At 35.4% G+C, this 54,829-nt stretch carries 55 protein-coding genes and 1 pseudogene (2 of these 56 only partly in view); 6 read left to right on the top strand and 50 right to left on the bottom strand.

What is annotated here, in order from left to right; translation table 11 throughout:
- Positions 1-122: the 3' portion of a restriction endonuclease gene (locus tag K412_RS0116280; RefSeq protein WP_024834079.1), read on the top strand. It extends 367 nt beyond the left edge of the window; only the last 122 of its 489 coding nucleotides appear in the window; the start codon falls outside the window, past its left edge; it ends in the stop codon at positions 120-122.
- A 21-nt stretch (positions 123-143) separates the two neighbouring features.
- Here the strand turns inward: K412_RS0116280 and K412_RS0116275 are convergent, their stop codons facing one another.
- From K412_RS0116275 to K412_RS0116250, 7 genes and pseudogenes are all read right to left on the bottom strand, one after another.
- Complete coding sequence (locus tag K412_RS0116275; RefSeq protein ID WP_242835653.1) at positions 144-785, bottom strand: transglutaminase domain-containing protein; 642 nt, start codon at positions 783-785, stop codon at positions 144-146.
- Between the two features lie 39 nt (positions 786-824).
- Positions 825-1,085: pseudogene (locus K412_RS23080) on the bottom strand (leucine-rich repeat protein); the annotation flags it as partial.
- A 246-nt stretch (positions 1,086-1,331) separates the two neighbouring features.
- Positions 1,332-2,558, bottom strand: a complete 1,227-nt coding sequence (locus K412_RS0116270; protein ID WP_024832113.1) for an IS256 family transposase — start codon at positions 2,556-2,558, stop codon at positions 1,332-1,334.
- Between the two features lie 13 nt (positions 2,559-2,571).
- Positions 2,572-3,225, bottom strand: coding sequence for a leucine-rich repeat protein (locus K412_RS0116265; RefSeq protein ID WP_024834077.1), 654 nt, complete (start codon positions 3,223-3,225; stop codon positions 2,572-2,574).
- Between the two features lie 208 nt (positions 3,226-3,433).
- A complete protein-coding gene (locus tag K412_RS0116260) occupies positions 3,434-4,219 on the bottom strand; it encodes a polysaccharide deacetylase family protein (protein WP_479691919.1) in 786 nt (261 codons plus the stop codon).
- 137 nt (positions 4,220-4,356) lie between these two features.
- Positions 4,357-5,550 carry a M24 family metallopeptidase gene (locus K412_RS0116255; protein ID WP_024834075.1) on the bottom strand — a complete coding sequence of 398 codons (1,194 nt, stop codon included), beginning with the start codon at positions 5,548-5,550 and terminating at the stop codon, positions 4,357-4,359.
- Positions 5,551-5,589: 39 nt separating this feature from the next.
- Entirely contained in the window at positions 5,590-5,856 is a 267-nt protein-coding gene (locus K412_RS0116250; RefSeq protein ID WP_242835652.1) for a hypothetical protein, read from the bottom strand.
- A 158-nt stretch (positions 5,857-6,014) separates the two neighbouring features.
- Between K412_RS0116250 and K412_RS0116245 the strand changes: the two genes are divergently transcribed.
- The gene (locus K412_RS0116245; protein WP_024834073.1) at positions 6,015-6,335 is read left to right on the top strand and encodes a YmaF family protein; all 321 of its coding nucleotides are present in this window, start codon (positions 6,015-6,017) and stop codon (positions 6,333-6,335) included.
- Between the two features lie 4 nt (positions 6,336-6,339).
- On the opposite strand, the gene K412_RS0116240 is transcribed toward K412_RS0116245, so the two are convergent.
- The gene (locus K412_RS0116240) at positions 6,340-7,545 is read right to left on the bottom strand and encodes a transglutaminase-like domain-containing protein (RefSeq protein ID WP_024834072.1); all 1,206 of its coding nucleotides are present in this window, start codon (positions 7,543-7,545) and stop codon (positions 6,340-6,342) included.
- A 357-nt stretch (positions 7,546-7,902) separates the two neighbouring features.
- Here K412_RS0116240 and K412_RS0116230 point away from each other — a divergent pair, with 357 nt between their 5' ends.
- Entirely contained in the window at positions 7,903-9,996 is a 2,094-nt protein-coding gene (locus K412_RS0116230) for a glutamine synthetase III family protein (protein ID WP_024834071.1), read from the top strand.
- 67 nt (positions 9,997-10,063) lie between these two features.
- Here the strand turns inward: K412_RS0116230 and K412_RS0116225 are convergent, their stop codons facing one another.
- The 14 genes from K412_RS0116225 to K412_RS0116160 form a co-directional block, all read right to left on the bottom strand.
- Entirely contained in the window at positions 10,064-11,092 is a 1,029-nt protein-coding gene (locus K412_RS0116225) for a sensor histidine kinase (protein WP_024834070.1), read from the bottom strand.
- Complete coding sequence (locus tag K412_RS0116220) at positions 11,092-11,778, bottom strand: response regulator transcription factor (protein ID WP_024834069.1); 687 nt, start codon at positions 11,776-11,778, stop codon at positions 11,092-11,094. The genes K412_RS0116225 and K412_RS0116220 overlap by 1 nt, the downstream gene beginning before the upstream one ends.
- A 46-nt stretch (positions 11,779-11,824) precedes the next feature.
- A complete protein-coding gene (locus tag K412_RS0116215; RefSeq protein WP_024834068.1) occupies positions 11,825-14,320 on the bottom strand; it encodes an ABC transporter permease in 2,496 nt (831 codons plus the stop codon).
- A complete protein-coding gene (locus tag K412_RS0116210; RefSeq protein ID WP_024834067.1) occupies positions 14,317-14,994 on the bottom strand; it encodes an ABC transporter ATP-binding protein in 678 nt (225 codons plus the stop codon). Before K412_RS0116210 ends, K412_RS0116215 begins: the two co-directional genes overlap by 4 nt.
- A gap of 128 nt (positions 14,995-15,122) precedes the next feature.
- Complete coding sequence (locus K412_RS0116205; protein ID WP_024834066.1) at positions 15,123-15,656, bottom strand: 2-oxoacid:acceptor oxidoreductase family protein; 534 nt, start codon at positions 15,654-15,656, stop codon at positions 15,123-15,125.
- A gap of 2 nt (positions 15,657-15,658) precedes the next feature.
- Positions 15,659-16,405: a thiamine pyrophosphate-dependent enzyme gene (locus K412_RS0116200; RefSeq protein ID WP_024834065.1), complete on the bottom strand. Its 747-nt coding sequence runs from the start codon at positions 16,403-16,405 to the stop codon at positions 15,659-15,661.
- 21 nt (positions 16,406-16,426) lie between these two features.
- Complete coding sequence (locus K412_RS0116195) at positions 16,427-17,485, bottom strand: 3-methyl-2-oxobutanoate dehydrogenase subunit VorB (RefSeq protein ID WP_024834064.1); 1,059 nt, start codon at positions 17,483-17,485, stop codon at positions 16,427-16,429.
- Between the two features lie 198 nt (positions 17,486-17,683).
- The gene (locus K412_RS0116190) at positions 17,684-17,890 is read right to left on the bottom strand and encodes a 4Fe-4S dicluster domain-containing protein (protein WP_004621910.1); all 207 of its coding nucleotides are present in this window, start codon (positions 17,888-17,890) and stop codon (positions 17,684-17,686) included.
- A 132-nt stretch (positions 17,891-18,022) separates the two neighbouring features.
- On the bottom strand, positions 18,023-19,690 hold the full coding sequence (locus K412_RS0116185) for a MutS-related protein (RefSeq protein ID WP_024834063.1): 1,668 nt from the start codon (positions 19,688-19,690) through the stop codon (positions 18,023-18,025).
- A 6-nt stretch (positions 19,691-19,696) separates the two neighbouring features.
- A complete protein-coding gene (locus tag K412_RS0116180) occupies positions 19,697-20,377 on the bottom strand; it encodes an ATP synthase (RefSeq protein WP_024834062.1) in 681 nt (226 codons plus the stop codon).
- Between the two features lie 19 nt (positions 20,378-20,396).
- On the bottom strand, positions 20,397-21,173 hold the full coding sequence (locus tag K412_RS0116175; protein WP_024834061.1) for a tRNA threonylcarbamoyladenosine dehydratase: 777 nt from the start codon (positions 21,171-21,173) through the stop codon (positions 20,397-20,399).
- Positions 21,174-21,225: 52 nt separating this feature from the next.
- Positions 21,226-21,825 (bottom strand): flavodoxin family protein, encoded by a 600-nt coding sequence (locus tag K412_RS0116170; protein WP_024834060.1) that lies wholly within the window; start codon positions 21,823-21,825, stop codon positions 21,226-21,228.
- Between the two features lie 135 nt (positions 21,826-21,960).
- Positions 21,961-22,818, bottom strand: coding sequence for a hypothetical protein (locus tag K412_RS0116165; RefSeq protein ID WP_024834059.1), 858 nt, complete (start codon positions 22,816-22,818; stop codon positions 21,961-21,963).
- A 140-nt stretch (positions 22,819-22,958) separates the two neighbouring features.
- Positions 22,959-23,816 carry an amidohydrolase family protein gene (locus tag K412_RS0116160; protein WP_024834058.1) on the bottom strand — a complete coding sequence of 286 codons (858 nt, stop codon included), beginning with the start codon at positions 23,814-23,816 and terminating at the stop codon, positions 22,959-22,961.
- 167 nt (positions 23,817-23,983) lie between these two features.
- Between K412_RS0116160 and K412_RS0116155 the strand changes: the two genes are divergently transcribed.
- Positions 23,984-24,172 (top strand): ferredoxin, encoded by a 189-nt coding sequence (locus tag K412_RS0116155; protein WP_024834057.1) that lies wholly within the window; start codon positions 23,984-23,986, stop codon positions 24,170-24,172.
- Between the two features lie 34 nt (positions 24,173-24,206).
- Here the strand turns inward: K412_RS0116155 and K412_RS0116150 are convergent, their stop codons facing one another.
- Complete coding sequence (locus K412_RS0116150) at positions 24,207-24,716, bottom strand: cell division protein ZapA (protein WP_024834056.1); 510 nt, start codon at positions 24,714-24,716, stop codon at positions 24,207-24,209.
- Positions 24,717-24,822: 106 nt separating this feature from the next.
- Positions 24,823-25,083 (bottom strand): hypothetical protein, encoded by a 261-nt coding sequence (locus tag K412_RS0116145; RefSeq protein ID WP_024834055.1) that lies wholly within the window; start codon positions 25,081-25,083, stop codon positions 24,823-24,825.
- An 844-nt stretch (positions 25,084-25,927) separates the two neighbouring features.
- Between K412_RS0116145 and K412_RS22365 the strand changes: the two genes are divergently transcribed.
- Entirely contained in the window at positions 25,928-26,071 is a 144-nt protein-coding gene (locus tag K412_RS22365) for a hypothetical protein (protein WP_157833839.1), read from the top strand.
- A gap of 236 nt (positions 26,072-26,307) precedes the next feature.
- Here K412_RS22365 and K412_RS0116135 read toward each other — a convergent pair whose 3' ends face one another.
- From K412_RS0116135 to K412_RS0116005, 26 genes are all read right to left on the bottom strand, one after another.
- Positions 26,308-26,496 carry a hypothetical protein gene (locus tag K412_RS0116135; protein ID WP_024834054.1) on the bottom strand — a complete coding sequence of 63 codons (189 nt, stop codon included), beginning with the start codon at positions 26,494-26,496 and terminating at the stop codon, positions 26,308-26,310.
- 240 nt (positions 26,497-26,736) lie between these two features.
- The gene (locus tag K412_RS22360) at positions 26,737-26,901 is read right to left on the bottom strand and encodes a hypothetical protein (RefSeq protein WP_157833838.1); all 165 of its coding nucleotides are present in this window, start codon (positions 26,899-26,901) and stop codon (positions 26,737-26,739) included.
- 145 nt (positions 26,902-27,046) lie between these two features.
- Complete coding sequence (locus tag K412_RS0116125; protein ID WP_024834053.1) at positions 27,047-28,321, bottom strand: tyrosine-type recombinase/integrase; 1,275 nt, start codon at positions 28,319-28,321, stop codon at positions 27,047-27,049.
- Between the two features lie 70 nt (positions 28,322-28,391).
- A complete protein-coding gene (locus K412_RS0116120) occupies positions 28,392-28,610 on the bottom strand; it encodes a helix-turn-helix domain-containing protein (RefSeq protein WP_024834052.1) in 219 nt (72 codons plus the stop codon).
- Between the two features lie 219 nt (positions 28,611-28,829).
- On the bottom strand, positions 28,830-29,009 hold the full coding sequence (locus K412_RS0116115; protein ID WP_024834051.1) for a SymE family type I addiction module toxin: 180 nt from the start codon (positions 29,007-29,009) through the stop codon (positions 28,830-28,832).
- A 1,162-nt stretch (positions 29,010-30,171) separates the two neighbouring features.
- Positions 30,172-30,903 (bottom strand): IS21-like element helper ATPase IstB, encoded by a 732-nt coding sequence (gene istB, locus K412_RS0116105; RefSeq protein ID WP_024833243.1) that lies wholly within the window; start codon positions 30,901-30,903, stop codon positions 30,172-30,174.
- Positions 30,900-32,402 (bottom strand): IS21 family transposase, encoded by a 1,503-nt coding sequence (gene istA / locus K412_RS0116100; protein ID WP_157833822.1) that lies wholly within the window; start codon positions 32,400-32,402, stop codon positions 30,900-30,902. Before istA ends, istB begins: the two co-directional genes overlap by 4 nt.
- Before the next feature lie 329 nt (positions 32,403-32,731).
- On the bottom strand, positions 32,732-33,013 hold the full coding sequence (locus tag K412_RS0116095) for a hypothetical protein (protein ID WP_024834050.1): 282 nt from the start codon (positions 33,011-33,013) through the stop codon (positions 32,732-32,734).
- 351 nt (positions 33,014-33,364) lie between these two features.
- Positions 33,365-36,025 (bottom strand): hypothetical protein, encoded by a 2,661-nt coding sequence (locus K412_RS0116090; protein ID WP_024834049.1) that lies wholly within the window; start codon positions 36,023-36,025, stop codon positions 33,365-33,367.
- Positions 36,026-36,038: 13 nt separating this feature from the next.
- Positions 36,039-37,280, bottom strand: coding sequence for an S-layer homology domain-containing protein (locus K412_RS0116085; protein ID WP_024834048.1), 1,242 nt, complete (start codon positions 37,278-37,280; stop codon positions 36,039-36,041).
- A gap of 71 nt (positions 37,281-37,351) precedes the next feature.
- The gene (locus K412_RS0116080) at positions 37,352-37,852 is read right to left on the bottom strand and encodes an HNH endonuclease family protein (protein WP_024834047.1); all 501 of its coding nucleotides are present in this window, start codon (positions 37,850-37,852) and stop codon (positions 37,352-37,354) included.
- 28 nt (positions 37,853-37,880) lie between these two features.
- Entirely contained in the window at positions 37,881-38,135 is a 255-nt protein-coding gene (locus tag K412_RS0116075) for a hypothetical protein (RefSeq protein ID WP_024834046.1), read from the bottom strand.
- A 237-nt stretch (positions 38,136-38,372) separates the two neighbouring features.
- A complete protein-coding gene (locus K412_RS0116070) occupies positions 38,373-38,684 on the bottom strand; it encodes a hypothetical protein (RefSeq protein WP_024834045.1) in 312 nt (103 codons plus the stop codon).
- Positions 38,685-38,741: 57 nt separating this feature from the next.
- Positions 38,742-42,647, bottom strand: a complete 3,906-nt coding sequence (locus K412_RS21470) for an InlB B-repeat-containing protein (RefSeq protein ID WP_024834044.1) — start codon at positions 42,645-42,647, stop codon at positions 38,742-38,744.
- Positions 42,648-42,705: 58 nt separating this feature from the next.
- On the bottom strand, positions 42,706-43,206 hold the full coding sequence (locus K412_RS0116060; RefSeq protein ID WP_024834043.1) for a carboxypeptidase-like regulatory domain-containing protein: 501 nt from the start codon (positions 43,204-43,206) through the stop codon (positions 42,706-42,708).
- A gap of 30 nt (positions 43,207-43,236) precedes the next feature.
- Positions 43,237-44,088: a hypothetical protein gene (locus tag K412_RS0116055; RefSeq protein WP_024834042.1), complete on the bottom strand. Its 852-nt coding sequence runs from the start codon at positions 44,086-44,088 to the stop codon at positions 43,237-43,239.
- A 19-nt stretch (positions 44,089-44,107) separates the two neighbouring features.
- On the bottom strand, positions 44,108-44,479 hold the full coding sequence (locus K412_RS0116050) for a response regulator (RefSeq protein ID WP_024834041.1): 372 nt from the start codon (positions 44,477-44,479) through the stop codon (positions 44,108-44,110).
- Between the two features lie 66 nt (positions 44,480-44,545).
- Positions 44,546-44,722 (bottom strand): hypothetical protein, encoded by a 177-nt coding sequence (locus tag K412_RS22355; protein ID WP_157833837.1) that lies wholly within the window; start codon positions 44,720-44,722, stop codon positions 44,546-44,548.
- A gap of 284 nt (positions 44,723-45,006) precedes the next feature.
- Positions 45,007-45,675, bottom strand: a complete 669-nt coding sequence (locus K412_RS0116040) for a hypothetical protein (RefSeq protein ID WP_024834040.1) — start codon at positions 45,673-45,675, stop codon at positions 45,007-45,009.
- 22 nt (positions 45,676-45,697) lie between these two features.
- On the bottom strand, positions 45,698-46,300 hold the full coding sequence (locus tag K412_RS0116035) for a hypothetical protein (RefSeq protein WP_024834039.1): 603 nt from the start codon (positions 46,298-46,300) through the stop codon (positions 45,698-45,700).
- 3 nt (positions 46,301-46,303) lie between these two features.
- Positions 46,304-46,429, bottom strand: coding sequence for a hypothetical protein (locus K412_RS22955; protein WP_278244544.1), 126 nt, complete (start codon positions 46,427-46,429; stop codon positions 46,304-46,306).
- Positions 46,426-47,094 (bottom strand): hypothetical protein, encoded by a 669-nt coding sequence (locus K412_RS0116025; RefSeq protein ID WP_024834038.1) that lies wholly within the window; start codon positions 47,092-47,094, stop codon positions 46,426-46,428. The genes K412_RS22955 and K412_RS0116025 overlap by 4 nt, the downstream gene beginning before the upstream one ends.
- Positions 47,095-47,239: 145 nt before the next feature.
- On the bottom strand, positions 47,240-47,692 hold the full coding sequence (locus K412_RS0116020; RefSeq protein WP_024834037.1) for a hypothetical protein: 453 nt from the start codon (positions 47,690-47,692) through the stop codon (positions 47,240-47,242).
- Positions 47,693-47,777: 85 nt separating this feature from the next.
- Positions 47,778-51,173, bottom strand: coding sequence for a hypothetical protein (locus K412_RS0116015; protein ID WP_024834036.1), 3,396 nt, complete (start codon positions 51,171-51,173; stop codon positions 47,778-47,780).
- Between the two features lie 382 nt (positions 51,174-51,555).
- Positions 51,556-53,094, bottom strand: coding sequence for a stalk domain-containing protein (locus K412_RS22820; protein WP_024834035.1), 1,539 nt, complete (start codon positions 53,092-53,094; stop codon positions 51,556-51,558).
- 153 nt (positions 53,095-53,247) lie between these two features.
- The gene (locus K412_RS0116005; protein WP_024834034.1) at positions 53,248-54,396 is read right to left on the bottom strand and encodes an S-layer homology domain-containing protein; all 1,149 of its coding nucleotides are present in this window, start codon (positions 54,394-54,396) and stop codon (positions 53,248-53,250) included.
- Positions 54,397-54,552: 156 nt separating this feature from the next.
- On the opposite strand from K412_RS0116005, the gene K412_RS0116000 reads away from it, so the two are divergent.
- Positions 54,553-54,829, top strand: the 5' portion of a protein-coding gene (locus K412_RS0116000) for a helix-turn-helix domain-containing protein (protein WP_024834033.1). It continues 65 nt past the right edge of the window; the window shows 277 of its 342 coding nt (coding positions 1-277); its start codon is at positions 54,553-54,555; its stop codon lies off the right edge, out of view.

Below are 54,829 nucleotides of genomic sequence, written 5' to 3'. Positions count from 1 at the left end.
TCAAGCCATCTACAAAAGTTTTTTGCCATAAAAATGTAATTGAATGTATAAATGGTGACCAGCTTATAAATATGTGTAAAGCTGTTCAGAATACAAAAGCTATTTTGCAGCCTGCAAAATAGCTTTTTAAAACTAAACTCTCTTTAATAAACTAAATCATTCAGTAAGTTATAATCATCTGAATTAATTTCCCCATCACGGTTCATATCTGCCATCACGTTATAATAGCCATCTTGCCAATACATAGCATAGGCCCGGATTTCATTCTGCATGGAATATAAATCCTGCTGATTAAGTATCTTGTCCTTATTAATATCTCCTATAGTTGCATCACACTTCGGTAAATTTTTGGAATATACGCTCTTATCCGTGCCAAAGCTATAATCAGTAAAATTTGAGTTACATAAGGATTTATAACTTGGATGGCCCAACTCTTTATACTCATCAGTTGTTCTTAAGAAATAGGTGGTACCAGCCATATCGCCCTCATCATCCCACGTAGCATCAATTTGTAACCATGTATCATTTAGATATACAAGATTCCATGCATGATTTCCTCCTGAAACAGGACAATTTGTTATTCCTACCTTGTCTAATAGTAAAGCCATGCCTAAAGTATAGCCCTCACATACTGTGGAATCACCAAGAAATATTGAGCTTATGCAATGATTTTTTAAGTCTGATGTGCTACCACTTGTAATATAAGATACTTTATTAGTAGCATAATTATATAATGCCTTGATTTTTTGGTAATCATTCATGCCTTCTTGAATATAGTTATCCACAGCATATTGGACTTCCTGCTCAACCAGAGATTTTAAAAATGGTTGTTGTTCAAAAATATTCAAATTATTTTGAAATACGGATTTGATTGAAGTATCCCAATTAATATATTCTTCCCTTGTTGTAATATGATTAATAGATGTTAATTCACATCCTGAAAAACAAGATTGTATTGTATTAATATTAGAGGTCAGGTTTACATTTTTTAAATTTGTGGCGTTCGCAAATGCATTATAAATTATCATATTAACACTATCGGGAATTGAAAAATCAGTGGCAGGCCTTTTAGCAGGGTACCATATAAGCTTTGATTTATCATAATTGTAAAGAACACCATCTTGGCTTGTGTAATTGGTGTTCCCTTGCGAAACCTCAATTTCCTCTAAATTCGAGTGTGTGAAATAATCTCTGTAAATAGCTTTCTATGATAATTTTATTAGAGTTGTGAAGGCCAGATGCTGGCTTTCATAACTTGTCTACAATATAATAGTAAATTAATGGCATGTCAATAGCACCCTTCCAAAAGGGTGTTTTTGATTGTCCTGATTTTATTGCTGAAGCCTGCCCTCATACATGATGGACAACTCACCGTAGACTTTACCCCAGTTACGGAGAGTCATAGTCCACTTCTTGGTTGCCTCAAAGGTTGCTAGATATAGGGCCTTTAAGAGGGCTGTGTCACTTGGAAATACGCTTCTTTGACGATTCAGACGACGATATGTGCTGTTCAGGCTTTCTATAGCATTGGTTGTGTAGATTACCTTGCGAACATCCGTAGAAAACTTGAAAATCGGGCTTAGGATATCCCAGTTCGTAGACCAACTCTTCATGGCGTTAGGATAACGGTCCTGCCACTTGTCCGTAATTTGCATCATACGCTCATATCCGGTCTCCTCTGTAGGGGCATGGTAGATTGTCTTCAGGTCATTAGCAAACTCCTTCTTATCTTTGTCTGCAACATATTTTAGTGTGTTTCTTACCTGATGGACTATGCAGCGTTGATACTCTGTTTCCGGAAAAGCTACAGCAATGGATTCCTTGATGCCACTCAGGCCATCTGCACAAAGTATAAGAATATCCTTGACTCCACGGTTCTTCAGTTCATTTAGGACACTAAGCCAATATTTACTGCTTTCATTTTGGCCTATCTGAATGCTTAACACTTCCTTTTGGCCTTCTTCATTGATTCCAAGAATGATGTATGCAGCCAGCTTCTTGATGACATTGTTGTCCCTAACAGAAAAGTGCACAGCATCTATGAATACAATTGGGTAAACGCTGGATAGTGGACGTTGTTGCCATTCCTCAATTTCTGGAAGCAGTTTGTTTGTGATATCGGATACCATGCCTTCACTAACTTCAAATCCGTAGATTTCTTCGATCTGGTCAGAGATCTGGCGAGTTGTCAAACCTCTTGCATACATAGCAATGATCTTTTGGTCAATGCTTGAGATATCCTTTTGACGCTTCTTCACGATTTGAGGCTCAAAGGAACATTCTCGATCTTGTGGAACGTCAATTTCCATCTTACCATATGTACTTTGTATTGATTTGGATTTTTTTCCGTTCCTGTAATTGGTGTTATTGGAACGTTCGTATGGTTCATAGCCTAAATGCTGATCCATCTCGGCTTCCAACATGCTCTGAATGGTACCCCCTAACAAGTCTTTAAGTGCTTCCTGGATGTCTTCTGCAGTCTTGATGTCATACTCTTGAAGTAGGGATGCAATAATGTTCTTTTTTCCTTCGCTCATCGAATTCTTTCTTCTTGCCATAAAAAATAGCCTCCTATGATAATTTGATTTTATCATAGAAAGCTGATTTTACAGACTTTTCTTCACAGGCTCCTAAATTCGGAAAAGATTTATAGCTTAATGCTTCCCCCACATTGCTTGCTTTCCCCGTGTAGCTTGCAGGTATTATTAGCTTGTATACATTTGAACATTTTTCCAAAGCATTGATATTACTCTCTACATATGTATCCGGTAATTCCAAAACCTCAGTGGAATTCATCTGAGGAAATCTCATCAATTTTGTTTTTGCCTTGTTATATAAAATGCCGTTTATGTCACAGTAATCTGCATTTTCAGAACTTACCTTTATATCTTTTAGGCTTGTCATATCTACAAATGGAGCATTAGCTATAGATGTAATATTTTTGCCTATGTTAATCTGAGTAATATTTTGATTCCAGCTTAATGCATTCCAAGGTATCTTTGTGATATTATATGTGACGCCATTTGATGTAAGCTGCTCAGGTATTGTTACTACACTCTCACTACCCAAATAGTTACCTATTTCGCCAGCCTCAGTAAAATTCCATAACCCGTCATCAGAGGTCAATGTGCTCCCTGCATATACGGTATTTGACATGAATAGTAATCCTGCTACAACAAATAAAGCTAATGCTGCAAATTTGACTTTCTTAATTACTTCTATCATTTTACCCTCCTGTTAACTAAATCCTTAATGTATATAATTGCAATTAAAACATTATTTTACATTATAAGTAATAATTATACTTAAATCAACAAAAAGGTATAAAAATAATTATTATCAAAAATAACATTATTGAATTAGTAACAGAAGAAATTCAATATCCGTCTTAAAATTAGCACTAAATCTGAAAAGTTCTCTTCTTATGTAACGATTACTTATTCTTATGCTGTCTACCCTGTTCATCTATGTAATAATTCTCTTTCATTATTAGCTGGGATACAGGTAAGAATTCTAGTCCCTGAGATTTAAGCCCTTTTATAATCTCAGGGAGAAGCTGCGCAGTATACTTGGTATCGTTATGGAAAAGCAGTATTGCTCCAGGTTTGGTTCTCTTGAGAATTCTGTCCAATATATCCTGCCTGCTCATTTCCTTACGCCAATCAAGACTGTCAACATTCCATTGAATGGGGTAACATCCCATTTCATTACAAGTATCAATAACCGTATTATTGTAATCTCCGTATGGAGGCCTGAAAAGATTTATTTTTTCTCCTGATATTTCTTCAAGCTTTTTATTGCATAGCTCTATTTCGCTTTTGCACTTCTCCTTACTGATTGTACTCATACGCAAGTGCGAATACCCGTGGTTGGCAATATCATGACCGTCATTTGCTATAAGTTTAACTGCATCAGGAAACTTTTCAGCCCACTGACCAACCATAAAAAATGTTGCTTTTACATTCTCGCTTTTAAGGGTATCAAGTATTTGAGATATGTCATCTGCACCCCATGCACAATCAAATGTAATTGATACAGCATTTTTATCTGTTTCAACACTGTAAATTGGAAGGTGCTTTGCTGAGTTAAAAACTCCAATCGAATCAGTCGTATAACCTATTGTAACAAATATTGTACATATCAGTATAAACATTATCGCAATTGCAACTTTTTTGGGTATTTTTTTTGCCTTTACCAATAACAATCTTATTTTCATCATCAAACACTCCCATATATAGATTTTCTCTTTAAAAAGTGCTTTCAAGCTCTATACTCTATATATGTTTATTTTTGAAAATTAAAAATATGATAACCTGTCTTTCTTGATTAGGCAATAAAGCTATAATCTATCCATTCCTATACTGATATAATATCCCTTTCTCCTCCTGTAATGCTCTCACTTCCATCAGGCGTAACGATATATGTGTCCTCGCCGCCTACCATTCCAACTTGTGGTACACCTTTTTTGGGTTCAATGGCAAAAACCATATTCTCTTTTATTGGATTGTCAAAGCCTTTTGCTATTACAGGAAGTTCATCTACATGAAGACCAACTCCATGACCCAAAAATCTAGCAACTCTATCTCCAAAACCCATAAAGTTTTCTAAAAACGAAGAGTCAAGACCACCTATTATACTGCTGTATATTTCAGATGGTATATTGCCGGGTTTTAGAAGAGCCGCAGTCTTCTTTTGTATCTCAACACATTGCCTGTGTATTTTTTGTACTTCATCTGAAGGCTTCCCACCAAACATATAAACCTGTGTTTTGTCACTATGATATCCTTCAATACAGAAACCTACATCAATAAAAACCAAATCACCTTTTTTTAGAAGAGTTTTGCTACTTCCAAACAATGGTACTGCTGGGCTTAAACCTTTCATGCCTCCGGGACCGTCAAAATTAGTAGGATACAGAGAATTTACTCCAAAAGCAATTTGTCCTATTATCATTTCAGTCTGATAGCTATTGAACCGCGAAACACCCTGATGTCCAAGTTTTAGCATTTTTTCAAACAACTCTGCCGATAATTCTACCTCGCTCATTCCTTCTCTTAAAATACTTGGTACAACTTCCTCAAGCAGGTGTTTGTGTCGTTTTCCAGCCTCTCTTATAGCATCAAGTTCATACTGACTTTTAATTGCTCTTACCTCAGACAATATCTTTTTTATAGGGTAAATCCTATCTATCTCAAATTGATTCTTAAGTCTTTCAAGTACTTCAATAGTTGCAATATCAGTTTCTAAAAGTGTATTTCCGAACAACTTACCACAAACCTCTGCAGCATCAGAGTATTTTCCCATAGGATATATGCAATCGGATAAAGGTGACTCTATTTTTGCACGTTCATAGCTTCTTCTGGCAAAATACATTAATTTCCCGCCATTTTTAATTATAAGTATTCCGTCTTGCATAGTTCCCGTAAAATAATACTGATTAACACGCCCTAATATTATTATTGTATCCCAGTCCGGATATTTTTCTGTAGCTTTGACACACAGCCGCTTAACTCTATTCTCAAGTTCTCTTTTAGTTAAAATCTCTTTCATACTATGTAAACTCCGTTTATTAATTGTTTTGATTTATTCTTATGCAAAAATGCCTATTATCCATTTTATTATTAAAAATTCAATTACAACAACAGCAACACAGCAAAATACAAATGCTGAAATTTTGGCTTCGCCCATCTTGTCTTTCCAATAATTCCCTTTAAAAAGTGAAAATAAATCTGGGGTAAATGAATATTTTATTGCATCATTAATATCCTCTCTATCACGAAATATACATCGCAATATTTTCTTATAAACAGGTATGTTAGCTATAAGTAATATAATGGCAACTATTGATTCCATCATTTAATTTAATCCTTCCTTATTAGGTTTACCAATTTACTAACTAAAAGTATTATAACATATATGGTAAACTGCTTTATTAATTCCATTATTTTTTATAATAAATTATTATACACTAATGCACAATAATAAAGGGAATAATAGCTAAAGGGAGAAAGCTTATGGTTAATCACTATCATTTTTACAAATTTAATAGTTTAACTAGTGAAAAGCACTCTCACAGACTTACGGGACATACTGAATATATGTTTGGTATAGGGCTATTCCATTTCCATATATATTTTGGAACATCTTCCTTTAACGGGCATTGCCATATATATTCAGGAATAACAGGGTTACCGATAAAAACTACCCACGGACACAAACATAAAATTGGTGGAAGACTCAGCATGGCAAACTCACATAGTCACTACTATGAAAATTATACCCATGAAAACATAGAATATAAGGGAGGAAAAATTCTAAAAAAGGTGTTATCTTGATTATTTACCACTCTTCTTGTACTCGATCTCCTTTGTGATCCAAATTGAATTTTGGAGAGTTAAAGTAGTTTCCGGTAACACCAAAGGTACAATCTACATTTATCCATTTTTTCTCATTGCTATCGTAGAACTGATTCCATGCATGATCTCCCCAAGCTAGTCCACTATAGCCGAGTCCCGTAACCAGCCTTACCTTTATACCGTTTGCTCTGCACATTGAAATAAAGAGGCTTGAGTAGTCAAAGCAAATTCCTTTCCTTGTTTCATAACATATTATAGAGCCTGATTTAGTTCCTTCTGTCTTAATAGCAATCTGTTTTGCTTTTGGGTAATCATATTTTATATTTTTAGTTATCCATTTGTAGATAGCCTTTGCTTTCTCATACTCCCCGGTCTTTCCCTTTGTTAATTCAAGAGCCAGTTTATCTATTTCATCATTTGATTTTACCGCATCATCAAGGGTTACTCCGTTAAAGTATTGAATAACTTTTATATTATAATTATCAAGAGTATCTCTGATATTTTCGGCTAATTTAACTTCCTGCCCATTCATTGTAGGGCTTACAAAACGATCATTAATTATTACCGGTATTTTCTTAGCAATTTCAGATTCAACTACCGGCTTCAGAGCCGTTTTATAAACTCCCTGAAGCACTACCGAATCATCTATCCACAGCGATAAACCGGGTACTGTAAAATAGTACGAAAAAAAATACAGTACAAAGCAGATACATATTAATGAAACCGCTGCCTTTGGTATACTGCAGACAAATGAAATTATTCTTCGCGTCACAGAACTCATTGAGCTCATAACCTTGTATATTCCTTGAGCCATAGCTCCAAATACATGCTTATACAAAGGATACATAATCAGCTTAATTATCAGCACAACAATCAATAGCACAACAAAAGCGACACATAAATATGTATATATATTATTTGCTTCCAAACTTGCTTTGATATTTTCAGGCATATGGTTACGGATAAATACAAAAAACTTATTGCCATTGTCAAATAGAATTCCCCTTGTTAATAACAAGGCAATTAATAAGCCTGAAATTAGCTCTACACTGTTTATTATTGAATAAAAACTTTTAATAACTCTTTCGCGATTATATCTAGTTACAAGAGAACTTATCAGAGTTATTAAAACAGGTAGAATTATTATAATATTAATTGGATTTGTCAGTATATCTATCAAATGTGCCACCTACCTATGCCCGTTATAAATATTATGTCTACAATAAGCCCATAAAACAGTGTGTTAATTGTATTATATCATAGCAACAGCTTTCTTTTTCAATTTCCCTAAATTACCTCTAAAATTCACGAATAAATATTCATTTTTTTGAAATAGAATTTTAAGGATATTGCAATTTTTACCTTTGTAAGGAGAAAATATAGTGGTTTTTAAAGAATTTTATAAATATTTAGCTTCAGAAAAGACGCCAGTCCATTTTATGCTTGCAATTAGTACTGAAAAATTGTATCTTTATTAGGTAATATTAATAATTATTGGTATCCAGAATACAGCCGGATGCCTTAAAAATATTTTATGAGGTGATTTATGAGTCTGATAAGCCAAATATTCGGTTCAAATGTATACAATGATACCGTAATGAGAGAACGGTTGCCTAAAGCTACATACAAGGCATTGAAAAAAACTATTGATGAAGGTCTTCCGTTAGATTTTGAAATAGCTGAAGTAGTTGCCAGTTCAATGAAGGATTGGGCAATCGAAAAAGGTGCTACCCACTATACACACTGGTTTCAGCCAATGACTGGCATTACAGCGGAAAAACATGATTCCTTCATTAATCCTACTGATGATGGAAAAGTAATATTGGAATTCTCCGGCAAAGAGTTGATTAAAGGTGAAGCAGATGGCTCATCTTTCCCTTCTGGAGGTTTAAGAGCCACTTTTGAGGCACGAGGCTACACCGCTTGGGACTGTACTTCACCTGCATTTATTAAGAACAATACGTTGTATATCCCAACAGCATTCTGCTCATATACAGGTGAAACACTTGATAAAAAAACGCCTCTCTTAAGATCTATGGAATGCCTTTCAAAAAATGCAGTAAGGCTGCTCAAGCTTTTCGGTAATGAAAATGTTACTAGGGTTACTCCAACCGTTGGCCCTGAGCAGGAATATTTCCTTATTGATAAGAAAATGTACGATAAAAGGAAAGATTTGATTTTCACAGGACGTACTCTTTTTGGCTCCAAAGCTCCAAAGGGACAGGAAATGGATGATCATTACTACGGCAGTATAAAGCCAAGAGTTTCAGCTTTTATGAAAGATCTTGACCATGAATTATGGAAGCTTGGTATTTCAGCAAAAACAGAGCATAATGAAGTTGCTCCTGCGCAGCATGAGCTTGCTCCTATTTTTACAACTGCTAATATTGCCACTGACCATAATCAGCTTGTTATGGAACTTTTGAAAACAGTTGCCCTAAGACATGGTTTGGTATGTCTGTTGCATGAAAAGCCCTTTGCAGGAGTTAACGGTTCCGGTAAACATAATAACTGGTCACTTACAACAAACGATGGTCAGAACCTTTTTGACCCGGGTAAAACCCCACATGAAAATGCACAATTCCTGATTTTCTTATGTGCCGTTATAAAAGCTGTAGACGAATATGCCGATCTTTTAAGGTTATCTGCTTCCAACCCAGGAAATGACCACAGGCTAGGTGCAAACGAAGCCCCACCTGCTATAATTTCCATTTTCCTTGGTGATGATCTTACAAAAATACTTGATCAGATTGTATCTGGAGAAGATATTGAAACAAATGGCATTGAAAAGCTCAAGGTTGGTGTTAAGACACTTCCAGCACTTAGAAAAGACACTACTGACAGAAACAGAACATCACCTTTTGCCTTTACCGGCAATAAATTTGAATTCAGAATGGTTGGTTCTTCTGCATCCATTGCATCACCTAACTTTTTCTTGAATACAATAGTTGCACACGTTCTTGAAGAGTTTGCTGACAGACTTGAAAAGGCAAAGGATTTCTCAAAAGAAGTAAACAATATTATTAAAGATGTAGTAAAAGAAAATGGAAGAGTAATATTTAATGGTAACGGCTATTCCGATGAATGGGTAAAAGAAGCTGAAAAAAGAGGCCTTCCAAACATTAAAAGTTATGTGGAAGCAATTGCTTGCCTGTTGAAGGAAAAGAATATGGCTGTTATGGAAAAGCACAATGTCTTCTCCAGAGTTGAAATGCATTCAAGATATGAAATCTCACTTGAGAAATATATCAAAACAATTAATATAGAAGCTATGACCATGCTTGAAATGGCAAAAAGACAGCTTCTTCCAGCTTGCATCAAATTTGAAACTGAAATTGCAAAATCTATAAATGAAATTAAGAACTGCGGAATTGAAGCAGATTTAAGTGCTAATACAGAATTGCTCAATGAAACAGCTTCCTTTGTTTCACAATTTAAAAAGGAAATTTCTCTATTAGAAAATAGTCTAAGCAAGGCTCAGCATTCTTTTGAAGATACTTTTGAGCAAGCTATGTTCTATAGAAATGACGTTTTTGCAAGAATGGAAGCCTTAAGAAAGGTTGCTGATGAGCTGGAGCGTATAGTAGATTCAAATATATGGCCTATACCAACCTACGCTGATATCCTATTCAATATTTAATTCAGCCAGACACTATTATGCACCCGAGGATACTAATTTTAAGATTGGTATCCCCGGGTGCATAATTTTAATAGCTTTGAAGAGGTAAAAAAACCGAAAACATACTTCCCTTTCCTGATACGGACTTTGCTTTTATATATCCGTCCTGCATTGAGATTATTTCTCTTGATAGATAAAGGCCTATTCCAACACCATCTATCCCATTGGAGTTTTTTCCTCGGTAAAAACGCTTGAATATATCATTAACTTCATTTTCATTAAACCCTACACCATTATCTTCTATATCAATTCTGATAAACAGCTCGTATTTATGTACCTGAATTTTTATTTTTCCCGATTCCTGTGTATATTTGACTGAATTGTCCAAAATATTGGTTATAGCCTCAGCCGTCCATCTTTGGTCAATCGACAACCTAGTATCTCTTTCTAAAGGAATGAACACTATTTCTATATTCTTCTTTATTGCTTTTTGGTATATCTGCTTTAAGGATGTCATCAGCATATCATTCAAACTACTTTCTTCACGATTCAACTGAATAATACCACTTTCAAGCCTGGTCATTTTTATCATGCTTTCCATCAGCCAATTGAGCTTATCTAATTGATTATCAATATTTTTCAGGTATTCCGTTCTCATTAATGGATCAATATCTTCGTCCATTATGAATGATACATATATTTTAAGATTTGCAAGGGAGGTCTTTAACTGATGAGATATGTCTGAAATCAAGGATTTTATTTCATTCTTTTCATTCCTAAGCTTTATGTTTTGTGATTTTAGTATTCTTAAAAGCTTAAGCACCTGTGATTGTAACTTTGACAATAAATCATCGTTAAGCACCGAAACTACTTCTGCTTCCCTCATGTCTATAAGTGATGCTACCATCTCGGAAAGCTGTACCAATACACTTTGCATGTATCTGTGAATCAATAATATAAGTGCTGTAATCAAGGCAGTTAACAGTACCGTAAACATAATACAGAATATCACTGCTTGATTATTTTTTGCAACCAATAGTTGGTATGTCATAAAAGCAATACAAATACAATAAATTGCTGCGATCAAAACGGCTTCTCTTTTTTTTATACCATTCATCACCTACAGGACTCCTCTCCCCAGGTATAGCCTATGCCGAAAACGGTTTTTATATATTTCGGATTTTTAGGGTCATCCTCAATTTTTTGACGAAGCCTTCTCATGTTAACACTTACAGCATTTTCATCAACAAAAGCTTCATCTGTGTCCCAAAGTCTCTGGAGAATAATATCTCTGGTAAGTACCTGCCCGCTGTTTTGAGTAAGAAGTGTCAGCAACTTGTATTCTGTCGCAGTCAGTTTAATTGATACTTCGCCTTTTGTAACCATCATTTTTTCATAGTTTATTGATATTTCACCTGAATGAAAAATGCTTTTATTTTCAGTTCTGGTCCGCCTGAGTACTGCATTAATACGCCGATTCATAACTTCAAGAGAAAATGGCTTTGCTATATAGTCGTCACAGCCGTTCACAAAGCCATTAACAATATCCTGCTCCGTGTCATTAGCAGTGATGAATATGATGGGAATATCAGATTTTTTTCGTATTTCATTACAAAGCTCAAGACCACTTCTGTCAGGAAGATTTATATCCAGCAGTATTAATTCAAAGCTGTTATTGAGAAATAAGCAAAAAGCTTCATGGTAGCAATAACCTGACAGAACCGTATGTCCATACTTTTTTAGTGCAATTGATATCCCTTCATTGAGAAGCTTATCATCTTCAACAATAAGTATTCTAGCCATATTACCTCTCCAAAAGAAAATTATGTTAATACATAATTATTTTATCCTAACCTTCAACGCTTCTCAACCTCTCCGTAACTGTATCTTTTGTAGTTGTAACGTATGCAGCTACCGGTACTAAAATACACACCGCAAAAATAATAACAACTGATAAACCTAATGGAATTGCAGGGAAGGTAAAAATGGCGTAGTCAGCCTGCTTCTTGAATAAGCTGAATATCCATATATCTATTGCAACTCCTAAAGTAACCACAAGTCCACAGGAAATAATTGCATAAGTGAGTCCCTCTAAAGCTAGCATACGTTTCATCTGTTTCGGAGTCATACCAATACTCTCTAAAACTGCAAACTCACGCCGTCTTGTGTTTACTCCAGTCACCATAACATTTACAAAATTGAGAATACCTATAAGTGCCAATATTAAGGACAGTCCACCACCTAGAATGTATAGCATTGTTTTTGAACTTCTAAATTGCTCAAGGGTCTCTAGCCTTGAATCCATTGATATTTCATTATCATTTGCTGTCATTTCCTTTAACTGTTTTAATACATCTGCTTCTTTGTCCTTTTGAGAATTAATTGTTATAGAACACAAAACAGGGTCGTTAAATAACTTTTTCATATAGTCATTGCTTATGTAAACAACAGGTGCCAGCCCAAAGCCTCCGCTAAATGCAGTTCTTTCAGGTAAAAATCCTCCCAACTTGATAGAATAATTTTTTTCATCTGCCGTAAAATCAATACGGGAACTCACCTTGAAAAGTTTTGGATTATTTGTTGAAATTAAAGCTATCTGACCTGTTTTAAAAGCTTCCAAATCAACAGGTTCTGTAAGTGTTTTATTACGGTTGCTTAGGAATTCCGTGTCAAGTCCCACCAAGTTTGACCAGAAAATCCTTGGGTTTTTCTTTATTTCCTCACTTGTTGGTATCTGTGCATTAAACCTTTTTGCGAATTCTTCAATATGTTTCTTATATAGGTCTTCGTCGTATTTGAGAGTAACTATCTTTTGATATACCTTTCTTATTTCTGTTACTCCTTCTATGCTTTCAAGTTTTGATATAAAATCATTATCAAACTTCTGCTTTATTCCTGTACCATTTTGAAAAAATGTATTATTTGTTAACGTAAAATCATTATCCATATAGCTATTTACATAATTTTCCGTATCCATACTTAGCACAAGTGTGTTTACCAACATAAATGTCGTTATTCCCATAAACAATGATAAGAGAACAATTGCTGCCCTTCGTCTGTTTCTGAAAACATTTCTGAAAGCCATTTTTTGCACCTTACCTCCCCTTGACCCTTTTCTGAGTTTTAGGGATACAGTAGCTCCGGTATATCTGACCGCTTCAATCGGTGAAATTGAAGCAGCCATTCCAGCGGGTTTTATACTGCTGATAAGTGTAGTTACAAGAGAAAAAACTGCTGCTCCTATATATATGATAGGATTAAAAGATATTTTTATACCTGTATCTATTGAAGCCCCGCTTAGTGCAAAGGGAACGGCAACAAAGGAAACTGCTGCTCCCAGAACTAGTCCGAGAGGTACTCCCAGGGCTGTCAGCCTAATTGCCTGACCCGTTACTATTCTTCTTATTTGCTTTGGAGTAGTACCAACAGTTTTTAGCAACCCGTAAAAGTGTACGTCCTTTGACACCGATATATATAAAACATTATATATTAGCAGGTAGCTGCTTAGCATTATGAATAGTATAAGTCCTGACAGTCCTATTATTGTTGACAGCCTGTCTCCATTTACAGTTTCATATAACGGAACCATCTTCCACTTCTGATTTGGTGATGCAGTGACCTCCTTGATAAGTTTTTCAAATTGTTGCTCAATATTCTTATTGCTTTTGAAATGTACAGTTGCAGTGCCTGAAATCTCAGGAGTAATTCCATTCTTATCAAGAAAAGCTTTTGATACATACATGGTTCCAATATTTCCCGAACGCAAATTAGAATATTCTGTGTAATATGCTGAAAGTTTAAAGGTTTCACTTGTGGCTCTAGGCTCAGTATCTCCAGCCTTTCTATATTTAATTGGTATATCCATGCCTATTTTAGGATCAGTTATACCCATTCTTTTAAGAATCCATTCCGGTATCATTATCTCATTATATGCCTGAGGATATTTTCCATTAATATTACTCATAGCTGGAACTCTAAGTTTTTCCCATTCCGTATTGTCAAACCAGAACAATGACAAAGACAAGTTTCCCATTTCAGGAGTTTTTACTATATCTCCCGCATGTGCCATAATACCTACATACTTTATATAATCCAATGATTTCAGCTTCTTTATCTGTACATCAGTAGGACAAGTTAAGCCCCCATGCTCTATTGTTCCCATAGTTCTTATTTTCTGTAATTTGACGGACTCTACTCCACTTATTCCTATACTAAAAATGGTTGATAGAAGTAAAGCAGTTAATGCTATGGCAGTAACAACAAATATATTTCTAATTTTGCTTGCTTTTATTGTTCTTACAGTCAATTTTTTTATTACAATCCTGTTATCGGTAGGAAACATCATTTGTCTTCACCCCCGACTATTTTACCGTCCTCAATGCGAATGATCCTATCTGCCAGCTGAGCAATTTCTTCATTATGTGTAATCATGACAATTGTCTGATGGAATCTTTTACTGGTCATTTTAAGCAAACCAACTACCTCTAGTCCAGTTTTGCTATCAAGGTTGCCTGTTGGTTCATCTGCAAGGATTATGGCAGGTTTTGCTGCCAATGCTCTTGCTATGGCTACTCTTTGCTGCTGACCTCCTGAAAGATTGTTTGGAAGGTTTGTAAGCTTACCACCAAGGCCAAGAGTTTTTATAATATCGTCTATAAATGTTTTATCAAGGCTTCCCCCATCCAGTTCTACTGGAAGAGTGATATTTTCATAAACATTCAGTATAGGGACCAGATTGTAATTTTGAAATATAAAGCCAATATTCCTTCTGCGAAAAACAGTCCTCTGCTCATCATTCAAATCAAAAACTTCCTTACCCGCTACCGTAACTTTGCCCTCTGTAGCTTTGTCAAGCCCACCTAGCATATGTAAAAGAGTTGATTTACCGCTTCCTGATGTACCGACAATGGCCACAAATTCACCTTCCATAATTTCCAAATTTATGCCATCAAGAGCTTTTACAAGATTTTCATCCTTGCCATAATATTTTCGTAATCCCTCTGTTTTCAATATAATCATAGAATCATCTCCAATTTAAAAAATTCAAGCTATACACTAATCAATCAGATAGTCTATAGCTTGAATTATAAAACACAGTTCTTACAATCTTGTGACAAAATATATAAAGTTAATTATGTATTTTTCCTTTAATAATCATGTCCCATATCAAGGGCTTTCATTTCATCAGGAATCATATAATGCTTCTTTGGAGGAAGAACCTTTTTCAAAGCAGCCTCAAAGCTTTTCTTTGAAACAATTTCGGTTTTTGCTAGCAATTTACCCAAAATTATAATATTTGCATAAGTAAGATTACCCATATCTGAGGCCATCTGTGTTGCAGGAATACCTACAAAATCAATATCTGTTCTGACGGGTTTTGCTTCTACCAAAGAACTGTCAGATATGATTAGCCCACCGCTTACTACTGATTTCTCAAACTTTTCAAGAGATGGACCATTCATTACAATCAGTACGTTAGCTGTATCCAATATTGGAGAACCCACAGGTTCATCAGAAATAACAACACTGCAGTTTGCAGTACCGCCTCTCATTTCCGGTCCATATGACGGCAACCATGAAACATTTTTTCCTTCAAGCATTCCGGCATATGCTAACAATCTTCCTGCCGATAATATACCTTGTCCTCCAAAACCTGCAATTATCAATTCAAGCTGCTTCATTTCTACACCTCCAAATCCTTTCCTTTGAAATTACCCAAAGGATAGAAGGGCAACATGTTGGTTTCAAGCCATTTCAATGCATCTACAGGATTCAATCCCCAGTTTGTAGGGCATGTTGACAAGACCTCAACTATTGAAAATCCCTTGTTTGCTTCTTGAACTTTAAAAGCCTTCTTTATAGCTTCCTTGGTATTCCTAATATTTTTAACATCATGTACAGATGTTCTTTCAACATATGCAGCACCTTCCAATTGTGAAAGCAGCTCACAAACCTTTATTGGGAATCCATGAATCTCAGGTTTTCTGCCAAATGGTGAAGTAGTTGTAACCTGATTTAATAGTGTTGTTGGAGCCATTTGACCTGATGTCATACCATATATTGCATTATTTACAAAAATAGTTGTTATTTTTTCACCTCTTGTAGCAGCGTGAATTATTTCAGCTGTTCCAATGGCAGCAAGGTCTCCGTCTCCTTGGTAAGTAAATACAAAGTTATCAGGATGAACTCTTTTTATTCCGGTTGCAACAGCCGGAGCTCTACCGTGAGCAGCCTGTACCATATCTACATGAAAATACTCATAATTATTGTATGCACATCCAACAGGTGAAACACCTATTGTAGTACCCTCTATACCTAACTCGTCAATTACTTCAGCTACTATCCTATGAATAATACCATGAGTACAACCTGGACAATAGTGAAGAGATAAGTCCTTTAAAGCATGTGGTTTTTTAAACACAGTTGCCATTTTTTCCCCTCCATCTGAATCTTATTTATTTAAGATTTCCTTTATTTTATCAAGAATTTCTTTTTGGCTTGGAACCATACCACCCATACGTCCATAGAAATGAACAGGTCGTTTTCCGTTAACAGCAAGACGAACATCCTCAACCATTTGTCCTGCACTCAGTTCTACACTTAGGAATGCCTTAGGTGTTTCCGCATACTTTTCAAATTCAGCAGTCGGGAATGGCCACAATGAGATAGGTCTTATCAGTCCTACCTTTATGCCTTCTTTCTCAGCCATTTTTATTACATTCTTAACAATTCTCGCTACAGTTCCGTATGCAGTTACAATTATGTCTGCATTTTCACAGTTATATGATTCAACTCTTGTTTCATTCTCTTCAATCTTCTTATATTTAGCCTGAAGCTTCAGATTATGATTTTCAAGGACTTCTGGTTGGATATATATGGAGGTAATATCATTACTTTCCCTCTCCATTTTTGTTCCTGTACAAGCCCACTTTTTATCATCCTGATAAATTTCTTCCTTATCCTTGAATTCAACTGCTTCCATCATCTGACCAAGCATACCGTCTCCCAAGATTATGGTAAGTATTCTGTACTTGTCAGATATATTGAAAGCTTCTACCGTCAACTCATAAAGTTCTTGAACACTTGATGGAGCAAGAACTACATTTTTGTAGTCTCCGTGTCCTCCGCCCTTAACAGACTGAAAATAATCACACTGTGCAGGAAGTATACCGCCAAGACCGGGGCCACAGCGCACAATATTTACCATTACCGCAGGCAGCTCTGCTCCAGCTATGTATGAAATACCCTCCTGCTTCAAGCTCACTCCAGGACTTGAAGATGATGTCAGAACACGTGCTCCTGCTGCCGCTGCACCATAAACCATATTAATTGCTGCAACCTCGCTCTCAGCCTGAACAAATGTACCGTTTATTTTTGGCATTGCTTTTGCCATGTAATGTGCTACTTCAGTCTGGGGTGTGATAGGATATCCAAAATAATGCCTGCAACCGGCTCTTAAGGCAGCTTCTGCTATTACCTCATTACCCTTCATTAATAATTTTTCTGCCATATTAACCTCCATGAGCCACAAAACGGCTCCAAAATTTTTATTATTCCAAGAAAATTCTTCGGCTACCGAAAAACATTCTTGCCTTAGCTACATTTCAAATAAGGCAAGTGATATGTGTTCACCGCCTATAATCTAAACATTTCCCATCGTATGTTTGGTAGGGAACATTATTATATTTTTATTCTTCCTTTATACTTCTTACTTCTCTACCTCAATAACGCAATCTGGACAAATTGTAGCACAGAATGCACATCCGATACATTTATCCATTTCTTCGACTCCTGCAGGATGAAAACCTTTCTGATTTAATTTATCAGATTTCATTATGACAATTTTTTTAGGACAAACTGTAACGCATAGTTTACAGCCTTTGCATCTTTCCTCGTGGAATATAACTTTTGCCATTATCAAGACCTCACTTTATTTTATTAACTTTATTTACTTTTGATTTTTAGTAATTTAGCGAACTAAAACTATTGTTTTATTATAAAACTCTTTGTATCTATTTGCAAGTTATGCAAATAAAAACTTCAATTATTACACTGTTAACCAATATCCATTTTCGGTAAATTGACAAGCTCTTTTTTCAGCGTTGTCAACTATGCTTTTATCATAACCAAGTATTTTTAATAATTTTATTGCATTACGGGTAGTTGATTTACCAGGATATATTTTATAGTCAAACTTTATATTATCATCCTCAAAGAATTCCTGAAAGTGATAATTGTCAACTTTATCTGCCAATATTTGAGTTAGCTCTATATCGTGGGAAGCACAAAGACATATACAATTATTGCCTGCAATATAGTTCAGTATTTCAGAGGATGCTGCAATTCTTTCAATAGTATTTGTACCTCTCAGCACTTCATCTATGACACAGAGGCATGGAACTTGGTCGTTGAGGCCCTTCAGAATACGTTTAAGAGATTTTATTTCAACAATATAGTAGCTCTCATTCATTTCAAGATTGTCACTCAGAGCCATAGAACTGTAAATATTAAAGTAGCTGGAATAATATGCCTTTGCAAGACATGTGTAAATAGTCTGAGCAAAAACTGCATTTATTGCTATCGATTTAAGAAATGTTGATTTTCCGCTTGCATTTGACCCTGTTATCAATGCCCCTCCTGCTACGGAGAAGGAATTTGTAACAGGGTTTTTTATCAGGGGATGATACATATCTGTAAATTCTATCTTTTTGCTATTTATATTCCCTTTTACCAGTACAGGCGTTACATAGTAATCAAGGCTATCCCTGTAGGATGCCACTGATATCAGACTATCAAGAAGTCCAACATTCTTAAATACAGCCTCGATTTCCTGACTGTGTTTTGTTACAATTTTAAATATACTGTGAAACGCAACTGGTTCACCAAGAAGAAATATTTTTATAAGCTCAAATAAATAGTTCTCACTTGTATAGAACAAAAAATAAAAGGCATTAAGGCTGACTCCCTTTACTTTAGCACTACATTTTCTCAATTCAATTAAATATGTATCCAGTTCTTTTATATTGAGCTTTGATATTTTTCGTGAAATTCCCAGCATGTTCACAATATATCCGAGAGATTGCAAGTGACCGATAATCTGATCCCTTGCCTTGAAATAAACTGTTACATTAACAGCAAGTGATATCATAAAAACAGCTATTGCTCCGGGATAAAATATTGTGGCAACCATTGATGCTATAAAGAATAATGACAAAATCTTATAGTATATTCCCTTTATGCCACCACCGCTTCTTTTACCGTTCATGTATTCTGATATACTTAAAAACCTGAGTTTTCCCAAATCTGATAAGATTAACTGAATCTTTTCACGTTCAAATGGGTTTTTTCTAAAGTACTCTATCAGCCTGTCCCTCTCAGTCAACTCATTCTGATCATAGACTAATTCCCTCAGCATGTTGTATAGATATTCTTCCCCTACATCCGTTCGGGTTATGTTCACCCTGGCAAAAATCCTATTCATATCTAAATCATTCCAAGTTATGTCATCTATAAAAAAGTTCTTTCCTTGATCTTTATGGTTATCAAAATAATTTCTAACGGAGTTGTATATATCCTCTGAATACTTTGTAGCAGGAGTTTTGCCCCATTGGGCTCGAATTTGACTCCTGTTTTTATTTGTACGGGATATTTTCCCAATTACACTTATAATTATACATCCCACAACTATAGCAAGAATTATATAAAAAAATGTCATAACGTCCTAACCTCTATTCCACGGAAGATGTATCTGTTTCCTCATGGATAATATTTCGGTTTTACCAATATCACTTTTTTGTATTCTATTTACAACCTCTTCCATACCTGCTGTTATTGCTATGGGAATCCCTAATTTAGACGAAACTTGTGATAAAATGCGATTTCCTTCAATAATAATTTCGGGAGTAGTTTCCTCCAATAGATTACTATTATTTATCAATTTTGTAACCTTCATACTTGCCCCTTCTTCAATAATAGCAATCATCTCTGCAATTTTTTCAGGTGAATCAGTCATTATCCTTTTTGTATTTACTACAAAATACATTTCGTAGTCATCGCTGACTATTTCTTCCTTAAACCTTGATACTGCTTTAGCACCAAGGTCGTCCCCGCCAACATCCAAAACCACTTTTGCATTTTTGTCTTCAAACAATGAGTATATTTCTGGCGGTATGGCAGGTATATCAACGTTAGTGTTTGCATACATAGGAAGAACTACTTTAATATTTTGTTCTTCCAGTGCATCTTTTGCATCTGCTGTTCTGAAGTAGGGGTTTATTATATCAAAATCTACTATAGCTGTTCTATGCCCGGCTTCTGCCATTTTCATGGCATAATTGACGGCAACCTCTGTTTTTCCGCTTCCAAAATGACCGGTAAATATGTTGATACGTCTATCAAACATTTGTAAAATCTCCTCTTAATTAATTACTACTTGTATCTTTTTTATATCCAATCAAATCTTTTATTACTTCTCCTCCAATAATTAAGCCCATAACAGAAGGAACAAATGAAAGGCTTCCCGGTATCTGATGCTTAACTGTACACTTTCTGGCTGTTCCTTTAGGACATATACAACCTGCACTACAGCTGGAAGTCTCGGTTTCAACAGGTTTTATAGGTTCTTCTGTAGAGTATACTACCTTTAGTTTTTTTATTCCCCTGTTTCTAAGTTCCTTTCTTACTACCTTTGCCAGAGGGTCAACTGTAGTCTTAAATATGTCCGAAACCTGAAACCGGGTGGGGTCAGTCTTATTGCCTGCTCCCATTGCACTAATTATTGGTATCCCCAATTGATTAGCCCTTACTACCAAATCAATTTTTGCAGTTACTGTGTCAATTGCATCTACAATATAGTCAAAGCTGCTATCTAGTATCTCATCAGCTACATCAGGCATATAAAACTTCTGAATGATAGTAACATCACATTTTGGGTTTATTTCAAGAACTCTGTCTCGCATAACTTCAACCTTTGGCCTACCTACTGTTTTTCTGGTAGCATGAAGCTGTCTGTTTAAGTTGGTAAGACATACACAGTCGTCATCTATAAGTACAAGATGACCTACCCCTGTTCTGGTAAGTGCCTCTACCGTAAATGAACCTACTCCTCCAACACCAAATACTGCTACCTTGCTGTTTTTTAATTTTTCTAGTCCTTCTACTCCAATAATTAATTCACTTCTGGAAAACTCGTGCAACATATTATTGTCATATCCTCCGTAATCCGCACCTGCGGTAAAATTTTAAATTATATCAGCTTTGTCTTATGCTTTCAGTTGCATTACATACTTCTATAAGCCTTTTTGCAGACATTATTGCTCTTTTTATTGCCTCTTCATCATTTTGAGCAGGTCTGGTAGCACACACACCCTGATGTCCGCAATTGTCGTCAATATATCCGTCACCTACTATTATCATTCCATTAACAAGCATCATATCATGCATGGCTTTTATTGTTGTTTCTTCGCCTCCATACTGAGAAGCTCCCACTGCCATACACAATCCTACTTTATTATATAAACCTTTGTTTGCCCTAACCTTCCTTGTTTTATCAAACATGGCCTTTAGCTGTGCGGAAACACTTCCAAAGTAAACAGGACTGGCAATAACTACCCCATCTGCATTTCTTAATATTTCAAAAGCTTCTTCAAGCTTTGTACCCTTATAGCAATTTCCAGTACATGGATTTGAACATACTGTACAGAAGCCGCATTTTTGCTCCTGCATTATCTTTCCCACATTCAGAAGAATTGTTTTGGCGCCTCTTGCTTCACATTCCTCCAGAACCTTTTTAACCAGGAAACTTGTGTTTCCATCCACGTTGGGACTTCCATTCAAACCTACTATATACATACTCATCACTCCAAACTAAAATAACATTACTAAAAGAATACACTAAATGGATTATTAAAACAAGACGAGAAAGAACATCAAATAAAAGACGGTAAGCATCTTGATATGCCTACCGCCTTAAATCAAATCAATAATCTACTTAACTTTTACTTTATTATCTACCACATTATAATATACATTTTGCTCATGAATTTTACGAGAACCATCCTTTATTTCTGAAATTTGCTTTAGTAAGCAATTCTCAGAATTTACCCATTTTATAAAATCGTACTTGTAAATGTACAAGCCGCTGTCCTGACCAATGGTTTTGCCGTTTATATCCTTGTCTCCATTGAAAATAATCTTATTATCTTCACACCGTATTATTACTACCTTATTTTTAGAACTTTGGTTTTTTTGACTTTCTAAATCACTCTGGTATGCCAAAGCATTATATTTACCATCAGGTGATAAGTAAAAATCACTAAAATCGCCTATGTCATAAAATAACTTATATGCCTTTGATGTCTTTAGGTCATAAGTGTATAGCCAGGTTTGGGTAAGGCGGTTATCTTCCTTTCCCTTAACATAAAAGTATAAATTTTCCACCTTATCATTTACCAATATTTTATCTATTTGATAACCTTTCTTAAATTTTTCTCTGAATCTTAAAAGATTTCTAATTTCAGGTACTTTTGAAGTGTCTATTGTTTTATTTATTTTCTTTCCATCTATTTTATATGAAATATCTATAGTAACCTCACCATTCATATTTTCAATGAGGCTGGCTTGTAAATCTAGTTTTTGAGGGTTATTTACAATTTTTATATCCTTTTTACCGTTGATTTTACTTTTATATGCAAGAACACCCTTATTGAAATTTTCCTCCGTTAAAGAATCCATTTTAGGTGCATTATTGTTATTTGAGGGCTTGCTGAATAAAATTGCACCTGCTATCAATAGCGAAAGCAATACAACATATGAAATTGAAAAAAATAGCTTTTTGTTCTTCATATACTGCCTCCTCTTTGAATACCATATTGATGATATTTTATACAAAAAAGTTTCTTGTATACCTTTTTGACAAAAAAACCCCGCTTTTTATTATATTAAGCGAGGTTGGTAATGTTACATATTTTATTTTCTAAATAAACTTATAGCCTAAATAGCCGTTTAGCATTTTCACTAAGAATAGTTTTTTTCTGCCTATCAGATAATTTTAATTTCATAAACCTTTTTACGTCATGCACTGAGCTTCCCCATGGAAAATCAGAGCCAAAAAGTATTTTATCTTCTCCTGCTTCATTTATAATATCAACCACTTCACTGTCATCCAACCAACTAGGTTCATTGACACGGGCTATTTCAGGATAACCGGTTATAACTATGGATGTGTCGAAGTACACATTCTCATATTGCTTTGACACTTTTAAAACACATTCCTTGTCTCCATCCGCCATGTGAGCAAGAATTATTGGTATATCCGGATATTTTTCTATTATAGGAACTATGGACTCAAAATCTGAGAATCCATTCAGTCTTGCATTTGAAACCCTACCACAATGTATAAGGATAGTAAACTTGGTTTCGCTGCACTTTTTATAAAGTTCGTCCATTCTGGAATCATTGATATCAAACCCTTGGGCCATTGGATGCAACTTTATGCCTTTTGCTCCAAGCTCAACATACTTTTCAAAATTTTCAGCCAGCCTCCCCTCCATATCAGGGTGAAAATTTACCAGTGGTACAAGTCGCCCTTCTGAGGAATTAGCTGTGGCTATAGTCCACAAATTATTAGAGTCTAAAATTTTGGGTGGTGCAAAATTGGCCATTACCGTACGGTCTATCCCAACCTCGTTCATATTTTCTAATACATTGGGTATTGTTCCGTTACCTGGATTTTTAAACTCTATATTATATAGCTTATTAAATGATGCCATAATTTTAGCTGCTATGTCATCATTAGCAAATGTATGAACATGACAGTCAATTATTTCAAAATTATTATTCATTTTTGTATATCTCCATTTTTATTTGTATTTAATATAACTCATGTCCCCTGTAAAATCAACAATCAAACTCCATAATATTACATTTGAATTATCTTACATTTTTTGTATATATATTTGCTTTGGGAGAATAATAGTTTATGGATTAATAATTTTAAGGAGGACTGCAAATGAAAGCATCAGTAGATCAGGACGGTTGCATAAGCTGTGAATTATGTACTTCTATATGCCCTGCAGTATTTAGTATGAACGAGGACAATAAAGCCCAAGCTATTGAAGATGATATACCGGAAGAAAACCTTCAGGAAGCCGAGGATGCTAGAGATGCCTGCCCGGTAAGTGTTATTGATCTGGAGTAATAGACATGATAAAAGACATCCCGTAATGGAAGTATTAAAGGGATGTCTTTTCATATTTATTTTTAATTTGGTTATACTCTTCCTGGTATAACTCTTCCATTTGCTTGTATTCAGATTTTAGTTGTTCATATTTGCTCGATAACTCTATAATTGACTGTTCTTTTGCAGTATTCTCATCTTCCAGTTTTTTAAGTTTTTGAGTAAGTTCTTCCATGGAATCTGAATCTGACTTAAGCTTTTGAATTTGTAAGTTAAGTTCTTCTATTTTCTGTTTGTACTCTTTATCCATTAACTCAGTTTTAGCTTGCTGATTATTTGTAATATTTTCCAACTTATCTAAAGTTTTAAAATAGTCATCTGCAATATTAATTGCAGCCAGTACTGAAATCATCCCAGAACTTAATGCACTATTAACTTCAGAAAATTCTCTCATTTTTTTATCAACGTATAAAGCAAGTTTGTGGATATATTCTTCAGATTCTGAACCTAAAACTGTATACTTGCTTCCATATATGTAAACTTCAGTTTTATTCCTGTTTGCCATTACTCGTCTCCCCAATACAATAGAAAAAATATAAGTTACCATAATAAAATAAATAAACACTTGGATTTAATATTACATGATTCGCATATTAAACTCAATACCAAATTTATAATTCTGCGCTATTTGGAACGGCCTGCTCAACGAAATAATCAACCATTTCATCAATGCTTTGTGCTACCCTTTCTTCCCGAACATCTCCCCGCTCATTTATAACCCTATGATAGCCATTTGCTCGTACTTCATATGAAATAGTAGGGTCACCATATTCAAAGGTAGAAAATCCGATATTCTCTTGCTTAGAAAACGGAATTTGCTCAATAACCTTTCGTGCCTTTTCTGCAATTTCTTCTATCAAATTATCTCTCATAATTTTCATCTCCACAAAAAAGAATAAGCATTACTGCATATTATATCAAGTTTGTCTCATATCTAGCAAAACTTCTTTTGCAACCTTTCTCGCAGTAAGACTATAGTGAATCTCTAAAATATTATACTGCTGCAAAGCAAAGTCATCTCAAGGATGTAGCTATATGTAATTTAATATCATACCTTAAAAGGGCAATAGCATGTGCTTTTTTGCTGACATGATATGGTAAACAGAGTAAAATTAAATGTGAAGTAGTTTTGAAGTAAACGTTATATCTACTCAAGCGTACATGTAGAATTTAAAACCCGACTTGTGGACTGAAAAAAAAACAGCGTATAAGTAAAAATGCCAACCCCTGAAGGTCAGCATTTCTGGTATATATTATGAGTAAGTCTATAAGCCGGGTTCTGTATTAGGTATAACCTTATTTATTTCAGTATAAATATACGCACTTTTATCCCTATAACCCTATATATAAGATGAATCGTGTATGTTTATACATCATTTATACATTTTTCTTGCCCCTATGTGCAATGCTTGTGCAACGATATCATCACTACTATTTTTTTGCGGGGGAGTGCCCCAAGCTTTGTGTTTTTTGAACTCATATAAGTTATCACGCTTGACATAATACTGTGGCAAAGAAGCTATTCGCAGTGGTTAGAGTCAAAATTAAGTATTGCATAGTATATATATATATATATATGGAATATTTTAGATGATACCAATATCACCTTTTATGCTATACATAACCAATCTATATTATGTATACCCATAAATACAAGTAGCTAAGATAGGAAAGACACCTATAATATGGAAAGTAGCTTACTGGCCGTTCCATATTATGGAGCTGCGCTCCGCGCTTCAGGAAGTGATTAATCTGGTGGATAATTACGATTATTCAAACAGAGAGCCTGTGCTTGTTAAATGGATTAAAATCGGCTCTGGGCGGCCAAAGGCGGGTGCTATGAATCAAATCTGGGATTGAATTCTGAGTTGAACTATTTCTCTCTATATATAAAACCAGTGGTACGTCACCAAGATGCGCCGCCGGAAATGTTAAAATGGAAATTGTTATTTCGCGCCTTTGGGGAATAAGGTGGGATGAAGAAAATGTCTATTATATGCCGCCGAAGGCTAATGTATGTAAAATTACGTTGCGCCCCTTCGGTATTCTTGTAACGGAATTTACAAAAGCATTAACCTTCATTGGTATACCAAAAATTAATTATCTGAAACCATCTCTCTTTTCGTTTTTCCACTTTTCAGCTTTGTTTGTTTATACCAATCACCATTATCATTCTCAACTTTTGCATAGGGCCTATCAAGTTTGTCCTTATCCACTTTCATATTTTGAATATTGGGTAACGCACTTCCTCCACTAGGGATAAGACTATTGGATTTTTTAGACATTGTCTCACCTCCAATTATATAAATTTTCTTCGTTACGCCTCATCTTTCAAAGCCGCAATGAAAACAGGTTTTTATTCAATTATTATAGCAGAATCTGCTCTAAAACACAATCTCAAGTCTAATATATAAGAATATATATATTCGCTCATCAGACCTTCCTTGTTTAGTTTCGTTTATAAAATGTACGTGGGGAATTTAACAGCATTGCTTCTATTGAATCTTCCTCCATAATTTCCATTTTCAAAGATTCCAATAGACTTTCATTAGGCTCAATATGCCTTCAAGACGCATTATCCCTAGCTTTTCGCTTGACTTTTCAGGTCTAACCATAAACGCAAGTGTATCCTCATATAGAATGAATGCTCTGACAGTTCTAAATCCATCTGAACCGCTTAATTCAAACACTTTCATACTCTCCTTTAAGGTTTTTAAGGAATTAATAATTTCATCATAATATTACATACGTAACAAGAAATACATATGAGGGTTTAATGGATTCAGAAAAGATACGCTTTAAACATTTTCCAGTTTTTGCACTAGAAAGGAGCGGTTATACCGCCCCTTTAATTGTGAACATCTTTTCAATTGTTTGTGCTGCTTTCTTTTTATTTTCTTCGAACACATGTCCATATATTCCTGATGTAACTGAAGTATCCCTATGTCCTGCACGTTCTGCAACAACCTCAATTGGAACATTTTGCATTAGCATAAAGGATATACTTGTATGCCTCACCTCATGCAGTGTAATATATGGAAGCTCATACCTTTTCAAGAACCTTTTAAACCATAAACTAATGTTGTTTGGATTAATCAAATCACCATTAACTGCAGTAAACACTTTACCAGTCTGAACCCACTTGTCCCCCAGTATTTCCTTGTATTGCTCCTGTTCTACTTTATATTCCTTAAGAATCTCTATGACAGCTTCCGGTAAGAACATTGATTTACATGTATCGCCATTTTTTAAATAAGGTCTTGAAAATTTTCCTGCACTCTTTGTATATTGTAGTGTTTTTTCCATTATCATATACGTAGTATCAAAATTGATATCTATCCAATCCAATCCACATACTTCGCTACGTCTACCTGCACTTGCTAATGCTAAATATACATATGCTTTATGCATATGATACAAGTACCTCCTTTCTTCCATCAGCTCTCTTTTTTCTTGTTCTGATTTCCCTCTATGATTAGGGTTCCTTTTCTTAAGGCTTATCTCAAGTGTTTTTCCTTCTAGATCCAAGCATTCAAGTAACCTGTCTATCTGTTCTTCCTCATAGAACTTAGCTTTATGTTTCTTTATTGAGGGTTTATCCACTTTATCACATACGTTTTCTGACATCATTTCCCATCGTACTGCATCATCAAACAATGAATGCAGAATTATGTAATACCCCTGAATTGTTTTATCACTGTATGGATTCTGATTGTTAATATCAAGTCTTGCACCTGGTTTTCTTAGTGACGCTATAAAGTGCATAATATCCAACGGTCTTATGTCCACTAATGGCCACACTCCAAAAGCAGGAATCAATTTATGTTTAAGCATACCTTCATATCTTTCAATAGTCTTAGGTGACATTTGCTGATATCTATCACTTTTTCTCCATTCATTTATAAGGTCGTTAAAGCTGTATTTCTTCGAGATTGATTTCTTTTTACCATGCTTAAATTCATATTCCAGTTCTACTGCCTTTTTCTCAGCTTCTTTCATAGATTTTGCCTCAATAGTCCAACTTGCTCTATTAGGTTTTCCATCATGACGCCTTCCATTACTCGCTACAATTCTAAATTTACCGTTACCATAATCTTTTATTGTCGCCATATCATCACATCTCCTTTTAACTTTTTGGGTGGTTGAGGTTATCGGAAAAGTACTTGTTCGTCAAGTTGAATTACACTCGAATCCAAGATTTTTTTTCTTGTGCTTTAATCCAAGTCTCCAATCCTTCCCTCGTAAATTTAATCATGTTACCTACCCTATGAGATGGAATCCTTTGTTGACGTGCCAGTTCTTTAATAGTGTACTCACTACACCCAATCAGTTCAGCCGCTTCCTTTGGCGATAAATTAAGTTTATTAATTGCTATTTGCGGTACAGAGCTGTTACTCATAAAAAGTCCTCCTTTTTAATTTTTACAACTCCGATTACTTGTCTGCTTACATATAAGTGGTTAGTTCATCAAATAATTTATTTTAGTGACTTCTAATTCTTATGATTCCAAAGCAGCGTTAAAGAACGTACTAAATAAAAAAAAGAACCCTTATACGTCTTAATGCATAAGGATTCCAAAATGTTACTGCCTGTATTTTCATTAGCTTTTTTTTATCATCTAAGTATTACTTATTTTTCGTATTACCAATTCACCTGGTCTCTCATTATAAATTTCTACTTTCTCACCAACTGAAAACCCGAGATCATGCAACCACTTCCCTAATATTTTTATGTTGGGCACCACTGAATTGCTTGGATAATAAGAATATGTAACTGTTAATACTCGACTTTTTGACACAACACACGTCCTCCCTTTTCATAATGCTTATTTGCATTTTTGTTTCTTTACAAATATTAGCTTTGGGAGTTTAACGCTGAATTCTAGAAAATTCAATAGCTTTGTCAAAAGAAATAATTACTTTCATATATATACAGATATATACAAAATTAAACCTTATTGGTCATATAAATTTAAACTAGTTTAAAATTGTATGAAATTCTAATATGAATCACCAAACTGGTAATATAGTTTGCTACGATAAAAAAAATATAACTAGCCCAGTTATTGTAACTGCATTTATATAAATATTTCCTATTTTGAAATAATAATTAATGCCTGAATAAACCTTTGAGAATTTCCATTCCACTTTTTTGGAAGTATCTATCTCTAAATATGATAAGTTGTTTTGAAATGTCAACCACATATTTTCTCATATTGTTATTTTTAATTCTTTCCAATCTCCAATTATTTCTATTTTCTCTCTATATCTTTATATATTTTTTTCTGGAAACGCATGCATTGACCCCTTTTTCACTTATTAAAAACTATACTTCATAATTTTCTATAATTTGGGTCATTTTTTATTCAATTTCAATTGTCCAAAAACAATTTAAAAAACTACAAATCCTGAATAATTTTGAGTTTTCCCATGATTTCACAAGATGATCTATTTTTGATACATAAAAATTTATTTCATGCTAATAACGAAATTCAGAATAACGAACAGGTCTATATTGATTTTTGTTAATTTAACTAGCATCAAACCTGTCCAAATCTTTTTGCTATTTTATTCTTAAAACATTCTAATCTCTTACATTTTCGTGTCCATCATTTTATTACGCTTAACAAAATACATTTTACTGCCTGATTCAGTGATTTCCATTACTTTTAATCAGTTCAATAAAAATTCCACTAGCCTATAATGTGTATTAAAATATATCTACAATTCAAAATGGATCTATTATTAAATGATCTTTTCGTCATCTTACACAAGACACTAGTAATGTTGCAACTTATTTTCCAAATTTGATTTTTTATTTACGAATCAAATATTTTTGAAAAGTTACTACCTTCATGTATATGCCAAAATATTCATTTCTTTGATTAAATCACTAACTGTTTATTGCAATAGCTTTCTGTAACGAAATGCAATGCAAAAGTGTAACACCCCAAATTGTATTTAGTTGTTAGATTGTTTCATCAGTGAGTGCTTTAACCGCCAGCTGTCCCGGCCAAAGACTATCAAATGGCTGTGATGGACTAACCTGTCGATGAGGGCCGCTGTAAGCTGATCATCATAAAATATTCCGTTCCACTTGCTAAATTCAATGTTTGTTGTGATTATCAGGCTACGCTTTTCGTAGCAGTCTGCAATAACTTGGAACAGCAGCTGAGAGCCCTCTGCATCGAAGGGGATGTAACCCCATTCGTCACAGATTAAAAGGTCAAGTTTACTGAGCTTCTTTAGCATCTGTACCAGTGAGCCATTGGCCTTTGCTGCTAATAACTCATTGACCAATGCAGCAGTTTTGTAGAATCGGACATGTTTGCCTTGCATACAGGCTTCTACACCGATTGCTGTTGCCATGTGACTTTTGCCGGCTCCGTTCCTGCCATAAAGAATTAAATTTTCCTGACGTGACAGGAATTCAGCCTGTTTCAATAAATCAATCGTTACGCCTGAAGGTAGCGTAATATCTTCAAAATCATAGCCGTTAAAAGTTTTAATGTTATCAAAACCGGCTTTCTTTAAATATAGGTTCCGGCGTTTGGTATTCCGATATATGATTTCGGCTTTTAAGACCTCAAGCATATATTCCTGATTCGTTGCACCGTTTGCATTTATTGCATTTTCTGCAAACCGTGCACTAAGCCTAAGCTGTTTGCAGCATTCAAGCAGTTGTTCCTTCATTGGCTCACTTCCTTTCCAAACAGACTATCATATCTTGAGTTATCTGTTTTGAAGGATGGTACTTTTATGTATGGATTTGTGAACTGCATCGGTTGCAACTGCTGCACTTTGTTTGTCAGTCTGTAATAGCTTGCCAGTATGCTGTCAGAGTCTTTTACTCCACTATCCAGTGCAACTTCAAGTGCATTTGCTGCAGCTGCAATATCATGCTTCTGAAGCATTGTATTTAGAGTAAGGAGGGCTTCCCTCTTCTTCTCTGGTGACAGCTCTGCCAGGTAGTTCTGCCATATCTCGGGTAGTTCCTGATAAAAGCCTGTATATTTAATTGCATTGGGGCGTTTAGCCATTAATGATATATATGGTAGCCAATCCATTGACTCCCCATCCTTCTCATATAGTCTGCAATGGGTGACAACGGGATTGTACTTAATATCCATTATTGTGACGCTATCACTTGTAATTTCAAGGTATACATGTTCTTGTGCCAGCTTTGGTGATGATGAATATAGATTGGTTTCAAACATTACCTTTCCATATTTATCGGCCTTTGCAGCTTGGAATCTGGATACTTTAAAATCAATCGGATTCATAGGCAGCATAGCTTGTCTGTCTGCTTCAAACAGGTCTGCAATCAGATGTCCCTTACGGTAATGCTCCCGCTGCATATCCCTTTCACAGCATTTAAGGAGCTTTCTGTTGAACTGGTCAAAGTCCAGTATTGTGGGGACTGGAACAAACATATTCCTGCGTTCATAACCTACTTTGTTTTCAACATTGCCCTTTTCCCAGCCAGCAGAAGCATTGCAGAAAACTGGTTCAATACCGTAGTGTTCAACAAACCGCTTGAAGCCTTCAGTTAAAATTCTGTCCTTACCGCTGCCGATATGGGCAACAGCTGCTGATAGATTATCGAATACCATACGGAATGGAACCTTGTTCATATGCTTCATGATATTTTTTAGCCCTTGCAACAGACATTCCTGGTTCTCACCCCGGAATGCTTGGCAATATGCTCCGTTGCTTTGTGGAAAGGAAACTGTCAGCTTCCGACCTTCTTTCAAAGTATTGGAGTTATCATAGTAGAAGAACTGACAGAAATCTACCTGTGCCTCACCGGCAGGGTGTTCCAAAGGGATGTACCCCTTAGACTTTTCTGCGTACAGCTCTTTCTTCTTCTTTGATACATAATATTGGACGGTCCTGAGCTTAACTTCAAGCTGACCCGGATATTCATTTAGCAGACGTTCATAAACGCGTTTTGCAGTATGTCGCTGTTTACGGGGTGCTTTAAGATCGTTCTCAAGCCATTCATCTATTATTGGCTTAAGTGGATCAAGCAGGGATGGAACTTCTTTAGGTAGTAGTGTTGGATTGTTGAAATCCTTCATATCCAAATATTTCTTAACGGTTTCGTAATGGTAACCGGAGCGTCGCATGATTTCACGGATTGAACACCCTTCCACATCATGCATTCTTCTGATATACTTTATATCGTCCATTGATAACATCCTTTCTGTACCTCCTTCAGTTCGTCAGACAAACTAAAGGATAACTCAAATTGAAGGGTGTTACAATGGACTTTTACATCGCAGACCGTTACACTTTTTGGCTGCACTTTGTTACACTTTCAGATTACACTAAACACTAACCTTACTTAGACACCCCAATTGTTGCAATTAATTTTCCAAATTACTCTTCTGCTTTACAAGACCTACTAATTTTTAATAGATAGTTTATGTCCTATTGCTATGTCAATTGACAATAAGCATAAAAAAATAGGGGCAAGCGTACTTACTTACCCCCAATGTGCCTACACTATAAACCTTCATTAATCGTTAGCTTTATATATTATCTGAATGATGAACTCGTCATCTTTTGGAAATACATTAACCTTTACAATATTCTTTATTATTTCAATGTCTACCTTTATTGCAGAGACCTCACATGTTACCGGAAGAGCTATTATTTCATTTTTGATGTCCTTTATAATCTGTTTTCTAGTATATTGAGCATTATGTTGGCTATAATCAGTAATTATCCTGCAATCGCACCATATTCTATAATGTTCTCTCGTAACCGAAATATTTATTGATTCCAAATTTTTCATCATATTCATTCACCCCAATATTTATTTCAGTCATGAGTTTTTTCTAATGTTCATATGAGATTTTTTAATAGTTATGACATAATCAGATTTGATTGAAATACTCCCATTTTGCTGGAATTCATCTTTCAGCATCTTAAAAATCCATAACTGAACAACCTATTGGAATTCATAATGTATCCCAAACTTTATACATACTTTTTAAGTTTATTTGCATTATAGAAAATTTTATTTTTTATAATCAACGCTTATAGGTCAATGACCAACAAATTTATACTTATCTGATATTAACCTTAATTTAACCCTGAGCATAGAAAATGCCGCATTATAGCGGCACTCTCTATGTTCAATATTTGTTTAGTGTAAATCCATTACAGTGGCATTTGGAATGTAGAATGTTCTTGAAACGTACATGTTCTGCATTTCTGGCATTACAATGTCCACTTCATTATGCCTTGCCACAAAACCCGAAACCTTGCCACTATGTATAGTAGGTTTATCATTTAGCCTGAACTGGCTTAAATATGCCTTCATAAACACATCACTAGCTGAATCTTTAGGAGGCGTAAGTTTTGGATCAAGAGCAACTGAACGTGTAACGGGCTTATTAAAACCGACTGTATATACAGTATCTGTTTTCATAACTATCACGCCTTCCCATGCTTCATTGTACCATTTATCGTCTCCAGACACTACATAGGAATTTATTGTCTTATCACTACCCTTATTTCTATCAATAGCAGATATAAAGTTTGTTATTAGTTTTGTCCTGTTATCTAACTCATTTACCTCTACTTTAGTGATGTTAGCTGCGGTTTGAGTCTTTGATAGTGTTTCTAATATAATCCAATTGACCCCATCGGTACATTTACTGATTGCTACATTCCCATTTATGTCTGATTCTACTTTATAATACGTCCTCGTCTTACCACTCTCATTGATTATATCTAAGTCTGCCTCGTTTGCATAATTACTATTAGCTGCCGTTCCACGTTTTAACCAATATTTAGGGTCGCTTGATGTTTTATTGCCATATACATCTTGACCACCAGCTGCATTTAATTTTATTCCACTAAATGCATTTGATTTTGTTGGGTCTTTATCAATATATTGCACCACATCTAATGCTTCAATAGATGCTTTAATTTGATTATTTATGTCATTATCCCTTGCTATAGCTGCATCTAAACTAAAATAACTATCCCCTGCTGTTAGCGCACCCAATAAATCATTGGGAATATATGTCTGCCACGTTGTCACTCCAACTTTACTTGCATTTGCCTTTGTATCCAAAGTATATATTGCTCCACCCGGTAATACACTGTTTTTTCCCCACTTGCTTACTGCTCTTGCATGAGTACTCCATTGATTAGAATTTAATGTTAACGAATTTGTAGTATTAGTATTTGTCCAGCCTACCTCGATATAATCCACTGGTTTTATAGTAGACTCATACCCAGCCAATACATTTACTGGTATGGATGCCGTATTACCAGGTAAATCATATGCCATTTGTACATAGGGATAGAATTTAATTAAATTCCCACTAGGAACAGCATACCCTCTAGCCGTGTTAAACCTTATTCCATTGATTACAAAACTGCTAGATGAGAATGTTGATCCATTATCACCTTTATTAGCTACACCTATAAAAGATTGCACCCCTAAAATTGCATTGTAATCAGCTGTATCTACCGTAGAGTGAATTTGTGTTGCAGAATCATCACCGTCTGTAAATGTTGTTGAATAGTCCGCGCCATCATCATTTGACTGTCTTAACTGAATGCTTATATTCTCTTTATAACCACCTGTTGTATTTCTTGGCTTTTGAGGTGTTTTCCCAATCGGCAATCCTAAATCTTTTACCAAAGGGTTATTTACATTTTCCTTGTAAGATGCTAAAGTTGGTAAATCATTTGCTCTCCATACTGAGAATTGCAAATTAGGAGTAAGTGTACTGCTACCCCCGCTCCAACTAGCTGTACCAGTTTTAGTATTGTTAACATACTTAGGAACAAATCCACCTAAAGTCGTGATAGCATTTGTATTTAAACTATTACTTGCCTGTACTACATATTTATAAGAGCTATCTACGGGTGTACTTCTATCGTAATCATCATAGTAATAATCATCAAAATCATCTGTAGTGTCTAATGGTGTTCCGTTCTTATTCCTAAAATCAACCCTATGTGAATGTGAACCCGTTGATGAATAACTAAATCCAAAATCCGTTAAACTTCCAAATGAAGTTAAGTCATATGCTTTTGTTATTCTCTTTTCAGATAGTATTAAATCTCCTGTTATATTTGAGTTGTTTCCTACAGGGGCAAGAGCAACTCTCGGTGGAACATTATAGTAAGCATATCCTTCATTAGTTACCCCCAAGTTAGCTGCACATCTATCTACAACATTTGCTATCCAAGTTCTAAAACCGTCAACTCCATTTTTGAATGTCATCATATTCTTATCATACTTGACTAGGAATAGTTCTATGTATGTATCCTCAAACGCGTGTCCCGGCTTTATAGCAAATACACATGCGTATATATGTATTGTAAATCCTTCATCAAGTATTTTATCTTTAGATACTCCAGTTATCATACCCCCGAAGGTTACAGCATTATTTACCAACTCTTCAATCTGTTCTTTACTATGTGTAACAGTACCGTTTACTGCTCCAGAAGACCAATCTCTTTCATTATATAAACCTGCATCATATAATATATTGTTATGTTCCAATACATATTGTGTTGGAGTGAACCCCCAATAGCTACCCAATAATTCCGGCCAGCTAGCTGGAGTTTTTACACGCCATTTGTCAATTGAAGCACCGGTCGTTTTAATCTCTCCATCTTTTTCGTCTGTAACTATGGATGCTTCGCCTGTTTGTTGATTGTAAGAGGCTCCGTTACCAGAACCAGTATCACCTTTGTCATCAGGAACTGCCATTACGAAACTCGTGCTGCCTAAAATTGACATCAATAATATAAAGGCTATAAGCCTCTTTAGTTTTTTCATGTTATTTTACCCCCTATTCCACCACGTCAAATTCCCATCTGTCTATCGCAATGTCATTTTTATTAACATTATGAGCACCGATTCTCAAATAAACTTTATACACTTTATTTGTCTCGTAATCATAGAATACTGCGTGAACATGAAACCTTCCGTCAATTATCTCAATCCTATCTGCACTAAGAAAAAGGTCTGCTTTGCATTTATCCTTTTTTTCTATTGCTATCTGTTTTACTTCTGCCATATCCTCTGCGCTGCCAGTTGTGACATATTTAACAAGTTCAGCTTCCCATTTATCCATGCTCTCTACATTTGTAGCATCATAGTTAAGGAAAATATTCAAGAAGTTAGCGGCAAATAGGGATGCATCCGTTAGGGTATAACCAGTGTTCCCAAATTTCAATCCATGATTCGTTTTCTTATTATAAATCGGACTATTATTGAATACTTCTTCCGCTCTGGCTACACCCGCTGCATCAATTTTAGCTTCGTTTTCTGCCTCCCATTTCTTGTCCGCTTCTTCCCTTGCTTCTGCTGCTTGCTCTTTATATTGAGTTGGATTCTCATGATATGCTTTTATTCTTAATGCCATCGTAGCAAGCTGAGCACGTGTGGCATATTCACCAATTCCAAATTTCTTTGAACCGTTCGGTAAACGTCCACTACCTTCTGTTAGATATTCATTATAGGCTGCATTTATCCATGCTGCATCCTCTGGTTTTACATCACCAAATACTATCTCATTGCCCTCGAAAGGCTGAATCGATAATGCTTTACAGGTGTATTTAATCATTAATTCACGTGGTATTGCTATAGTCGCTGGAACAACCTCGTTTTTATCAACTGCTCCCAAAACCCTACAAGACTCAATAAATTTATCATACCATGGAATTGAATCCGGTTTATTGTTGATACTTTCATCTAGTATCGCTGAAATAATCTTCAAATACTGTGCATATGTGATATCCTCATGAGGAGCGAACTTATTATTGCCTACACCAGCAATGATTCCTAACCTACGAGCTTCATGCACATCTTTAAAGTACCAAGCGTTTGCAGGTACATCACTAAAGTTTTCAAATACTTTCTGCGAAAGTACTGGTTCATAGATCTCAACTGCGACAGTATTACTTTCGTTTACCAAATTGGTTAACTCCGTAGAAGATATAGCAAATGCACTAGTGAGCTGGCTTACCAAAATAACCAGTGTCAACATCGGTATTAAAATTGTTCTTTTACTTATAAATCTTTTATCCATCTTAAGTGACCTCCCTTAAATATAGTAATTTACTGCTTGTTTGTTTAGATATTTGCATAGTGCCTTTAATATTAAGGCTCTATCTCCTTTAGACTCCTTAAAAACCGAATAGCTTCCTTTGCCTCTATACTAATTCCTTCTGTCCATATCCCAAGATTAATGCAGTATACTCGAAATTGTCCGTGAAGCGTATTTTCCGAGTTGGTGCATATCTCTAAATTATTGGGTCTATTATCACATCCATTATAATTCTTATGATTTATATAGGCATCCTTTATATTTGCATTATCAAATAGCCCTAATGCAACGGCTGCTACAACATGATTATAAATGTTTATCCTGCTACCAGGTAATTGGAATTGTAAATAGTCACGAACGAGCCGTCCTACTCCATTACCCCAAAAACTCCATTTATTATCCTTATTTAACCTCAGCCTTGTTATCGCACCATTTGTATAGCTGTAAAACAGGCCATCTTTTCCGTTTGTTAATGCTACTCCATTTGGAAAGTATTCTCTATTCCAGCTCATTAATGCTCTTATGTTCCGTATCTGAGCTTCCCTTTGTGTCATAGGTATCAACCTCCTTCCTAAACTTTTATTAATCGTAAATGTCCATTTCTTTAAGCCTCACAATTACACCAGACTTTGACATGCCTACTTTTTTACCAATGTCATTTGGTTTATAGCCGCTGAACCAAAGTACAGCTATGTCATAATTATCAATGTTTTTTCTGCGTTTATCGGGGTTACTATCTGGCATAATCCCAATTTCAAATAACGTTTGCTTAATCACCTCCAGCCCCGCCTTATTTCTTGCATCTTTTACCTTTTGAATAACCTCTTCTCTACTCATTGCATCCCCTTCTTTCTATACAAATTCAACACTTTATCTGAAAACTCTATTAACTATTCAATCTACAGTACCTTTCTAGGATCCTAAATAAAAATTCACTGTTTTCTTTATTAATCTAAAAAAGTGAATATTAATTCATCAAGATCCGCTTTACTTTCTTTAATGCAAAGCAAAAGCCACATCTTTTTATTTGATGTGGCTTTTGCTTTGTACTGTCCATATGATAATGTATTAGATCTATTCTTGCGATTTCTTATATTGATTACCTTTTTCTTTAGTCTCCCACAGGTTCATTTTTTGAAGCCTATTAATTACACCTTGTTGACTCATACCTACCATTTTACCGATTTTGTATGGTGTAACCCCTGCACTAAATAATTCAGCTATTGTTATATTACTAACCTTCTTCTCAGCAGGCTTAATTTTTCTATTTTTTACGTACTCCTGCTGTATCTGTAGTGGATTACAGCTCTTGTCTTCTTTTAGCTGTTCAATTTCCGCCTTTAATCTTAGATTCTCCACTCTTAGCATGAGCTCCTCCTTATTCATGTGAATCCTCCTTTTCTGCTAATGCAGAGCAAGTATTATTTTACAACTTGCTCTTTATTATTTTAGATAATCTTTCAGCTCAATGACTAAGTTATGGTCTATTACACTCGGTAAATCTATGTTTGCTACTATTGCATCTTTGTTTAAGATTTCAATCACGCAATCTGTAAGCCTTTTTGCAATACTACCATTAAACACAATTTTAATATTGCCTGCTCCAACAAGATTAATTTCATCTTTCAACTGCAGCCTAATTCTTTGCTTTGCAGATATTCTCCTTTTTCCGATTAAATTTCCATCAGACAGGTTGTATATTCTGATATTCTTTCTTTTAACAAAGACCACAGCTGCAACCAATAAAAATGTTCCAGCAACTGCAGTAACTGGTATAACCGGTATGTTCTTTTTAGTTTCAGTCCTCGAACTACCCATATCTAAAACAAACATTACAATCTCTTCAGGTTTTTGTTCTGATATTTCTATTATGCCTGCTTCAATCATCCTCTGATTACTTATATAATTCCTTATTTTCTCACCGTCTATTATCTTGCTACTCTCACCTATACTGATTTTAATCTCTTTTACTAAAATCAAAGTATCTGTATACTTTTCATCAGCCAAATATATTCTGTGAGCGCCCATTGGAACACCAATAAATTCAAAATTGCCATCATCATCTGTGTAAGTTATTATTGGTTTAGAATGAAGTTCAAGCTTTGCATTTGATAATGGCTTACCATCAGAAAATACAATTTGGCCTCTTACTATTCCCAACGTTTGATCTGTATCTGGTATTGACTCCGGTATTGGTACCGTTGTCGGCTTTGGAGTTGGTTCACGTATCGGTTCAGGTGTCAGTTCAGGTGTCGGTTCAGGCGTAGGTTCGGGTATTGGTTCAGGTATTGGTTCAGGGGTAGGCTCAGGCTTCGGTTCAGGTGTTAGTTCAGGCGTTGGCTCGGGTGTTGGTTCAGGTGTAGGCTCAGGTGTAAGTTCGGGCGTAGGTTCAGGTGTAGGCTCAGGTGTTGGCTCAGGTGTCGGTTCAGGCGTAGGTTCGGGTATTGGTTCAGGTATTGGTTCAGGGGTAGGCTCAGGCTTCGGTTCAGGTGTTAGTTCAGGCGTTGGCTCGGGTGTTGGTTCAGGTGTAGGCTCAGGTGTAAGTTCGGGCGTAGGTTCAGGTGTAGGCTCAGGTGTTGGCTCAGGTGTTGGCTCAGGTGTAAGTTCGGGCGTAGGCTCAGGCGTAGGCTCAGGCGTAGGTTCGGGCGTAGGTTCAGGTGTAGGTTCAGGTGTAGGCTCAGGTGTAGGCTCAGGTGTAGGTTCTGGCGTAGATTCCTTGCTGTACAATATATCAATTGTTTGGCTCGTATCTGTCAAAGTAAACCAAATCTGCCTTGCTTTTTCTCCTACTAACTTAAATCCTTCAATAACCTTATTTACAAAATACTCAAATTTACCCATGGGGATATCTTTTATTTTTTCATCCTCTGCTAACTTTTCTCCTGTAGCTTCATCTTTGAAGCTGACAGTTAGCTCACCTTTGATTGCTTTGTAAATAAACTCTACTGTTTTATTCTTCCCGGGAAGAACATCAACCTTGTCATACGATGTAGGTTCAAGTGCGATGTACCCATCAACTGGTTTATTGGAAATCTTATAACCCCCTACCAGGTACTCGATTATTTCATTTGGGACTATTTCATTACCTGCTTCATCTAAATACCTTATCGTAATTGTACCTTTAGGTGCTTCGATTAATTTGAAATGTGCTACAGCTGTTTTTTCCTTGTCCATTACAATTGCTGTATTTTGATTGTATTCTTCTACACCATCAATTACCCATTTATCAAATATGTATTTCGGATTTGCTTCACAAGAAATATCCACTTTACTGCCTGACATATATGGTAATCCTAATCCAATCGTTTCCGGTAATATTCTCCCGCCATCAGTTGGCACTACCGAAGCATTCAATTTAAACAATGGTAAAACAGGTGCTTCTTCAAAGTATGCTGTAACAACAGTATCAGCCTCCATTTTTATCTGTATAGACGCACCAAATGATTCTACGCCATCAACTTCCCACTTTACAAACCTCACACCCTCTGTCGTCTGAGCTGTAAGTGACAAGTTTGTACCTTTATCAAATGTCATTTCACTGCCTTCTACACCATAGGACATAACCATTGTAGTTTCGTTTAGCAGATCTACAGATCCTAAATTTGTTGGGCTTTTATTAATATTCAATTTTGGTTTTGCTATTTCCTCAAAAAATGCTGTCGCAATCATATCACTGTTTAGAGTTATTGATATCCATGGGTCAAAATACTCTACTCCGTCTACAACCCACTTAATAAACTTTACTTCATCAGTATTTGCATCAAGAATGATATTTGAACCAGTATCCAGTCCATTCATTATACCTTCTACACCATAAGACCAAGCCATGTTATACAACATATTTACATTACCTATATTATTTGGCTCCTTAGCTATAGTTAATGCTGATTTTCCACTTGTTTTGAAATATGCTACTGCTGTCGTATCTTTATCTAATGTAAAAACTGCATACTGATTAAAGTTCTCTACTCCATCTATAATCCATTTTTCAAAAGTATATCCTGCGTTAGGTGCAGCTGAAATTGATACATAAGAGCCTTTTCCATATGCTCCTCCACCGTAGGCCTGTCCACCTTCAACAGGGCTTGAACTTGTTGTAAGGGTGTAATTGTCTGTAAAATCAACCAAATCACCTATAGGCTCATCAAAGTCTACAATTGGTTCCGGTGTTATTTTGGGTAGTGGCGTATCATATTTTGTACTTGGATTAGGAAATTGATTCTCTTTTTTAACATAATAATATGCTTCCACGTCCGTTCCATTATCTCTTACTTCATAATGAACGTCAGGATATGGTTGTGCTATATATGCCCCAGGTATTACCAATCTATTCCCAGCAACTCCCTGCACATAGGCATCCATTGGATATGTTACGCCATTAACTTTGAATTCATATGCACCGGAAGTCATTTCAACTCTGATTTTTTGTTCGTTAGCTTGTCCTTTAAACGCTATTCTGTCTATTGTTGCCGTTTGTGTCTCTTGAGACCAGTAGACTATTCCTCCTAAATCCTGATTTACAAATCTTATGAGTATCATTACTCTACCGTTTTCACTGACAAAGGGCTGAGCATCTGGAAAGTTTACACGCACATCGTCTACAAAAACCTTTATTCCTACAGGTTCAAAATACGCTATTACAGTTGTATCCTTTGTTATTTCTATAAACCTTTCTGGATATGTAAAAGTCTCACCATTTATATCCCATCTTACAAACTTATATCCTAAATGAGGAATAGCATTAACAGTAACCTCTGTGCCTTCAACGAAAATCCCCGTAGATACTATAGTGTCTGGATTGGCATTAACAACTTCCTTAGCTTTTATTGTGATGTTTCCACCATATCCGGGATCCACAGCAGTATTTAAGTTATATTGCTGCACAGGCTCCATATATACCGTAAATGTTGTATCACCAATAATCTCATAATTGTTAATGGTTGAAACAGTCATTGATTCAAAGCTGTCTGTGTATTTACCATAGGGGAATTCGTCTCCATAAACCGTCGCATAAAACTCTATGTCGTTAATGTTTTCTTCCCAAACAGTTACACCATTTGCTTCAACTTTTTTTACCTTGTAGTTTGAAACATTTGAAGCCTCTAACGATACTGTGTCTCCAATATTCATTTGCATAGAATAACTCGTCTCCCCAACTATCCCAACACGAATCTGGCCTGTTGTGTTATTTGTAAGATGCGGTGATGCGTAACTTCCTTCTCCTACTACATTGACTGCTACATTGCATTCCAATGACTGCATTCCTATATCAGCAAAAGCTACCATCACATTTGAAAATGCAATTAATATCGCCAGTATTATTGATAGTGCTCTCTTCATTTTTATCATAGTAATAAATCCTCCTTAAAACCAGTGGCGTGCCTTTTCTCCGGCACGCCACATCAAATTATTTAACGTTTATATCAACCATTTTTTCCTTGTAACCCGCTCGCTTGAGAATTAATTTATAATCACCTGCTACCAAACTTAGTTTGAAATATCCCTCATTATCTGATAAGCAATTATACAAATCCCCAGTTGTTTTGTTTTCAGCAGTTACATCCACACTTTCAATGCCTTCCCCTGTTGCGATATCGTATATTCTGTCTATGTACTCAATTGCTTGCCCAGTTGTGACTTCATTAATGGCATCCTCATCTTCCTTTTTTTCAGTTAAACCTTCCACGATGTCTGGTATATCCTCATTTTCCTTTATGATTGGTGTATTCGTTTCTCCTGCCTCTTTATCTACATCAGTTTCATCAGTAATATCGATTTCAGTATTCACAACAATTTCAGTGCTATCACTTTCACCCCCATCCCCCGCATATACATTTACATTGCCGCTAGAAACACTAAAAAGTAGTACAACTGTTGCTAACATTGATATAATCAGCTTTCTTTTCATCTTTCTACTCTCCTTCTTTTTTATTTAAAGTTATAACCCTTTTAAATTACTGATAATCGTATTTACAAACTGTAATATTTCATCATACAAGGGTATGCGCTCCATATATTTGATAATTTTAGATGGTAGATTAAAACCAAACCACTGATTTATGAATATAGTTCCAAATGTCGAGACATAAACAGTTGTCAAAATTGTTACTGCTTTTCTGATGCCTTTTCCAACTGCTTTTTTAACATCATAAACGGTATGTTGTAGAAATGTTGGGTCTATTTTTGTCTCTGTTATGTGTTGAGTCTCTAACTTACCATTATTGATATTAATATCAATTTTTATAGGTGTATTTGGCTGGGGCTGAACATAACTCCCTTGAGTCGGTTGGGTTGTTAACTTTGTTTCGACTGATGAGACCAAATCACTTTCACTCGTATTGTCAGTTATTTCAATGGGTTCCTCACCTTCAGCAGCATCCTCTATAAAAGGATTACTTTTTTCATAAGGTGTATATAGAAGCAGTGCTAAAGTCTCTAATTCACTTATTTGCTTCTCAATTTCTTCATCTGCATCAATATCCTCATTAAACAGTTTCATTAGATTCCTGTAGTGTTCCTTTGCTTTTTGTACATCCTCACTCCATTTAATAAATGCTTCTGTATCTTCTTCTACATGTGTATTAAGTAATATTGAAAGAGCCTCTTTTGCCAACTTTATTTCTCTTTTTAAATTAACAAGGCTTTGTTCTTCCTCTTTACTGTCCGTGTCAGAACTGTTATCTGTTTCCTCAGCATCGAAGAATAACGATTCAGCAAAATCATTATTATTTTTCAACTGCTCCTTTTCGTCTGAATCATGATGATTTCTTAATGGAATAACACTTCCCATGTATATCCCTCCTCTCATATCAATTCATGTAAAGCTTGGATTTTTCTAATGATTTGATTACCTGTTCCTCTTTAAAAGGCTTTGTAATAAAATCTTTTGCCCCTGCCATTAAACATTCCTCTATAATTGGCTTTTGCCCTACTATTGCTGAACACATTATTATGTAAGTCTCACCCAGCTTAATGATTTCCTTTGCTGCTACTATGCCATCCATATTCGGCATAGTAATATCCATGAAAATAATGTCAGGCTGCAAATGTGAATACATTTCAATTGCTTGTATTCCATTTGCAGCCTCGCCAATGATTCTGGCATCAGGTTGTTTTTCAATTATTTCTTTAAGTATCATCCTCATAAACAAGGAGTCATCTACAACCATAACATTACACATTATCGTATTCCTCGTTTTCGATCGGCTCTTGATTGTCTCTCATATACGCCACATAAATTTAATATCTCAAAACCAGCTATGCTTACTATCCACCCTGTCACTCTTAAATGCCTCATAATATACTCTATTCCAAAGTGATTCATCATTACTCATTCTCATTTGTTTCTCCGCATCTTTGTAGCAGAGCCAAGCCCAAAACAATACTCCCAGTGCTATGCAAAAAGCAATTACAAGTAACATCATGATGACAACCTCCTTAAAAGTTTTTAAATTTAATCAAATTTCATATTTTTAATCAAACTTAAGTTGATTTTGCAGATTGGAAATACAAAAAAAGAGACCACATATTTTTTAAGCTATGTAATCTCTCTATATTAGTTGTAATTTAAATATCACTTGATGTATTTGATACCTATTAATTTATGATAAAAAAATATCCCACCAACGCATACCATTGATGAGATGAAATAATATTTATTGCAAATGTTTATTTAAAGGAGGCTGTCATGCGATTATAAGTTGAAGTCCTATAAACTAGAATACTCCTCGCCACCCAGCAATAGCGATAGGCGCTCTTTTCGTTCAATATCCTGTTGTGTCAAACCAAAATTGGACGAGAATAACCATTTAATGTAACCAATGATATCTGGTGATATCTCCTGCTCAATTGCTCTTTTTTGCGTTTTTAAATACAGAAGTATTATTCCTATAAAATCGGCAAAAGTATTATCTTCAACCGTTGTCTGCATAACACCCTGAGGAAGATTTAAGTCTATATTGCTTAGTAGCTTAACATCTGTATATTTAAACCTTACTTCGTCCAGCTTTTCTTCATAGAAATCCATACCAGCATCTTTGTAATATAAGATATCTGTAATAAACTTATCCCCAAAGATATATGCTATTTTATTTTTGTCTCTCCATACCTTGGTTCTTACTGTTTTTTCGCTTTTACATTTTAATGCTTCTGCCACACCTGCTATTGTTATATATTTATTACTTATGTAATACTTGCTTTCCTTTGTGATGAACTTATCATTATTCAGTATCAAGTCCAAAAAACCTTGCAGGAACTTAATTTTCCTGTCATCCAGATCATAGCGTTTTGTTATACCTCTAGGCTTATTCAGTATTTTTCCATTATCTACAAAGTCATATACAAGCCCTTTCAATTGTTTCATAAGTTGCTCATTCAATTACCTCACCCCCATGCTAACCCTAGAAAATATTACTGGTCAAAATTCCCCCTGAATCCGCTCTATACTCTTCGATTGCTTCTATATTAAATACATCACCGTTTATATAGCTGGCCACCTTTACTAAATTATCCTGTAATTTATCTTCCGATAAACTGTTAAAGAAAACTAAACCTTGCTTCTCTAGCTCTACATAATCCTGTACTGAAATGCCCCTATTAATATTAATTTGATACTTTTTTAATTTGCTAATGAGGTCTAGAATGCAAAATTGCTGTCTATATGTAGCAAACTCAACATTATCAGCAGATTGGTTTTTATAGTTTCCATCAATAAAACGTATACAGCAAAACTCGCTTTCAGGCACTCCATGAAATGCTAGAGTGATAAGCCGTGCTCGTCCTATAGTGATTTCTTGTCCATTGGATCTTAGCCTAACAAAGTGGAATGCTTTATCAGTGTCATTTTCATAAAGAGGTATTGGCATAAATGATTTGCCAACTTTTTTACTCTTAACTACAGTTCCGTCATGATAAACCTCTATTCTTACATCACTGTCTAACTCAAAAACCACCATGTTTTCTGTTCTATGTATCACCTGTTTTAATATTTCTTTTTCAAGCATTTGTTACTTCCTCCCCTGATAATTAACCTTTTTACCCTCGTTCTTAGCTAAAGGCCAAATTATATACGACATCAAACCTGCAACAACTGCAATAATCAAATTAGTTAAAAGGCTTCCTGTAATAATCATGTAATCACCCCTTCCTTTTTCATCTTCTCAATTCTATTTCTGATTGCTTGAAAACTGCATTTTATACCTCTGTTATTGTAATCTTTATAAATCTGATGTGCATTGAACCCAAGAGCAAGCAATCTTTTAATCTCACTGTCCTTAATATCTTTCCTTTTGCTCCTACCTTTCTTCTGCTGTTCTATCATTTTTTGCCCTAGATTCGCTAAATTATTAATCTCTTCATTCTCTCTCTTCAATCTGTTGTTTTCAGCCACCAACTGCTGAATAACACTTACCTTTACCAGCCTCATTCTTTCATCTGCCGGATCATCATTTTTTATTAATTGAATCATATCATTTAAAGAGGCTACCTCTGCTTTTAATCTCTCATTTTCTTTGAGAATCTCTCTGACCTTGTTTTGGCTTTCATCATCGATTAAAAGGAATTTCTGTAAGAATAACTTTTCCTCTAAGTCGTTAATTTTATTAGCTTGCTCTTCAATCAGTTTTTCTTTGTCTACGCGCTCTCCATCAGCGATTCTATCTATTACGTTATTAATTACATCACGTTCATGCTCGGTTAAACCCATGTTTTTCCGATCATTTAATAATAGCTGGACAGCTTTAAATGAATTTAAAGAAATCTCTTTGAGAATGTTGGCTAACCTTATTGAATAACCCAAATTTCATACACCTCCATTTTCGTCTATATTTCACATCTACTTTTATATCTACTAATACGTATATTTGTAAGCCACAAAATGAAATAAAAAAGATTGCATACTATCCATACCAGTAATGCAATCTTTAATAAAGTAACTTGAGAAGTTATTTAGCTGCTTCAGTATCTTTTTGTCCATTATTCTTTTCTTCGTCTCTTAATTTGCAATATTTTATGAATTCTTCAATATCATAATTCATATCTATTACATATGCTAAGTCTTTTGCAGTATAGTCTAATTTAATTAGCTGTCTTAATTGCTTTTCATTAAACTGAGGTTTCGCTACCTTTCTTACTCGCCTTATGAGCTCAAAGTCACTGGTGATTATGCTCTTTAATATTTGTATTCTCTCGTCTTTTTCTTCGCAGACTTTCTTTAACTTTTTGTTCTCTTCAACAAGCTTTATTGCCCTCTTATATTCAGTTTTATTACATAATTTTATTGCTTCAGCTTGATCAGATAACTTGTCTTGTAAGAGAAGATTTTCTGCTTTTAACCTCATAATTTCATCCTGCAGGCTTGCTGCCTCGCTATTAATAATAGCAACTGACTTATTCATTCTGATTTCCCCCAATCTCAAATAGTTTATTTTATTTGCAACATTTGTAACTTAAATTCTTCTGTCCTCCCTTCTTTATAGAAAGTCATTTCTTAAATAAATTGACAAGGTTACTTATTCCCCTTGCCAATCTAACTGTTCCGTATGCAACTCCACCTATTGTACCTGCTAAAAATCCTACGCCTGCATATATGGCTGCTTTACCAACGCTTGGATTATTTTTAGCCATAAACATTTTTCCTGCCATTGATATGGAGCTTTTTGCAAGCTTCCAACCCCAAATGTTTTCTCCAGCTGCTCTTTGCTTCCACTTTTTATTACTATGATTAATACAATGAAGATCCATATCATTTGACATTTTACTTTTTTCCACCAGCTGTTTTGTTGAAAGTCTTTGTACTGATAACCTATTAATACCTATGACTTCAGAATTTTCAGTTTGTATGTAAATAAACTCCAGCTTTTGAGCCATTTTGAAAAGCTGTTCTATTGCATTATCTCCAAACTCCATGACTGCTACGTTCAGCATTTCTTCATCTATACGCAGTTCCCTTATCATAAAGAATTTCTTAAATAGGCTCCTAAATGACACCATGTCCTTTAGCCTTATACATTCAAATCCGCCTACTACCCCATTTAAGTTCACTATCTTTCCATTTATGTATAGCTGTCCTCCATATATGCTAACCCTTGTAATATGAGCTCTTTTGTACCCACGACTTAAAATACAGTCTATAATTGAGTTCCAAATTTTCTTTATGTATCTTTCTGCTCCAATAGGTGTATTCAGCATTATTTTTTCTATCCATGACAAGGAGCCTGCTCCAGCATTGCGACAATCAATGCTATTCTCATTATTCAGCTTTGAATAGTTATTTATTTTTGTTGTGTCAAGTATACTTAATCTGCCATTTACACCTTTCATGCTTGTTGCAGGCTGATTATTATTCTCTACTATTACAGGATAAATATCCTCAATACCCATTGCTGTGTCATTAATAGCCTTCATTATTTCTTCATCTGACATATCACCTAAATTACTGGTGTCCTTTACATTTACACCTGTCTTACCATCAACCTTTTGCATTTCTATAGAACTTTCAAATGCTTCCCTTGCTTTTCTTTCTATCTCCAATTGTTTATCATTAACTATTCTTTTCGCTTGTAAATCATTAAACATTGTACTTCCTGTATCAGGCTTGATGTTTGCAATTTTATATGATGATTTATTCTCAGCAGGAGCTTTTTTATCTTCATATGAATTAAACTCATTTACAAATGTACCAGAGTTGTATTTGTTCTCAATTTCTCCAGTGCCTACACCGCAGAATCCTTTATGCACAGCTGCGATTATCGCTTGGAACTCCGGAGTACTCTTCACAGAATTCAACAAAGCTGAGAAGTAGGAGTACCTATTCTCAGGTAAACCTTTTCCTACTGCGTTCAAACAATTTGTTAATACTGCTTTAGCGTCCATTCCAGGGAAGCTTGGGTTCTCTGAGTTGTCTATTCTTAATGCTCTAAAGGTTGTTCCTACACCGTTCTGTTCAAAACCAAAACGGCCCATACCCATATTAACGTATGACCTTTCTTTTTGTTCAGTGATAGGACAATCTATTCCACGAACGGTACCACGACCCCAGAATGTATTTAACATTTTCTTTCTGAAGTTCTTACCTTCGTCTCCGCCCCATGCTTTGTCACTCCATACTGTATCAGACATCATTATGTCCTGAGTGATACCCATAAACTTTACACCGTATGTTGCACAAGCTGCTAAGCAGGCGTTTAATCCCTTAAAGGTAGATTCAGCAAAATCAGTTACTGTCTTTATTGCCTTTTCCTGGGGTGTCATATCCTTTTCACTTTTCTTACCTATTCTTATACTGCCTACAGTACCTATGAAGGCTGCTATCTCGTCAAATACGAAAAGTAAGCTAGGGTCGTCAGGAGTTGCCAACTTATTCTTATCAAAGTCCCTCTTACCTGCTATTTCCCTGTTGCTCCATACAAAACTCATTGACTTTAACCAAGCTAATGCGTCCAATATGTTCAGCAGGTGAAGTCCTTGTTGCATACCCTGAGGTAACCAAGCTCTTGCATCTCTCTGTACTGCAAAGAATCCCAACTCTTTATATAGGTCAGAACCTTCTGGTTTCCAGTCTAAGAAGGTAGGTAATACACCACCACATATACCCTGTATTAACAGTGAATGTGATAGACAAGTTTTACCCGAACGTGACTTACCGCCTATAAGGTTAAAGGAGTTCTGAGCGTCCAGCCAGTCCATTGTTAGATGCTTCTCACGAAGCGATGAACCAACCCATATTTTCTTAAGGTTTCCTAAGTCTTTATATTCAGGTAAAGCTGTTCCAGGCCACTCGGCCACTGTAAACTTCTTGTTTTTTGTGATACATTCTATAGCCCACCAATCTTGCCTGTTATAAGGAGCATTATCAATTTCACCGAAGGAATCATAGCCAGTATGTGCTAGGAATACATCCCTTATTAATTTCCGTTTGCTTTTTATTAACCCTAAAGTAGAAAATATGAATGTAGCTGAAAAATCTGCTCTACGAACTGCAACAAAATTTGTCAGTGCAAATTCTTCATCTTCCTTGATATTGTAGTTTACAGAAGCAAATGCCTTTTCTAGTGCCTTAATTTCCCTCCTTGTAAACTCAAAACTCGCTCCAATTTCTCTTAATATATTTATGCTTTCAGTCCTACCTCCGGCGTATTCATCCTTAACTTCCAGTGTCTCTTTTGTGCCGGATAATTCTTCATCTTTAAACTGTTTCAGCTCATTTATAAGTATTCTTACAGCTTGCTCTGATTCTGCATCCAACTGACCACTGGTTAGATCAGCTTCTGCTTCTGCAATTTGCCTATTTAGTGTTACATAATCAATACTGTTTACGTTTTTTACACCAATTCCATGTTCCATTTCTTTATTTATAGGCTGTTCATTATCAATTTCCTCGTTTTCAACAAAATATCCGGTGTCCTCTATTTCTAAGTCAATATCCTCATCAATTTTTTCCATATCATCTAATAGAGGTATAATGCTGTCAGCCTTGAAAGAGGATAAACCACGCACAAACTCTTCATAGGATACATCTCTTTTTCTTTTTCCTGTCCATTCTTCTAATTTTGACATGCCCTTTTGTAATTCTTGCAGATTTGTAAATAATCTCTTTAGTTCCGGATATATTACCTCAGCAGCTTTAAAATCTTCACACCGAATTTTATTTATAAAAGCCCATTTACTTATAGTGTCATCAGCAAGAACAATAAATGCCTCCGGATTTCCTCTAATAAGTCCTTCTTTTGAACGGTCAGAGTATATAGCCTGAGCAATATCTCCATACCTTAAGTACATATTATATTTCAACCGCCTTGCACTAGCTTGGGAACCTGATAAACCGTTTATTAACTGTGCTTTTTGCTCAGCTATATTCATTCTATACTCTTGACTCAAGCTACCCACCCCCTAAACCAGCTATTCATGTATAAATAGCCGTGCATTGCTACTGATCTTCCCTACTGATATTATTCAGTAATGCATTACTCATATTGCATACCTGTCTTTACTAAAAACTTAACAGCTCCTGCTTTTAAAGCCAGTTTTTATTTTCCTACTGTATCACTTGTTCCATTAACCCCTTATTTCACATCTAATAATTATTAAATAATATGTAACTTTTTAGGCTTAAAAAGCAATAAAAAAAGCTACAACACATTTTAAATGTTGTAACTTATTAGAAAATATTAAATTCATTTTATACCCGCCAGATTACCGTTTAATTATCTATTGGTATCTTCACTTGTAGTTTTTGACCTGAAAACTATTTGAATGCTTTTTACTCCGTGTAATCTACCTTTGTATCCACCCTTATAGTGTTAGCTGCTCCATCCCATAAGACACCAAAATTAATTTCTGCTGCTACATCCCTTAATTTAAAGTAATTATTACCGTTTATATTATAAGCAGTAAAATTAACCAGCTTGCCATTTACATATATCTTAGATGTAGTTAGCTTTGCGTCCTTTTCAGTTGGATTTTGAGCTACTGCAAGTTCACCACCGGTCACAGTGTATTTCTTGTTCTTAGTTATCTGTATAGCGTTATTTGCGCCATCCCATTGCACTTCAAAATTCTTTTTGGTTCCGTTTATAGCCGCTGCTATGTCTCTCAATTTGAAATAGTTATTACCATTGATATTATATGCCTCAAAAGCTACTTTTTTACCGTCTATTACAACACTTGACTTTGTAGGCTTAGCTTTTACATTTGCAGGAGGTGTTTGTTTAGGTGTTTCTTTCGGTTTATTAGGGTCAACTATAACAAGGTTACCGTTCTCGTCTACTACTATGGATATTACCCCACTGTTATCAGGTGTAGGAGTTGGAGTCGGTTTAGGCTGTTCTGTTGGTTTAGGTGTTTCTCCACTTGAAGTAACGGGTACCTCTAAACCTGTTAGTGACAAGTCTAATTTGCCCTCTCCCGGATATTTGATAGACTTAAAAGCTTCTGATAGACCGAAGTCATAATCTGTCGTTCCAATATCCTTAATGTATTTTGCATATCTTGGTGTGCCTATTTCCATTAAGAAATATTGTCTTTCTCCAGGTCCCTTTACCATGTCCCACTCTCCGTCTGCCCTCGGCTCCGCATGATAAAGTACCTGCTTACCGTGATTTGCTTTAAGTGATACAGAATATGTTAAATCCCACACTTGCCATTTACCATCCACATGTACTATGTTGAATATATGATATCCATCTTTGGTCATTATGGGTGACTCTTTCACACCCAACCGCTTGCATACCTCATGTACAAAGTTAGCAAATCCACCACATACAGCCGCTTTATTTATTAATACATCTTCAGCCGTTTGACCTAGAACACTTCTGTCGTATTCACACTCTTTAGCAATTTTATCATTAATGTAACCAAGTTTATCTTTTATGTTACTGAACTTGTCTGTTTCTGCTATCAGCTTGTCTAATGCCTCATTTAACTTGTCTGAATTGATATAGTCTTTCATCGTGCGTGTCACGGCTTTTATCTTAGTGATATTTCCATCTTTTGTGACGGTCAAATCCGCTACTGTACCGTCTAACCTTGATAGTATAGTATTTACATAGTCGTCACCATTTGATTGAATTGCTTTAAATTCCACACCCTTGAGCCATATTTCTGTTGTAGTCTTTCCCGCCATGTAGTCATTATAGATTCTATTAGCTACCTTGTAATATACCTCGGGATATTTTAAAGTAGCCCTGCCTTCTGGGCTTAAGCTGCTGTCTATACCTATATTCTCATAAGCGAAAGCCGTACTGCATAGACTCACAACCATTACCAGTGCTAATACAAGTGATAATAAAGATTTTTTCATTGATTTCCCACCCTTTTGATTGTTTTTTTAGTAAATTTTGTATTATATCCCAATTGAAAAAAGTGTTTTTCAATAGAATCTTGTATAAACCCTTCATTGGGGTAATCTAAACCCCTTTTGTATACATTTATACTCTATTGTTCAATCTTTAGACTAGGGATTGTAGCTTGGTCTCTCTGTGAAGCCTTTTCCGTATACGTAGACGTATTTCCCACCTTTTATCAAGTCTTTAGAAATGTACATTCCAGACCCTACACCACCTTTGAATGCGGTGCTTATACCGTTATCAAACTCTATTTTTACTGTATACTCTTTGATGTTGGATGCTGCTGTGTATGGTTTAACTGTTATTGTTTGCCCTACCACTATATCACTAGTAGTAATAAGTGTTCCCCAACTTCCGTCCTTTTCTGTGCACCCGACTCTTATTCTCCATACCCAACCTTCCGGAAGAATATCTGGAATAGTAACTGTTACTGACATATCCGAGTTCACTTTTATGCCTTTTAAGGCTTCTTCAATGAATATTCTTGATTTTTCAGCGCTCACCATCTTGCCTTGGATATCAGTAGATTTTATTGAATATTGTGCCTTTTTAGCATCCTCTGCCTTTTGCCAGTTTGCTTCTGCTGCTTTTCTTTCCTGAGCTGCTTTTTCCTTATAAGCCACTGGGTTTTCATGATACTCTTTGATGCGAAGTGCCATAGCAGCGAGCTGGGCGCGTGTTGCAGTTTCACCAAAACCAAAGTTTCTCTTGTCTTTTCCCAATACCTTTGTGCCTTCTGTTAAATACTCATGATATGCCGCATTAAGGTAAGCTGCATCTTCAGGTTTTACATCGTTGAATATTATTTCATTTCCTGTGTAAGGCTCAATACCTAACGCTTTACAGGTGTACTTAATCATCATTTCTCTGGGTATCGCTATTACCGCGTTCACGTTCTCATTTTTATCAAGAGCCCCTAAACCTCTTGCTGAGTCAATGAACTTAGCATACCAAGGATTTGATACCGGTTTGCTGTCTACTGTCTCGTCCAGTATCCTTGATATAATCGTGAGATACTGTGCATATGTGATATCTTCGTTAGGTTTATACATGTTGTTTCCTGTTCCCTCTACTAAACCTGCCCTACGTGCATCCATTACATGACCGTAGAACCAGTCAGTCTTTTTAACATCACTGAAATCTTGTGTAAGCTCCTCAGCATCAGCTACATTCACCTGTACTAATGTAATCAAACATATTAATATAGCCATAAGAATTTTTGTAACTTTTGCAACCCTTATATACCATTGACTCATTTTTTCCCCTCCACCGATAAGGATATAAACCTATAGAATTTCTTTCCAAAATTTATTTCTATTATATAAAAAGTTGATTCTAACCTCAAGTGTAATTACACTTACAGTTTGTTTATCCTTCAAGCAATAATTGATAAAGTTTATTCGGTGATGATAATGAATATAGATTATAAAATGCTTGGAGTTAGAATTAAAAATGCACGTGAAAATAAATGTCTAACACAGGAACAGCTTGCAGAGATTACAGGCTTATCAAACAATTATATTAGTAACATTGAGCGCAATCATTCGATACCCAGTCTTGAAACACTGGTTAAAATCTGTAATGCTCTTGATGTTACACCTGACTTTTTACTTGTAGACAGCGTCTTTACCTACTCTTCCAGAGAGTACATAAATGACAATATTGCGAGGTTACTTGCAAAATGCAATG

The organism is Ruminiclostridium josui JCM 17888, from assembly GCF_000526495.1.
Classification (GTDB): domain Bacteria; phylum Bacillota; class Clostridia; order Acetivibrionales; family DSM-1351; genus Ruminiclostridium; species Ruminiclostridium josui.
The sequence above is the reverse complement of the archived record's forward strand: the minus strand, read 5'-3'. Positions and strand labels throughout refer to the sequence as shown.

What these genes read in the sequence shown, in the direction of transcription:
- K412_RS0116195 (WP_024834064.1), bottom strand. Translation starts at nt 17,485, where the DNA reads ATGGCAGAAAAATTATTAATGAAGGGTAATGAGGTAATAGCAGAAGCT.
- K412_RS0116150 (WP_024834056.1), bottom strand. Translation starts at nt 24,716, where the DNA reads ATGGCAAACAGGAATAAAACTGAAGTTTACATATATGGAAGCAAGTAT.
- K412_RS0116250 (WP_242835652.1), bottom strand. Translation starts at nt 5,856, where the DNA reads ATGATGGAATCAATAGTTGCCATTATATTACTTATAGCTAACATACCT.
- K412_RS0116260 (WP_479691919.1), bottom strand. Translation starts at nt 4,219, where the DNA reads ATGATGAAAATAAGATTGTTATTGGTAAAGGCAAAAAAAATACCCAAA.
- K412_RS0116230 (WP_024834071.1), top strand. Translation starts at nt 7,903, where the DNA reads ATGAGTCTGATAAGCCAAATATTCGGTTCAAATGTATACAATGATACC.
- K412_RS0116185 (WP_024834063.1), bottom strand. Translation starts at nt 19,690, where the DNA reads ATGACATTTTTTTATATAATTCTTGCTATAGTTGTGGGATGTATAATT.
- K412_RS0116215 (WP_024834068.1), bottom strand. Translation starts at nt 14,320, where the DNA reads ATGATGTTTCCTACCGATAACAGGATTGTAATAAAAAAATTGACTGTA.
- K412_RS0116190 (WP_004621910.1), bottom strand. Translation starts at nt 17,890, where the DNA reads ATGGCAAAAGTTATATTCCACGAGGAAAGATGCAAAGGCTGTAAACTA.
- K412_RS0116075 (WP_024834046.1), bottom strand. Translation starts at nt 38,135, where the DNA reads ATGAGTAGAGAAGAGGTTATTCAAAAGGTAAAAGATGCAAGAAATAAG.
- K412_RS0116155 (WP_024834057.1), top strand. Translation starts at nt 23,984, where the DNA reads ATGAAAGCATCAGTAGATCAGGACGGTTGCATAAGCTGTGAATTATGT.
- K412_RS0116165 (WP_024834059.1), bottom strand. Translation starts at nt 22,818, where the DNA reads ATGAAGAACAAAAAGCTATTTTTTTCAATTTCATATGTTGTATTGCTT.
- K412_RS0116095 (WP_024834050.1), bottom strand. Translation starts at nt 33,013, where the DNA reads ATGATGAAAAATTTGGAATCAATAAATATTTCGGTTACGAGAGAACAT.
- K412_RS0116245 (WP_024834073.1), top strand. Translation starts at nt 6,015, where the DNA reads ATGGTTAATCACTATCATTTTTACAAATTTAATAGTTTAACTAGTGAA.
- K412_RS22355 (WP_157833837.1), bottom strand. Translation starts at nt 44,722, where the DNA reads ATGATGTTACTTGTAATTGCTTTTTGCATAGCACTGGGAGTATTGTTT.
- K412_RS21470 (WP_024834044.1), bottom strand. Translation starts at nt 42,647, where the DNA reads ATGATAAAAATGAAGAGAGCACTATCAATAATACTGGCGATATTAATT.
- K412_RS0116200 (WP_024834065.1), bottom strand. Translation starts at nt 16,405, where the DNA reads ATGGCAACTGTGTTTAAAAAACCACATGCTTTAAAGGACTTATCTCTT.
- K412_RS0116220 (WP_024834069.1), bottom strand. Translation starts at nt 11,778, where the DNA reads ATGGCTAGAATACTTATTGTTGAAGATGATAAGCTTCTCAATGAAGGG.
- K412_RS0116060 (WP_024834043.1), bottom strand. Translation starts at nt 43,206, where the DNA reads ATGAAAAGAAAGCTGATTATATCAATGTTAGCAACAGTTGTACTACTT.
- K412_RS0116005 (WP_024834034.1), bottom strand. Translation starts at nt 54,396, where the DNA reads ATGAGTCAATGGTATATAAGGGTTGCAAAAGTTACAAAAATTCTTATG.
- K412_RS0116255 (WP_024834075.1), bottom strand. Translation starts at nt 5,550, where the DNA reads ATGAAAGAGATTTTAACTAAAAGAGAACTTGAGAATAGAGTTAAGCGG.
- K412_RS0116225 (WP_024834070.1), bottom strand. Translation starts at nt 11,092, where the DNA reads ATGAATGGTATAAAAAAAAGAGAAGCCGTTTTGATCGCAGCAATTTAT.
- K412_RS0116090 (WP_024834049.1), bottom strand. Translation starts at nt 36,025, where the DNA reads ATGAAAAAACTAAAGAGGCTTATAGCCTTTATATTATTGATGTCAATT.
- K412_RS0116210 (WP_024834067.1), bottom strand. Translation starts at nt 14,994, where the DNA reads ATGATTATATTGAAAACAGAGGGATTACGAAAATATTATGGCAAGGAT.
- K412_RS0116085 (WP_024834048.1), bottom strand. Translation starts at nt 37,280, where the DNA reads ATGGATAAAAGATTTATAAGTAAAAGAACAATTTTAATACCGATGTTG.
- K412_RS0116035 (WP_024834039.1), bottom strand. Translation starts at nt 46,300, where the DNA reads ATGCTTGAAAAAGAAATATTAAAACAGGTGATACATAGAACAGAAAAC.
- K412_RS0116160 (WP_024834058.1), bottom strand. Translation starts at nt 23,816, where the DNA reads ATGAATAATAATTTTGAAATAATTGACTGTCATGTTCATACATTTGCT.
- K412_RS22955 (WP_278244544.1), bottom strand. Translation starts at nt 46,429, where the DNA reads ATGATTATTACAGGAAGCCTTTTAACTAATTTGATTATTGCAGTTGTT.
- K412_RS22365 (WP_157833839.1), top strand. Translation starts at nt 25,928, where the DNA reads ATGGAGCTGCGCTCCGCGCTTCAGGAAGTGATTAATCTGGTGGATAAT.
- K412_RS0116145 (WP_024834055.1), bottom strand. Translation starts at nt 25,083, where the DNA reads ATGAGAGATAATTTGATAGAAGAAATTGCAGAAAAGGCACGAAAGGTT.
- K412_RS0116055 (WP_024834042.1), bottom strand. Translation starts at nt 44,088, where the DNA reads ATGGGAAGTGTTATTCCATTAAGAAATCATCATGATTCAGACGAAAAG.
- K412_RS0116265 (WP_024834077.1), bottom strand. Translation starts at nt 3,225, where the DNA reads ATGATAGAAGTAATTAAGAAAGTCAAATTTGCAGCATTAGCTTTATTT.
- K412_RS0116125 (WP_024834053.1), bottom strand. Translation starts at nt 28,321, where the DNA reads ATGGCGACAATAAAAGATTATGGTAACGGTAAATTTAGAATTGTAGCG.
- K412_RS0116050 (WP_024834041.1), bottom strand. Translation starts at nt 44,479, where the DNA reads ATGTGTAATGTTATGGTTGTAGATGACTCCTTGTTTATGAGGATGATA.
- K412_RS0116020 (WP_024834037.1), bottom strand. Translation starts at nt 47,692, where the DNA reads ATGAATAAGTCAGTTGCTATTATTAATAGCGAGGCAGCAAGCCTGCAG.
- K412_RS0116270 (WP_024832113.1), bottom strand. Translation starts at nt 2,558, where the DNA reads ATGGCAAGAAGAAAGAATTCGATGAGCGAAGGAAAAAAGAACATTATT.
- K412_RS0116170 (WP_024834060.1), bottom strand. Translation starts at nt 21,825, where the DNA reads ATGTATATAGTAGGTTTGAATGGAAGTCCCAACGTGGATGGAAACACA.
- K412_RS0116175 (WP_024834061.1), bottom strand. Translation starts at nt 21,173, where the DNA reads ATGTTGCACGAGTTTTCCAGAAGTGAATTAATTATTGGAGTAGAAGGA.
- istA (WP_157833822.1), bottom strand. Translation starts at nt 32,402, where the DNA reads ATGGACGATATAAAGTATATCAGAAGAATGCATGATGTGGAAGGGTGT.
- K412_RS0116135 (WP_024834054.1), bottom strand. Translation starts at nt 26,496, where the DNA reads ATGTCTAAAAAATCCAATAGTCTTATCCCTAGTGGAGGAAGTGCGTTA.
- istB (WP_024833243.1), bottom strand. Translation starts at nt 30,903, where the DNA reads ATGAAGGAACAACTGCTTGAATGCTGCAAACAGCTTAGGCTTAGTGCA.
- K412_RS0116120 (WP_024834052.1), bottom strand. Translation starts at nt 28,610, where the DNA reads ATGAGTAACAGCTCTGTACCGCAAATAGCAATTAATAAACTTAATTTA.
- K412_RS0116070 (WP_024834045.1), bottom strand. Translation starts at nt 38,684, where the DNA reads ATGAATAAGGAGGAGCTCATGCTAAGAGTGGAGAATCTAAGATTAAAG.
- K412_RS0116180 (WP_024834062.1), bottom strand. Translation starts at nt 20,377, where the DNA reads ATGTTTGATAGACGTATCAACATATTTACCGGTCATTTTGGAAGCGGA.
- K412_RS22820 (WP_024834035.1), bottom strand. Translation starts at nt 53,094, where the DNA reads ATGAAAAAATCTTTATTATCACTTGTATTAGCACTGGTAATGGTTGTG.
- K412_RS0116080 (WP_024834047.1), bottom strand. Translation starts at nt 37,852, where the DNA reads ATGACACAAAGGGAAGCTCAGATACGGAACATAAGAGCATTAATGAGC.
- K412_RS0116205 (WP_024834066.1), bottom strand. Translation starts at nt 15,656, where the DNA reads ATGAAGCAGCTTGAATTGATAATTGCAGGTTTTGGAGGACAAGGTATA.